This window comes from Geobacter metallireducens GS-15, from assembly GCF_000012925.1.
GTDB lineage: Bacteria > Desulfobacterota > Desulfuromonadia > Geobacterales > Geobacteraceae > Geobacter > Geobacter metallireducens.
Genome location: NC_007517.1, coordinates 1772649 through 1828831, shown reverse-complemented (window position 1 = coordinate 1828831; position 56183 = coordinate 1772649). Strand labels below are relative to the sequence as shown.

59 protein-coding genes, 1 tRNA gene and 3 pseudogenes (2 of these 63 cut by a window edge) are annotated in these 56183 nt (G+C 56.5%); 13 read left to right on the top strand and 50 right to left on the bottom strand.

Translation table 11 applies throughout. The features are described 5' to 3' along the window. Together thrC and GMET_RS08190 are read left to right on the top strand one after the other, a co-directional pair. A protein-coding gene (thrC, locus tag GMET_RS08195) for a threonine synthase (RefSeq protein WP_004511433.1) crosses the window boundary here: on the top strand, positions 1-1321 show its 3' portion. 65 nt of this gene lie to the left of the window's left edge; the window shows 1321 of its 1386 coding nt (coding positions 66-1386); its start codon lies off the left edge, out of view; it ends in the stop codon at positions 1319-1321. A 26-nt stretch (positions 1322-1347) separates the two neighbouring features. After that, on the top strand, positions 1348-2034 hold the full coding sequence (locus tag GMET_RS08190; RefSeq protein ID WP_004511434.1) for an HAD family hydrolase: 687 nt from the start codon (positions 1348-1350) through the stop codon (positions 2032-2034). A gap of 54 nt (positions 2035-2088) precedes the next feature. Here the strand turns inward: GMET_RS08190 and GMET_RS08185 are convergent, their stop codons facing one another. The 9 genes and pseudogenes from GMET_RS08185 to GMET_RS08145 form a co-directional block, all read right to left on the bottom strand. After that, the gene (locus GMET_RS08185) at positions 2089-3399 is read right to left on the bottom strand and encodes a homoserine dehydrogenase (RefSeq protein ID WP_004511435.1); all 1311 of its coding nucleotides are present in this window, start codon (positions 3397-3399) and stop codon (positions 2089-2091) included. Between the two features lie 43 nt (positions 3400-3442). Next, positions 3443-3859 carry a transcription antitermination factor NusB gene (gene nusB / locus GMET_RS08180; protein ID WP_004511436.1) on the bottom strand — a complete coding sequence of 139 codons (417 nt, stop codon included), beginning with the start codon at positions 3857-3859 and terminating at the stop codon, positions 3443-3445. Continuing rightward, a complete protein-coding gene (gene ribE, locus GMET_RS08175) occupies positions 3859-4326 on the bottom strand; it encodes a 6,7-dimethyl-8-ribityllumazine synthase (RefSeq protein ID WP_004511437.1) in 468 nt (155 codons plus the stop codon). Before ribE ends, nusB begins: the two co-directional genes overlap by 1 nt. Before the next feature lie 23 nt (positions 4327-4349). Beyond that, entirely contained in the window at positions 4350-5552 is a 1203-nt protein-coding gene (locus GMET_RS08170) for a bifunctional 3,4-dihydroxy-2-butanone-4-phosphate synthase/GTP cyclohydrolase II (protein ID WP_004511438.1), read from the bottom strand. Positions 5553-5592: 40 nt separating this feature from the next. Further along, entirely contained in the window at positions 5593-6243 is a 651-nt protein-coding gene (locus tag GMET_RS08165) for a riboflavin synthase (protein WP_004511439.1), read from the bottom strand. Continuing rightward, positions 6225-7337, bottom strand: coding sequence for a bifunctional diaminohydroxyphosphoribosylaminopyrimidine deaminase/5-amino-6-(5-phosphoribosylamino)uracil reductase RibD (gene ribD / locus GMET_RS08160; RefSeq protein ID WP_004511440.1), 1113 nt, complete (start codon positions 7335-7337; stop codon positions 6225-6227). The genes GMET_RS08165 and ribD overlap by 19 nt, the downstream gene beginning before the upstream one ends. A gap of 3 nt (positions 7338-7340) precedes the next feature. Beyond that, a complete protein-coding gene (nrdR, locus tag GMET_RS08155) occupies positions 7341-7793 on the bottom strand; it encodes a transcriptional regulator NrdR (protein ID WP_004511441.1) in 453 nt (150 codons plus the stop codon). Continuing rightward, a complete protein-coding gene (locus GMET_RS08150) occupies positions 7790-8254 on the bottom strand; it encodes a deoxycytidylate deaminase (protein WP_004511442.1) in 465 nt (154 codons plus the stop codon). The genes nrdR and GMET_RS08150 overlap by 4 nt, the downstream gene beginning before the upstream one ends. A gap of 82 nt (positions 8255-8336) precedes the next feature. Next, a pseudogene (locus GMET_RS08145) lies at positions 8337-8657 on the bottom strand (peptide chain release factor-like protein); the annotation flags it as partial. Between the two features lie 113 nt (positions 8658-8770). Between GMET_RS08145 and GMET_RS08140 the strand changes: the two are divergent. Together GMET_RS08140 and GMET_RS08135 are read left to right on the top strand one after the other, a co-directional pair. Continuing rightward, positions 8771-9316, top strand: a complete 546-nt coding sequence (locus GMET_RS08140; protein ID WP_004511444.1) for an HD domain-containing protein — start codon at positions 8771-8773, stop codon at positions 9314-9316. Between the two features lie 101 nt (positions 9317-9417). After that, positions 9418-10875 (top strand): RtcB family protein, encoded by a 1458-nt coding sequence (locus tag GMET_RS08135; RefSeq protein WP_004511445.1) that lies wholly within the window; start codon positions 9418-9420, stop codon positions 10873-10875. 15 nt (positions 10876-10890) lie between these two features. On the opposite strand, the gene GMET_RS08130 is transcribed toward GMET_RS08135, so the two are convergent. Together GMET_RS08130 and GMET_RS08125 are read right to left on the bottom strand one after the other, a co-directional pair. Beyond that, positions 10891-11346, bottom strand: coding sequence for a YaaR family protein (locus GMET_RS08130; RefSeq protein ID WP_004511446.1), 456 nt, complete (start codon positions 11344-11346; stop codon positions 10891-10893). A 3-nt stretch (positions 11347-11349) separates the two neighbouring features. Further along, positions 11350-11592, bottom strand: coding sequence for a hypothetical protein (locus GMET_RS08125; protein ID WP_004511447.1), 243 nt, complete (start codon positions 11590-11592; stop codon positions 11350-11352). 347 nt (positions 11593-11939) lie between these two features. Between GMET_RS08125 and GMET_RS08120 the strand changes: the two genes are divergently transcribed. Together GMET_RS08120 and GMET_RS08115 are read left to right on the top strand one after the other, a co-directional pair. Beyond that, the gene (locus tag GMET_RS08120) at positions 11940-13031 is read left to right on the top strand and encodes a phosphotransacetylase family protein (protein ID WP_004511448.1); all 1092 of its coding nucleotides are present in this window, start codon (positions 11940-11942) and stop codon (positions 13029-13031) included. Between the two features lie 19 nt (positions 13032-13050). Continuing rightward, positions 13051-13482 (top strand): archease, encoded by a 432-nt coding sequence (locus GMET_RS08115; protein WP_004511449.1) that lies wholly within the window; start codon positions 13051-13053, stop codon positions 13480-13482. 3 nt (positions 13483-13485) lie between these two features. Here GMET_RS08115 and GMET_RS08110 read toward each other — a convergent pair whose 3' ends face one another. Both GMET_RS08110 and GMET_RS08105 read right to left on the bottom strand, forming a co-directional pair. Further along, on the bottom strand, positions 13486-16101 hold the full coding sequence (locus GMET_RS08110) for a cation-translocating P-type ATPase (protein WP_004511450.1): 2616 nt from the start codon (positions 16099-16101) through the stop codon (positions 13486-13488). Positions 16102-16104: 3 nt separating this feature from the next. Beyond that, positions 16105-18579: an AMP-binding protein gene (locus GMET_RS08105; RefSeq protein WP_004511451.1), complete on the bottom strand. Its 2475-nt coding sequence runs from the start codon at positions 18577-18579 to the stop codon at positions 16105-16107. A 235-nt stretch (positions 18580-18814) separates the two neighbouring features. Here GMET_RS08105 and GMET_RS18555 point away from each other — a divergent pair, with 235 nt between their 5' ends. Beyond that, complete coding sequence (locus GMET_RS18555) at positions 18815-18958, top strand: hypothetical protein (RefSeq protein WP_004511452.1); 144 nt, start codon at positions 18815-18817, stop codon at positions 18956-18958. A 15-nt stretch (positions 18959-18973) separates the two neighbouring features. On the opposite strand, the gene GMET_RS19230 is transcribed toward GMET_RS18555, so the two are convergent. From GMET_RS19230 to GMET_RS08085, 5 genes and pseudogenes are all read right to left on the bottom strand, one after another. Then, a complete protein-coding gene (locus tag GMET_RS19230; protein ID WP_004511453.1) occupies positions 18974-19387 on the bottom strand; it encodes a DUF1653 domain-containing protein in 414 nt (137 codons plus the stop codon). A gap of 69 nt (positions 19388-19456) precedes the next feature. Beyond that, complete coding sequence (locus GMET_RS08095; protein ID WP_004511454.1) at positions 19457-19786, bottom strand: TSCPD domain-containing protein; 330 nt, start codon at positions 19784-19786, stop codon at positions 19457-19459. A gap of 100 nt (positions 19787-19886) precedes the next feature. Further along, positions 19887-20021 (bottom strand): annotated as a pseudogene (locus GMET_RS18325) (DNA polymerase IV); the annotation flags it as partial. 4 nt (positions 20022-20025) lie between these two features. Then, positions 20026-20195, bottom strand: a pseudogene (locus GMET_RS18545) (LexA family protein); the annotation flags it as partial. Positions 20196-20523: 328 nt separating this feature from the next. Continuing rightward, positions 20524-20814, bottom strand: coding sequence for an HU family DNA-binding protein (locus tag GMET_RS08085; RefSeq protein WP_004511457.1), 291 nt, complete (start codon positions 20812-20814; stop codon positions 20524-20526). A gap of 421 nt (positions 20815-21235) precedes the next feature. On the opposite strand from GMET_RS08085, the gene GMET_RS08080 reads away from it, so the two are divergent. Beyond that, the gene (locus GMET_RS08080) at positions 21236-21595 is read left to right on the top strand and encodes a response regulator (protein WP_004511458.1); all 360 of its coding nucleotides are present in this window, start codon (positions 21236-21238) and stop codon (positions 21593-21595) included. A 59-nt stretch (positions 21596-21654) separates the two neighbouring features. After that, the gene (locus GMET_RS08075) at positions 21655-22518 is read left to right on the top strand and encodes a chemotaxis protein CheX (RefSeq protein ID WP_004511459.1); all 864 of its coding nucleotides are present in this window, start codon (positions 21655-21657) and stop codon (positions 22516-22518) included. A gap of 78 nt (positions 22519-22596) precedes the next feature. Here GMET_RS08075 and glyA read toward each other — a convergent pair whose 3' ends face one another. The 23 genes from glyA to rimP all read right to left on the bottom strand — a co-directional run bounded on the left by glyA (position 22597) and on the right by rimP (position 44090). Continuing rightward, positions 22597-23844, bottom strand: a complete 1248-nt coding sequence (gene glyA, locus GMET_RS08070; RefSeq protein WP_004511460.1) for a serine hydroxymethyltransferase — start codon at positions 23842-23844, stop codon at positions 22597-22599. A gap of 91 nt (positions 23845-23935) precedes the next feature. After that, a complete protein-coding gene (gene rpiB, locus GMET_RS08065; RefSeq protein ID WP_004511461.1) occupies positions 23936-24382 on the bottom strand; it encodes a ribose 5-phosphate isomerase B in 447 nt (148 codons plus the stop codon). A gap of 12 nt (positions 24383-24394) precedes the next feature. Further along, positions 24395-25627, bottom strand: coding sequence for a beta-ketoacyl-ACP synthase II (gene fabF / locus GMET_RS08060; protein WP_004511462.1), 1233 nt, complete (start codon positions 25625-25627; stop codon positions 24395-24397). Positions 25628-25719: 92 nt separating this feature from the next. Beyond that, positions 25720-25953, bottom strand: coding sequence for an acyl carrier protein (gene acpP, locus GMET_RS08055; RefSeq protein WP_004511463.1), 234 nt, complete (start codon positions 25951-25953; stop codon positions 25720-25722). Between the two features lie 98 nt (positions 25954-26051). Next, positions 26052-26792 carry a 3-oxoacyl-[acyl-carrier-protein] reductase gene (fabG, locus tag GMET_RS08050; RefSeq protein ID WP_004511464.1) on the bottom strand — a complete coding sequence of 247 codons (741 nt, stop codon included), beginning with the start codon at positions 26790-26792 and terminating at the stop codon, positions 26052-26054. A 7-nt stretch (positions 26793-26799) separates the two neighbouring features. Next, positions 26800-27726: an ACP S-malonyltransferase gene (gene fabD, locus GMET_RS08045; RefSeq protein ID WP_004511465.1), complete on the bottom strand. Its 927-nt coding sequence runs from the start codon at positions 27724-27726 to the stop codon at positions 26800-26802. A gap of 23 nt (positions 27727-27749) precedes the next feature. Next, positions 27750-28730, bottom strand: coding sequence for a beta-ketoacyl-ACP synthase III (locus tag GMET_RS08040; protein WP_004511466.1), 981 nt, complete (start codon positions 28728-28730; stop codon positions 27750-27752). Between the two features lie 12 nt (positions 28731-28742). Beyond that, positions 28743-29780 (bottom strand): phosphate acyltransferase PlsX, encoded by a 1038-nt coding sequence (gene plsX / locus GMET_RS08035; protein WP_004511467.1) that lies wholly within the window; start codon positions 29778-29780, stop codon positions 28743-28745. A gap of 42 nt (positions 29781-29822) precedes the next feature. Then, complete coding sequence (gene rpmF / locus GMET_RS08030; protein ID WP_004511468.1) at positions 29823-30005, bottom strand: 50S ribosomal protein L32; 183 nt, start codon at positions 30003-30005, stop codon at positions 29823-29825. 13 nt (positions 30006-30018) lie between these two features. Continuing rightward, positions 30019-30558 carry a YceD family protein gene (locus GMET_RS08025; protein ID WP_004511469.1) on the bottom strand — a complete coding sequence of 180 codons (540 nt, stop codon included), beginning with the start codon at positions 30556-30558 and terminating at the stop codon, positions 30019-30021. Between the two features lie 173 nt (positions 30559-30731). Further along, positions 30732-31343 carry an L-threonylcarbamoyladenylate synthase gene (locus GMET_RS08020; RefSeq protein ID WP_004511470.1) on the bottom strand — a complete coding sequence of 204 codons (612 nt, stop codon included), beginning with the start codon at positions 31341-31343 and terminating at the stop codon, positions 30732-30734. Positions 31344-31348: 5 nt separating this feature from the next. Next, entirely contained in the window at positions 31349-32455 is a 1107-nt protein-coding gene (locus GMET_RS08015) for an aminopeptidase (protein ID WP_004511471.1), read from the bottom strand. Positions 32456-32470: 15 nt separating this feature from the next. Further along, positions 32471-32917: a dUTP diphosphatase gene (gene dut / locus GMET_RS08010; protein ID WP_004511472.1), complete on the bottom strand. Its 447-nt coding sequence runs from the start codon at positions 32915-32917 to the stop codon at positions 32471-32473. 7 nt (positions 32918-32924) lie between these two features. After that, positions 32925-34181: a M16 family metallopeptidase gene (locus tag GMET_RS08005; RefSeq protein WP_004511473.1), complete on the bottom strand. Its 1257-nt coding sequence runs from the start codon at positions 34179-34181 to the stop codon at positions 32925-32927. A gap of 54 nt (positions 34182-34235) precedes the next feature. Then, positions 34236-36329, bottom strand: coding sequence for a polyribonucleotide nucleotidyltransferase (gene pnp, locus GMET_RS08000; protein WP_004511474.1), 2094 nt, complete (start codon positions 36327-36329; stop codon positions 34236-34238). A gap of 235 nt (positions 36330-36564) precedes the next feature. Further along, positions 36565-36831, bottom strand: a complete 267-nt coding sequence (gene rpsO, locus GMET_RS07995; RefSeq protein WP_004511475.1) for a 30S ribosomal protein S15 — start codon at positions 36829-36831, stop codon at positions 36565-36567. Between the two features lie 114 nt (positions 36832-36945). After that, the gene (truB, locus tag GMET_RS07990) at positions 36946-37860 is read right to left on the bottom strand and encodes a tRNA pseudouridine(55) synthase TruB (protein WP_004511476.1); all 915 of its coding nucleotides are present in this window, start codon (positions 37858-37860) and stop codon (positions 36946-36948) included. 4 nt (positions 37861-37864) lie between these two features. Next, positions 37865-38815: a DHH family phosphoesterase gene (locus GMET_RS07985; protein ID WP_004511477.1), complete on the bottom strand. Its 951-nt coding sequence runs from the start codon at positions 38813-38815 to the stop codon at positions 37865-37867. Further along, a complete protein-coding gene (locus GMET_RS07980; RefSeq protein ID WP_004511478.1) occupies positions 38808-39164 on the bottom strand; it encodes a ribosome-binding factor A in 357 nt (118 codons plus the stop codon). The genes GMET_RS07985 and GMET_RS07980 overlap by 8 nt, the downstream gene beginning before the upstream one ends. An 8-nt stretch (positions 39165-39172) precedes the next feature. Then, entirely contained in the window at positions 39173-41827 is a 2655-nt protein-coding gene (infB, locus tag GMET_RS07975) for a translation initiation factor IF-2 (RefSeq protein ID WP_011365850.1), read from the bottom strand. Beyond that, entirely contained in the window at positions 41805-42422 is a 618-nt protein-coding gene (locus tag GMET_RS07970) for a DUF448 domain-containing protein (protein ID WP_004511480.1), read from the bottom strand. The genes infB and GMET_RS07970 overlap by 23 nt, the downstream gene beginning before the upstream one ends. A 6-nt stretch (positions 42423-42428) precedes the next feature. Further along, on the bottom strand, positions 42429-43574 hold the full coding sequence (gene nusA / locus GMET_RS07965; RefSeq protein WP_004511481.1) for a transcription termination factor NusA: 1146 nt from the start codon (positions 43572-43574) through the stop codon (positions 42429-42431). A 36-nt stretch (positions 43575-43610) separates the two neighbouring features. Then, positions 43611-44090, bottom strand: coding sequence for a ribosome maturation factor RimP (gene rimP / locus GMET_RS07960; protein WP_004511482.1), 480 nt, complete (start codon positions 44088-44090; stop codon positions 43611-43613). 223 nt (positions 44091-44313) lie between these two features. Between rimP and bioB the strand changes: the two genes are divergently transcribed. Genes bioB through bioA form a run of 3 tightly spaced genes read left to right on the top strand, consistent with a single transcriptional unit; the run spans position 44314 to position 47375 of the window. Beyond that, positions 44314-45303, top strand: a complete 990-nt coding sequence (bioB, locus tag GMET_RS07955) for a biotin synthase BioB (RefSeq protein WP_004511483.1) — start codon at positions 44314-44316, stop codon at positions 45301-45303. Continuing rightward, positions 45296-46021 carry a dethiobiotin synthase gene (gene bioD / locus GMET_RS07950; protein ID WP_004511484.1) on the top strand — a complete coding sequence of 242 codons (726 nt, stop codon included), beginning with the start codon at positions 45296-45298 and terminating at the stop codon, positions 46019-46021. The genes bioB and bioD overlap by 8 nt, the downstream gene beginning before the upstream one ends. Next, complete coding sequence (bioA, locus tag GMET_RS07945) at positions 46008-47375, top strand: adenosylmethionine--8-amino-7-oxononanoate transaminase (protein ID WP_004511485.1); 1368 nt, start codon at positions 46008-46010, stop codon at positions 47373-47375. The genes bioD and bioA overlap by 14 nt, the downstream gene beginning before the upstream one ends. An 80-nt stretch (positions 47376-47455) precedes the next feature. Here the strand turns inward: bioA and GMET_RS07940 are convergent, their stop codons facing one another. The 8 genes from GMET_RS07940 to GMET_RS07905 all read right to left on the bottom strand — a co-directional run bounded on the left by GMET_RS07940 (position 47456) and on the right by GMET_RS07905 (position 55230). Then, on the bottom strand, positions 47456-47773 hold the full coding sequence (locus GMET_RS07940; protein ID WP_238378999.1) for a hypothetical protein: 318 nt from the start codon (positions 47771-47773) through the stop codon (positions 47456-47458). Positions 47774-48110: 337 nt separating this feature from the next. Then, the gene (locus GMET_RS07935; protein WP_004511487.1) at positions 48111-50753 is read right to left on the bottom strand and encodes an A-adding tRNA nucleotidyltransferase; all 2643 of its coding nucleotides are present in this window, start codon (positions 50751-50753) and stop codon (positions 48111-48113) included. 43 nt (positions 50754-50796) lie between these two features. Further along, on the bottom strand, positions 50797-51663 hold the full coding sequence (locus GMET_RS07930) for a L,D-transpeptidase family protein (protein ID WP_004511488.1): 867 nt from the start codon (positions 51661-51663) through the stop codon (positions 50797-50799). A gap of 83 nt (positions 51664-51746) precedes the next feature. Further along, positions 51747-52709, bottom strand: a complete 963-nt coding sequence (gene meaB / locus GMET_RS07925) for a methylmalonyl Co-A mutase-associated GTPase MeaB (protein ID WP_004511489.1) — start codon at positions 52707-52709, stop codon at positions 51747-51749. Then, on the bottom strand, positions 52684-53472 hold the full coding sequence (locus GMET_RS07920; RefSeq protein ID WP_004511490.1) for an enoyl-CoA hydratase/isomerase family protein: 789 nt from the start codon (positions 53470-53472) through the stop codon (positions 52684-52686). The genes meaB and GMET_RS07920 overlap by 26 nt, the downstream gene beginning before the upstream one ends. A gap of 11 nt (positions 53473-53483) precedes the next feature. Continuing rightward, positions 53484-53888, bottom strand: coding sequence for a cobalamin B12-binding domain-containing protein (locus GMET_RS07915; protein WP_004511491.1), 405 nt, complete (start codon positions 53886-53888; stop codon positions 53484-53486). Between the two features lie 12 nt (positions 53889-53900). Next, entirely contained in the window at positions 53901-54431 is a 531-nt protein-coding gene (gene cobO / locus GMET_RS07910) for a cob(I)yrinic acid a,c-diamide adenosyltransferase (protein ID WP_004511492.1), read from the bottom strand. A 13-nt stretch (positions 54432-54444) separates the two neighbouring features. Continuing rightward, on the bottom strand, positions 54445-55230 hold the full coding sequence (locus tag GMET_RS07905; RefSeq protein ID WP_238378998.1) for an enoyl-CoA hydratase/isomerase family protein: 786 nt from the start codon (positions 55228-55230) through the stop codon (positions 54445-54447). Between the two features lie 195 nt (positions 55231-55425). Here GMET_RS07905 and GMET_RS07900 point away from each other — a divergent pair. Beyond that, positions 55426-55500, top strand: a tRNA-Val gene (locus GMET_RS07900). A gap of 627 nt (positions 55501-56127) precedes the next feature. Here the strand turns inward: GMET_RS07900 and GMET_RS07895 are convergent. Then, a protein-coding gene (locus GMET_RS07895; protein WP_004511494.1) for a sulfurtransferase TusA family protein crosses the window boundary here: on the bottom strand, positions 56128-56183 show its 3' end. Its footprint extends 169 nt past the window's final position; the window shows 56 of its 225 coding nt (coding positions 170-225); its start codon lies beyond the right edge, outside the window; it ends in the stop codon at positions 56128-56130.

Below are 56183 nucleotides of genomic sequence, written 5' to 3'. Positions count from 1 at the left end.
ACTCGCCACCGACGGCGGGCTTCTGCTGCCGGAGACCATCCCGGCCCTTGGCCGCAACACGCTCGAATCGTGGCAAAGCCTCTCCTACCAGGATCTGGCGTTCAACGTGATATCCCTCTTCGCCGATGACATTCCCGCGCAGGACCTCAAGGATCTCATCGACCGCTCCTACGCCACCTTCTCCCATCCGGAGATTACACCGGTGGTGGAAAAGGACGGTGTGTACATCCTGGAACTCTTCCACGGGCCGACCCTTGCCTTCAAAGACGTGGCGCTGCAGCTCCTCGGCAACCTCTTCGAGTACCTGCTGAAGGAGCGCGGGGAAAAGATGAACATCGTCGGCGCCACCTCGGGCGACACCGGCAGTGCCGCCATCTACGGCGTCCGGGGAAAGGACAAGATCAACATCTTCATCCTCCATCCCCACGGCAAGACCTCGCCGGTGCAGGCCCTGCAGATGACCACGGTGCTCGATCCGAACGTGCACAACATCGCCGCGCGGGGGACCTTTGACGACTGCCAGAACATCGTGAAGAGCCTCTTCAGCGATCTCCCCTTCAAGGAAAAGTACTCCTTGGGCGCCGTCAACTCCATCAACTGGGCCCGGGTCCTGGCCCAGGTGGTCTACTACTTCTACGCCTACTTCCGGGTTGCCGCGCTCTTCGGCCAGGAGGTGGTCTTCTCGGTTCCGACCGGCAATTTCGGCGATATTTTCGCCGGCTACGTGGCAAAGCGGATGGGTCTGCCGATCAGACGGTTGATCCTGGCCACCAACGAGAACAATATCCTCTCCCGGTTCATCAACGGGGGTGACTATTCCCTCGGAGACGTGGTGGCGACCGTATCCCCGTCCATGGATATCCAGCTGGCCTCCAACTTCGAGCGGTATGTCTACTACCTCTTCGGCGAGAACCCCGCCCGGGTCCGCGAGGCGTTCGCCGCCCTCCCCACGAAGGGGCGGATCGACTTCACCGAGGCCGAAATGGAGAAGGTGCGGGATGAGTTCCTCTCCCGCTCGGTGAACGAGGATGAGACCATCGCGACCATCGCCGCCTTTCACCGGGAGACCGGCTACATCCTCGACCCCCACACGGCGGTCGGCGTCAAGGCGGCCCTGGAACTGGTGCAGGACGGCACTCCCGCCGTCTGCCTCGCCACGGCTCACCCGGCCAAGTTCGCCGAGGCGGTGGTCCGTGCCGTGGGTTTCGAGCCTTCCCGACCGACCTCCCTGGAAGGAATCGAAGCCCTTCCGAGCCGATGCGACGTGCTCGATGCGGACCGCGACGCCATAAAGGCATTCATCGAGAAAAAGGCCCTGTAGGGCCTTTTCCTTTTAAACCGATCCCCATGACTATTGACTGGAATCAGATCGATACGGTGCTCCTCGACATGGACGGCACCCTCCTGGACCGCCATTTCGACGATCATTTCTGGCTCGAGCACGTGCCGAAACGCTACGCGGCCAAGAACGGCATCCCCCTCGATACGGCCAAGAAGTCCCTCTACGCCCAATTCCGCTCCCAGGAGCGGACCCTCAACTGGACCGACCTCGACTACTGGTCCGACCGGCTCGGGCTCGACATCCCGCTTCTGAAGCTCGAAGTAGAGCACCTCATCGCCGTCCATCCCGGCGTGGTGGAATTTCTTCTGTTTCTCCGGCAGCACGCCAAGGAGATCTGGCTGGTGACCAACGCCCACGGCAAGACCCTTGACATCAAGATGCGCAAAACCCGCATCGGGCCCTACTTTACCGGCATCGTCTCGGCCCACGAAGTCGGTCTCCCCAAGGAAGACGTGGCTTTCTGGGGAATGCTCAGGAAGACCGTCCCCTACGACCCGGCCCGTACCATGCTCGGCGAGGACAGCGAGACGAACCTCGGCACGGCGGAAGCCTATGGTATCAGCCACCTCATCTACGTGAGCCGCTACAGCTCGACGGTGCATCCTCTCCCCTCGGAACGGTTCGCGTCAATCCACTATTTCAACCAGCTCATCCCCTCGCCCGACACCTCATCGGTAAGCCTCAACCCATGAAAAAAGGCGGCCTGTTCGGGCCGCCTTTCACGTTTCACTGCTGTAGCTCTCCGTCTATTCCAGATTGTCCTCAATCCGGATGACCTGGCTCTTCTGGGTAATGATATCAAAGGTGTCGATCTCGTCGAGGGCCGTCCGTACATCGCTTTCCCTGGCCTCATGGGTCATGATGACGATGGGGACCTCCTCGCCGGCCATGCGGCCGCTCTGGACCATGGACTCGATGCTGATGTCGTACTTTCCGAGAATCCCGGAGATTCTCGCCAGAACACCGGGCCTGTCCACGGCGCTGAAGCGAATGTAGTACTTGCTCTCGATTTCCCCCATGGGCTTGAGCGGAAGAGTGGCGACCGCCTCGTCACAGTAGCCGAGAGGAGCACAACGACGGCCGATGCCCGCCACGATGTTGCGGGAGACCTCGATGATATCACCCACCACGGCGCTGGCGGTAGGGTCCATGCCGGCACCGCGGCCATAGAACATGACCGGACCGATGAAGTCGCCGGTGAAGCGGATGGCGTTAAAGGCGCCATCTACATCGGCCAGCGGATTGTTGACCGGGATCATGGTGGGGTGAACCCGGGCCTCCACCCGGTCGCCGTCCCGCTTGCCGATGGCCAGGAGCTTGATCTTGTACCCGAAGTCCCGGGCAAACTTGATGTCAACGGAGGAGAGGGAACTGATTCCTTCCGTATGGATGTCGCTGAAGGTGACCCGGGTCCCGAAGCAGAGGGAAACAAGGAGCGCCAGCTTGTGGGCCGTGTCCACCCCCTCGATGTCGAAGGTGGGGTCAGCCTCAGCATAACCGAGTTCCTGGGCCTTCTTGAGAACGTCGGCGAAGTCCACCCCCTCCTTGGTCATTCGGGTAAGTATGTAATTGCATGTTCCGTTCAGTATGCCGAAAACAGTGGAAAAATTATTGGCTGCCATGTTCCCGCGTATGGCGGAAATGACCGGGATGCCTCCCCCGACCGCGGCCTCAAACAGAACCTCTACCCCCTTGCGGGCCGCGGCAGGGTAGATCTCTTCACCGTGGAGAGCCAGAAGCGCCTTGTTGGCGGTAACCACATGCTTGCCGTTTTCGATGGCCTTGAGCACGAAGCGCTTGGCCGGCTCATAGCCGCCGATCAACTCGATCACCACGCTGATCTCCGGATCGGTGAGCACCTCGTCGGCGTTGGTGGTGAGAATGTCCGCCGGAAGCGCAATCCCCCGGTCGGTGGTTATATCCAGATCGGCGATCTTTTTCAGGGTAATCCGGGCGCCCACCTTGGCGGCGATCAGATCGGCATTGGTCATGAGCAGCTTGGCGACCCCCGTACCAATGGTCCCCAGGCCGAGAAGGCCCACCTTTATCTCGTTCATACGTCCTCGCTCAGTATGGAATGACGCGATGCAATGGCTGGAGCTACCCCTTGTCGGGGAGGGTCGAGGCGACCTCGTCGAGGATGCCGTTGATGAAGGCAGGCGAATCCTCGGTACCGAATTTTTTCGCCACTTCGATGGCCTCGTTGATGGTGACGTTCTTGGGGATGTCGCCACGGTAGAGGAGCTCGTAAATCGCAAGCCGGAGGATGTTGAGATCCACCTTCGCCATGCGGGAGATGGCCCAGTTTTTCGACTTCTCGGTTATCGTTGCGTCGATAGTTTCGCGGTGCTCAAGAACACCGCGAACCAGTTCGTCGGAAAAAGCCCGCCCCGCAGCGGTCCCCGGCTCGGCTTCGTCAAAGACCATCTCAAGAAGCGAGGAGGCCTCACCCACGGTATAATCGCGGGAGTAGAGAAGCTGAAGGGCGATCTCCCTTCCGAGGCGTCGGGCACCCACTAGCGGAACTCCCGGAAAACGCGGACGGTTTCAATGGCGGTCATGGCGGCGTCGAAGCCCTTGTTGCCGGCCTTGGTGCCTGCCCGCTCCACGGCCTGCTCGATGGTATCGGTGGTGAGTACGCCGAAGGAAACCGGAACGCCGGTTTCCAGCGACACGTGGGCAACCCCCTTGGAGACCTCGGCGGCCACGTAGTCAAAATGGGGGGTCGAGCCCCTGATCACCGCGCCGAGACAGATGATGGCGTCATAGCTCCCTGTCTGGGCCATTTTCTTGGCGGTCAGGGGGATCTCGAAGGCGCCGGGCACCCGGGCCACATCAATGGTCGCCTCATCTGCTCCGTTACGAACCAGGGCATCGAGGGCCCCCTCCAGAAGGCGCTCACCAATGAAGCTGTTGAAACGGCCCACGATGATGCCGAACTTGAGCCCCGTGGCATCCAGTTTTCCTTCAATAAATCGCGGCATGATAAATCCCTCCTCGCCGTATCTCAGATATTTTCCAGCAGGTGTCCCAGCTTCTCGCGTTTTGTCTTCAGGTAGCCGGCATTGCTCCCCGTGGCGGGAATCTCGATGGGTACCCGTTCCACTATATTGATTCCGTATCCCTGGAGGCCAATCAGCTTCCGGGGGTTGTTGGTCATGAGGCGGATGTTCTTGATTCCGAGGTCCACGAGGATCTGGGCGCCGATGCCGTAGTCGCGCATGTCGGGCTTGAAGCCGAGCTCCAGGTTAGCCTCAACGGTATCCTTCCCCTGGTCCTGAAGGGCATAGGCCTTGAGCTTGTTGAACAAGCCGATTCCCCGTCCTTCCTGGCGCATATAGAGGATAGCCCCTTTCCCCTCGGCCTCAATCATCTCCATGGCCCGGTGAAGCTGGCCGCCGCAATCGCACCGGAGACTCCCGAAAACATCGCCGGTCATGCACTCGGAATGAACCCGGACGAGTATTGGCTCATCCCCACTGATCTCTCCCTTCACGAGTGCCAGGTGCTCCAGCTTGTCCACATCGTTTTCGAAGGCGATGGCCCGGAACTCACCAGCTTCGGTGGGGAGTTCCACATCGGCAGCCCGGCGGACCAAGGACTCGTGCTTGAGCCGGTAGGCGACTAGGTCAGCAATAGTGCAGATCTTGATCCCGTGCTCCTTGGCGAATTTCTTCAGTTGCGGCATCCGGGCCATGGTGCCGTCATCGTTCATGATCTCACAGATGACGCCAGCCGGCTTGAGGCCTGCAAGACGGGCCAGATCCACTGACCCTTCGGTCTGCCCCGCCCGGACGAGGACACCACCGTTACGGGCCCGCAGCGGGAATATGTGGCCGGGCCGGGCAAGGTCCTCCGGTTTCGTGGCATCGGCCACGGCTGTGAGAACTGTATGGGCACGGTCAGCGGCGGAGATGCCGGTGGTCACTCCCCGTTTTGCCTCAATGGAGACGGTAAAGGCGGTACCGAAGGACGAGGTATTGTCGGACACCATGAGCGGCAACCTGAGGTAATCGCACCGCTCCGAGGTCATGGTGAGACAGATCAGACCACGGCCATACTTTGCCATGTAGTTGATCGCTTCAGGGGTGATCATCTCGGCGGCCATGGTAAGATCACCCTCGTTCTCGCGGTCCTCATCATCCACGAGAATGATCATTTTCCCCTGCTTGATGTCCTCTATGGCTTCTTCTATTCTAGCAACCGTCATTGTCGACTCCGTTCATGAGAAGTAATAACAACGTTATATCTCACAGAAAGCCGCTCTTTGCAAGCAGTTCAAGACTGAGACCACCCTCCTTCTGACCCGTGCTTCCAAAGGCCAGGAGGCGCTCGACATATTTCCCCAGAATGTCCGTTTCAATATTAACCCGTCCACCCGGTTTCATGCCGTTCAGGGTGGTCATTGCAGCGGTATGGGGGATGATATTGACCGAAAAACCGCTATCAGTGACGGTATTAACCGTAAGACTGATTCCGTCGATGGTGACCGAACCCTTGGCCACCAGATAACGGGCAAATTGCCCTGGGATGCGGAAACCGAAGACAATGTTGCCGGCAACCTCGCGCCGTTCGGAGACATCGGCGATAAAGTCCACATGGCCGGTGACGATGTGGCCACCCAGGCGGTCGCCAAGACGCAGTGCCCTTTCCAGGTTCACGGGGGCTCCGGTGCCGAGGGTGCCGAGAGTGGTCCGCTCCAGGGTTTCCGGGGAGGCGTCAAAGGTGAGTTCGCCTCCTCCCTTTGCCACAACCGTGAGGCAGGCCCCATTCACCGCAACCGAGTCACCGAGGGCAATGGAATCCAGCGGAATTTTTGTGGCGGTGGTGAGCCGTGCCGCCCCCCCTGCCCGTTCAAGCCTTCTTACCGATCCTACGTCTTCTATGAGCCCGGTAAACATAAATCCTCCGGATAAGCCTCGATCATCACGTCATCGCCGAAACGCCGCACGCTTACATCCTTCAGCCGGCAGCATCCATCCATTCTTTCGGCCGACGGCCCGCCAAAGAGCCCCAGACCGGCGGCTCCCCCCAAAAACTTGGGGGCGTAGAAGAGGACACATTTGTCGATGAGCCCGGCACGGAGTGCTTCGCCGGCCAGTTCGCTCCCCCCTTCGAGGAGGATCGATTGCACCCCACGGGCACCGAGGCGGGCAAGGAGATCGCGCAGATCAATGCGCCCCATGACGGCATGGCAACGGAGCACTTCGGCACCTGCAGATTCCAGCTTCACGATCCGGTTTCGGTCTTCCGAGACGGTGGCAACGACGGTTGTTGCCGGGGACTCCTGGTGGAGCATCCGGGCACCAGAGGGGATTCTGAGGGAACTGTCCACCACAACCCGGACAGGATCCTTCCCCCGCGGGATTCGCGCCGTAAGCTGGGGGTCATCGGCCAAGACAGTGCCGACACCGACCATTATCGCATCGACCATTGATCGAAGTTTATGAACGTAGCGCCTTGATTTTTCGTTGGTTATCCAGCGCGAATCGCCCGAAGCGGTAGCGGTCTTGCCGTCCATGGTCATGGCCGACTTGAGGATCACAAAGGGAAGCCCGGTGGTCACGTGTTTCACGAATGGCTCGTTAAGCCGGCGGCACTCCGCCTCCCGTATCCCGGTAACCACCTCGATGCCGGCAACCCGAAGCCGCTCGATGCCGCGCCCGGAAACCTTCGGATTCGGGTCCACCATGCCGACGAACACGCGCCCCACCCCTGCCTCGACCAGCGCATCGGCACACGGGGGAGTCTTGCCGAAGTGGGAGCAGGGCTCCAGAGTCACGTAGACATCGGCGCCCCGGGCCAGCTCGCCGGCCTGCCGCAGGGCATGGACCTCGGCATGGGGGGTGCCGGCCTTCCGGTGCCACCCTTCGCCGACGATTGCACCGTCCCGCACGATGACGCACCCCACCGCCGGATTCGGAGACGTTTTGCCCTTGCCCCGCCTTGCCAGCGCCAGAGCACGCTTCATGATCTTTTCGGGAGACACATCCATGGGTTACTTCTTCAGGAGGTCCTGCAGTTCGGCCATGAACTCGTTCACGTCCTTGAAGGAGCGGTAGACGGAGGCAAAACGGACATAGGCCACCTCGTCGATGTCATGGAGTTCGGTCATGACCCACTCGCCGATGGTGGTACTGGGTACTTCCTTCTCGCTCCACTCCTGGAGCCGTCCTTCGAGCCGGTCCACGAGACGGTCGACGGTCTCCCGCGACACCTGGCGCTTCTCACACGCCTTCAGGATGCCGCCCACGATCTTCATCCGGTCGAAGGGCTCCCGGCGGCCGTCCTTCTTGAGAACCAGGGGAAGAGTCTCCTCAATCCGCTCATGGGTCGTAAAGCGCTTGGCGCAGGATTCGCACTCGCGGCGACGCCGGATAGCAGCCCCACCCTTGTCGGGGCGGGAGTCAACGACCTTGCTGTCAGGATGGGCGCAAAAGGGGCATTTCACGGGGTTTCCCCCCTTATATCACCAAATTTTTCCACCACGACCCCCGATTCGCCGATCATCTCCCGGGCCAGTTCGTCCGAGTAGCCCTCTTCGTAGACAACGCGGCGGATGCCGGCATTGATGAGCATCTTCGAGCAGATGATGCACGGCATGGTGGTGCAGTAAAGGGTGCCGCCATCGATGTTGATGCCGTGCTTTGCCGCCTGGATAATGGCGTTCTGCTCGGCATGGAGGCCCCGGCAGAGTTCGTGTCGCTCACCCGACGGAATGCCGAGTTTGGCCCGAAGACATCCCACCTCGAGACAATGGGCAACGCCTGATGGGGCACCATTATAGCCCGTGGCCAGGATATTCTTGTCCTTCACGATAACAGCACCCACCTGCCGGCGCAGACAGGTGGAACGCTTGGCAACCAGATGGGTGATTTCCATGAAATATTCGTCCCAGGTGGGTCGGGTCATGGGGGCTCCGTGGGGTGAAGTGGTGGGCAAGAATACCCGAGAAACGCCGCAAGGTCAAGGAATTAGCCAAATACGCATACGGCTAATCCTCTGAAGGAGTTCTCAGGCGCTTGGTCAGGGAGCGCCGTTTCTTCTCTTCGATCCGCTTCTCTTTCTGGCCGCGGGGAACCGTGGTGGCAACCCGTTTTTTTACACGCCGTTCACGGCGCTCCAGTATCTGGCGCAGTCGCTCCAGGGCAATCTCGCGGTTGCGGGCCTGGGAACGGCTTTCGCAGGCCTGGACCACGACACCGGTTGGAACATGCCTGATGCGGACGCCGCTTTCAGTCACATTGCGGTGCTGGCCCCCTGGTCCCGAACCGCGATAGAACTCGAATTTAAGATCTGCCTCATTGATCTCGATCATGGCGGTTCCCCCGGCCCAACTGAATCGGAATCAGACTCGTAAATGTCCAAGGTTGACAGACAACAGGACGAACATCAATAATAAATCCATTACCAAGCGGAGGCAACCGGATGAATGTTGAGCATATACTTACCCGACACTTCGGCGAAGAAACACGGGCTTGTGCCATCGTTCTTGAACACAGCAGAATGGTGGCAGACAAGGCACTGCGCATTGCTCGCACCCTTAATGATCCCGACCTCGACCTGCGGTTCATCGAAGAGGCCGCGCTGCTGCATGATATAGGCGTCTGCGGAACCGATTCTCCTGGCATTGGCTGCTCCGGCGATTCACCCTACATCCTCCATGGCATCATCGGTCGCGAAATACTGGAGGCCGAGGGATTGCCCCGGCATGCCATGGTCTGCGAACGCCACATCGGCGTCGGTCTGACCGTCGACGATATCGTGAGACAGGGGCTCCCCCTTCCCCTGAGGGAAATGGTGCCTGTCACCCGGGAGGAAAGAATTATCTGTTATGCCGACCTCTTTTTCTCGAAAAAGGGGAATTCCCTGAACCATGAGAAAAGCCCCCCCGAAATCCGCAAGGGGCTCATCAGGCATGGGGAACATCGCGTTGCGATTTTCGAGCAGTGGCTACTGGAATTCGGCGACTAACATATACTTGCATACTTACCCATACACCCCTCCATCCCCCCTTCCGGCAAAAGACTTTTCCTGTGTTATAGTGTACCAAGTCCGCGAAAGGAGGTCAGGTCATGCCCGCACCATCGGCCCTCAAGAGGATAACCGACACCACCTGGGAGCTTCCCGTTTCCTATAAACCCGGCATGTTGGTGCCGGCCCGGATATTCGCCACGGAGAAACTGATCACCGCCATGGACGCCGGGGTCTTTGACCAGGTGTCAAACGTGGCCTGCCTCCCCGGCATCCAGAAGTATGCCTTCTGCATGCCCGACGGCCACTGGGGGTACGGGTTCCCCATCGGCGGCCTGGCGGCCATGGATCCGGAAACCGGCGTCATCTCCCCCGGCGGTATCGGCTTCGACATCAACTGCGGCATGCGGCTTGTCCTCACCAATCTCACCGAAGAAGAGGTCAAGCCACGTCTCAGGGAGCTGGTGGACGCCCTCTTCTACCGAGTGCCGGCAGGGGTCGGGAGCCACGGTTTCGTCAGCCTTTCCCACGATGAGTTCTGTACCGTTGCCGAGCAGGGGTCCCGCTGGTGCCTGAAGAGGGGGTTCGCCTGGCCCGAGGACCTGGAGATGACTGAGGAAGGTGGCTGTTTCCCGGGGGCCGACGCTTCAAAGATCAGCCACAAGGCCATAGACCGTGGTTACAACCAGATCGGCACCCTCGGCTCGGGCAACCACTATCTGGAGATTCAGGTGGCTCGGCCGGAGAACATATACAACGAGGAGCTTGCCAGGGCCTTCGGCATCACCATCCCGAACCAGGTGGTGATCATGTTCCACTGTGGCAGCCGGGGCTTCGGGCATCAGGTGGCCACCGACTACCTGCAGCTCTTTCTGTCGGTCATGGAGCGGAAATACGGCATCACCGTCAACGACCGGGAATTGGCCTGTGCACCGTTCCGTTCCCGGGAGGGGCAGGACTACTTCGCCGCCATGAAGTGCGCCGTCAACATGGCCTTTGCCAACCGGCAGGTGATCCTCCACCGCATCCGCGAGGTCTTTTCCGACAACTTCGGCCGCGACCCCGCCGACCTGGGAATGGAGATGGTCTACGATGTGGCCCACAACACCGCGAAGCTGGAGACCCACATGGTTGACGGACGAAGGCGAGAACTCCTCATTCACCGCAAGGGGGCGACCCGCGCATTCGGCCCCGGCATGGAAGGGTTGCCCGAACGCTACCGGGAAACGGGCCAGCCGGTCATCATCGGCGGGAGCATGGAGACGGGTTCCTACCTTCTGGCGGGAGAGCCCGGGGGAAGCGAAACCTTCTTCACCACGGCCCACGGCAGCGGACGGACCATGAGCAGGCACCAGGCCAAGAAGATGGTGAGGGGACAGAAGCTGCAGCGGGACATGGAGGAGCGGGGAATTTACGTGCGGACCGCTTCGTGGGGCGGGCTTGCCGAGGAGTCGGGACGGGCGTACAAGGACATCGACGACGTTGCCGAGGCGACGGAACGGGCCCACCTGAGCCGGCGGGTCGTGCGACTTCTCCCCATCGGCAATGTCAAGGGGTAGGTGCCAGGCGAACGATCAGGTAAGAAAGTCGACAATCAGCCCCTTGAGTTCCATGATTTTGTTGGTGATCTTCAGGCGGTCCTTGTTTTCCGTCATGATGAGGTTCAAAAGGTTGTCCGCCTCCCGGTCGATTACCGTAATGATCTCGAAGCAGCGGGGATTGAGGGATGTTCCCCCTACCCGCTCAAGGCGATAGGCGTTGGATGTCACCGTTTTGGCAAGGGTAGCGATGAGATCGCGAAAGGTCCGGAAATTGGCTACGGTCGGTTCGCGCTCCAGGTCGGTACCGGCCCGGTCAATCTCTTCCTTCAGGTCCTGGAGTTGCTGTTCATAGGTGTCAAGCTCCGTCCGGTGCAGCGTCAGCGCCCGCACAAAGGGGGAATTGGCTTCCCCACCACCCGTTCGCACGAGCGCACCTTTTCCTGCCTTCTTCCCGACATCCCGTGACGAAATTTTGTCATTTATCCGCATGAATCATTCCGTTCCTTGCCGGCTTTGCGAAATACGCTGCCAAGGGGAGTCAGGCAAGGCGAGACAGTTGCCGTCCCAGGCAAACGAGGTAATGACCTCCCGCTCATCGACACCGAAAATCCGTTCGCACTTGAGATTGACCGGCCCATTATAGGTGTACACGCCGCCCCGGTCCTCAAGCCAGTGATAATACTTGTTCCCGGCCATGTCGGCGGAAACGGACGAGGGAGGGCCGGCCTGCCCCATCAGCTCGTCGAGCCTGGCACCCTGCCAATCACTCAACTGCCCACGAACAGGCGAACAGCCAACCACAGCTAGAACTGCAGGAAGTAGCAAGAGTAGAGATTTCACTGGGCACCTTCCGGTCGAAATATCATGAACTGTTGTGCACAAAACAGGCCAACTACATTGAATAAGATATTGATTCGGCCGTTACTATCCCACCAACCCTGATTGCCCAGCAATACAGAGAGTTTTTTCTCTCGCCACCTCAATCTATAGTGTATACTCATCTTCACTTCGACAACGCTCGTTGTCGGGCAATAGGTACGTCTTGAATATCTGATGGAATTCAATCACCGCGGGGGAAACGGATGGCGAAGAGAGTCTTCATCGGCGCGACGGGACAGAACTGCGGCAAGACCACCATGAGCGTATCGCTCATGCACCTGGCACGCCAGAAATACGACCGAGTGGGCTTCATCAAACCCATCGGCCCCAAGATCGAGGGATACAACGGCCTCACCGTCGACATGGACGCCATTCTCATGGCCAGAACCTTCGGGCTGGAGGAGGACCTTCCCCTCATGAACCCGGTTTCGCTCCACAAGAACTTCACCCGCGATTTCCTCAGCGGCAAGCTCGATTGCAATGTCCTCAAGACGAAGATTCTCGAAGCCTTTGAAATTCTCGACAAGAAATATGATTTCCTCATCATCGAAGGGGCCGGGCACGGCGGCGTCGGATCGGTCATCGGCCTCAGCAACGCCTGCGTTGCCCATACCCTCAACGCTCCGGTCATCATCGTGACCGACAGCGGCATCGGAAGCTCCATCGACGCGGTTCACCTGAACTTGGCGCTCTACGAGAAAGAGGACGCCGATGTCCGGATGTTACTCGTCAACAAGCTGAGGGCCGACAAGCGGGAGTCGATTCTCAGCTTCCTCGGCAAAGGTTTCCCGGGACGCCCCCTCAAGATCAGCGGCGGCTTCAACTACTCCCCCATCCTGGCAAACCCTACCCTCTCCCACATCGGCAAACTGCTCAATCTTCCGGTCCACGGCGACCCCGACGGGCAAAGCCGCATCATCCACCACATTCACTTGGGGGCAGCCTCTGCCCAGCGGGTGGTGGACGCCCTGCAGGAATCGACCCTCATCGTCATAACCAGCTCCCGCGACGAGCTCATCGTCACCCTCTCCTCCCTCTATCACATCCCAGCTTTCCGGGAAAAGATCGTGGGACTTGTCATCGCCGGCCACATACCCGCTTCGGAAATAAGCCAGCAAATTTTGGACGACAGCAATATCCCCTATATCAGGGTCCACGATTCCACGGCCAATGTCTTCACCACCCTCATGGAGGACGTGGCAAAGATCACCGCCGAGGACCAGGAGAAACTGAACTGGATCAGGGCCAACGCTGAGAACGAGATCGACTTCGAAGCGATCGACGCCCTTCTCTGAAAGCATTTGAAACAGCCCCATGCCCTACCGTTATCTCCCCGACATCGCCACTGCGGACACCGCCTTCGAGGCAACCGGTGCCACCCGGGAGGAGATGTTCACGGCGGCGGCCGATGCCCTGACCAACGTCATGGTGGAGGATCTCGCCACCATCCAACCCCGTCAGGAGCTTGAAATCATCCTCGAAAACGCGGATCTCGACCTCCTCCTCTTCGATTTCCTGCAGGAAATCATCTACTACAAAGACGCCCGGAGGCTCCTTCTCCGGCCATCCTCCCTCACCATCGCCGACAGTGACGCAATCCTGAAACTCCATACCGTGGTCCGGGGCGAAGAGATAGACCTCGACCGTCACCCCATGGTCGTGGACGTGAAGGCCGTCACTCTCCACCGGTTCGCCGTCGAATTGCGGGACGGAACCTGGCGGGCAACGGTCGTTCTCGACATCTGAAACCTATCTGCGTCGCTGTATCCGCTTGAGTACCTTGTGGAGCTCAGAGACCAGGATCATCCCGACCGCCAGTCCCACCGTAATGAGAAGGGCTTCTCCGGAGAGGGGCGCCGTGGAGAAAATCGGATTCAACAGCGGCGTGTAGACAACCATGAGTTGCAGAAGGAAGGTGACGATAATCGCCCCGCAGAGGGGAAGATTGGAGAGAAGCCCGATCCGGAAGAGCGACTGCCGGTCGGAGCGGACCGAGAGGGCAACCGCCATCCGATTCAGGACGAGGAAGGTGAATACCATGGTCTGCCAGGGAAGTCCCCGGCGCAGGGCAAAGGCCTGGAACGCGAGAGCGACGGCGCCGATGAGGAACCCGTAACCGAGCACAAAGTATCCCCGGCCGGCGGAGAATATCCCCTCCCGGGGGTCCACCGGCGGACGCCTCATGACGTCCCGCTCGGCCGGTTCGCCGGCAAGGGCCAACCCCGGCAGACTGTCACAGAGCAGGTTCAGCCAGAGAATCTGGATCGGCAATAGCGGGAGCGGGAGCCCGAAGAAGGGGGCCAGGGTTATGGCCACCAGGGTACCGGCGTTGCTCGTGATCGAATAGATGATGAATTTCAGGATATTGGCGTAGATCCGTCTCCCTTCCCGCACCGCCTTGACGATGGTGGCGAAGTTGTCGTCCAGAAGGATCATGGCCGACGCCTCCTTGGCCACGTCGGTGCCGGTGATCCCCATGGCAATGCCAATGTCGGCCCGCTTCAGGGCCGGGGCGTCATTCACCCCGTCGCCGGTCATGGCGACGAAATGCCCCCTGTCCTGAAGGGCCTTGATGATTTTCAGCTTCTGCTCCGGCGCCACCCGGGCATAGACTCTGATATCCTCCACCCGTTGTTCGAACTCCTCCAGGGAGAGTTCCGCCAACTCGCGACCGGTGATCACTTCGCTCTCGTCACCAACGAGCGAAAGGCGCCGGGCGATGATCCGAGCCGTGAGCGGGTGGTCGCCGGTAATCATGACCGGCGTGATCCCGGCACCTCGGCAGTCGGTCACCGCCTCCGCAGCCTCATCCCGCGGGGGGTCCATCATCCCCACCAGGCCGAGAAAAATCAAATCACTCTCCACACGGTCGCTCTTCAGACGGTCGGGAACCTGTTCCCAGTTCCGCATGGCCACGGCCAGGATCCGGAGCCCCTCCTCCGCCATCTCCTCGCTCAGTCTGAGAATTTTTTCGACATCAGGGGCGCTCTCCTCCCCATCGACCAGCATTGCCGAGGATCTGTCGAGAATCGCCTCCACTGCGCCCTTGGTGTAGGAGACAAAACCTTCACTCCGTCGGTGGAAAGTGGTCATGAGCTTGCGCTCTGAGTCAAAAGGAAGCTCCGCCACGCGGGGATGATATGCTTCGAGTTCGCTGCGGTCATAGCCGCAGATGAGGGCCGCAGCCGAAAGGGCGGTCTCGGTGGGGTCTCCAAGGAGGTTCCCCTCGTTGTCGAGCCGTGCATCGTTGCAAAGGGCCAGGGCCATCATGAAGTGACGGCCTGCCTCTTCTCCACCCATGGTGCCACAGGCATCTGCAAGGGGCATGGTGACGCCGTTCATCGCCACCTTCTCCACGGTCATCCGGTTGAGGGTGAGGGTGCCGGTCTTGTCGGAACAGATGTAGGTGACCGAGCCGAGGGTCTCCACCGCCGGAAGCCGCCGGATAAGAGCGTTCTGCCGGACCAATTTCCGGGCTCCCAGAGCAAGGGTGATGGTGACCACTGCGGGAAGCGCCTCGGGAATGGCCGCCACCGCCAGGGAAATGGCGGTGAGAAGCATAAGGAGTAGTGGCTCTCCCCGAAAATAGCCGAGGGCGAAGATAATGGCGCAGACAATGAGAATCGCCACCGCCAGGCGCTGGCCGAAAACCGTGAGCCGCTTCTGCAGCGGGGTTTTCGTCTCCTCCTCGTTCTGGAGCATGGTGGCAATCCGGCCCAGTTCCGAGTCCATTCCCGTGGCCACGGCAACACCCGCTCCCCGCCCGTAGGAGATGATGGTCCCCTTGTAGGCCATGTTGCGCCGGTCACCCAGAGAGAGTTCAGGGTCGGCAAGGGGAACCGTCATCTTCTCTACCGGCAGGGATTCCCCCGTGAGGGCCGCCTCCACTGCCTTCAGATGGGCCGTCTCCACCAGCCGCAGATCGGCCGGAACGACGTTGCCCGCTTCCAGAAGCACCAGATCACCCGGCACGATATCCCTGGCAGGGATAGCAACCGGGCTCCCCTCCCGCACCACGGTGGCGCTGTTCCCCGCCATCTCCCGCAGGGCCGCCATGGCCCGTTCGGCCCGAAACTCCTGGACAAAGCCGATAAGGGCATTAAGGATGACAATGGCAATGATCGGCAGGGCGTCACTCAGGTGGCCGATAGTGGCCGCAAGCACCGCAGCGCCAAGGAGGATGAGAATCATGAAATCGGTGAACTGGGAGAGGACCATGGCGAAAGGAGTCCGGCGGACCTGTTCCTCCAGCTCGTTGGGGCCGATCTCAGCAAGACGTTCTCGAGCAACCTCAACCGAAAGCCCCTCTGGGGAAGTGCCGAGTTTTGCCATGGCCTCGTCACTGGTTTTCAGGTGCCATGCCATTACCTACAAATCCTCCACGGCGCGGCGCGCCCGGTCCACGATCTCTGTCGGCGATTCTCCCCGGAAGTGAATCGGTTTGCCGAACGTTATCGAAACCTCGCCTTTTTGAGGCCACGAGGCGCCGCGAGGGAGAACCTTTTCAAGTCCCCTGATCCTGACCGGAACCACCGGCACCCCCAGTTCGCGGATCATGACGCCGAGTCCCTGCTGAAACGGCAGAAGCCTGCCGTCCCGGGAGCGTTCTCCCTCAGGAAAGAGAAGGATGTTCATGCCTTGGTCCGCCAAAGTCCCCATGAAGTGGAGCGCCCCCCGGAAGCCCCGTGACTGGGGAAGGGGAAAGACCGTGAAGGCCACGCTTGCATACTCGTACGTGAATCGCTTCCAGAGCCGCTGGGGAAGGTTCTTGAAGTTGCGGAAGAAGAACTCCTCCCAGGCTGCAGTGGCGGTGTTGTAGCGCCAGGCGTCGGGAAGGACGCACATGATGGCCGGCTGGTCCAGGTAGCTCAGGTGGTTGGAGACGAACATGACCGGCCCGTCGGCGGCCTCAAGATTTTCGATGCCGAGGGATTTTAGGGTTACGAAGGCCCGCAGGAGCGGGCCATGGAGTACGGTGTCGAGGAGACGCCGCACCGCAAGGGCAACTCCCCCCATGGCCCAGATCCGGAAATGCTCGCGGATATGCACCTTCTCCCGACGACTGACGATCTCCCTGAGGTCGGCCACGCGGGTCTGGGGGCCTATGACCGAATCCTCCAGGTCGAGCCGGAATTCCATCTCCAGAGCATTCACGAGTTCGAGGCGTGCGATGGAGGTGAGCCCCAGGTCGTTAACAAGAAGGGCCCCCTCTGTGACCTGCTCCAGGGGAGAGCCGGTAATGGTCGCCACAAGGGCCGTGAGGCGATCGGCGCCCCGCCCGTCTCCCAGAGCACCCCCACCTTGCTCAATCCGTTCCTTGACCTGAAATTTGCGGATTTTCAGGGTAGTGGTCTTGGGGAACTCCGCTTCGGGCCAGACGGAAAAGGAGGTAATCCGGTGGAGTTCGTCAAACTTGGCGTTCACCTCATTGACGATCTCTTCCGTCGGCCGCCCGGAGCCGTCCAGGATCAGGACGCCGTGAACCTCTTCCCCCTTTCCCCGGTCAAGACCAATGACGCACCCTTCCCGCACTCCCTGGGTCCGGTTGAGGATCGCCTCGATCTCATCGGGGTAGACATTGACCCCGGCCCCGGTGACGATGAGCTCCTTGCTCCTCCCCTTGATGCGGAGCCAGCCGTCCGGGTCCAGTTCCCCCAGATCCCCGGTCCGGAACCAGCCATCGACGAAGGCCCCCCGGGTGGCTTCCTCATTGCGGAAGTAGCCGGGAAAGATGTTGTCGCCCCGGGCGAGGATTTCCCCCTCTTCGAGCCGCAACTCCACGCCGTCAAGGGGGGTGCCCACTGAGCCCATCACCTGGCGTTCCATGGTGTTGGCGGTCAGGACCGGCGAACACTCGGTGAGGCCATACCCCTCGACGACCCTGAAGCCGAGGCCGTTCCAGAAGCGGAACACCTCCGGGTCAAGGGGAGCGCCTCCCGAGACGAACAGGGCAAAATTGCGGCCGAACTTCCGCTGGATGGGACGAAAAAGAACCGAACGTCCCCCGCGGGACATCCGCTCTCCCACTTTCAGGAGCCACCTGAAGATGGAACCAAGGCCCTTGGCCTCTAGCTCCCGCTCCACGGAGCCCTTGAGGAGTTGGAGCAGTCGCGGCACGGCGATGATGGCGTAGATGTCCTCCTCCCCCAGGGCCTCCATGATCGCCGACGGTTTGAGGGTGCGAATGTAGACGATGGCGGCTCCCCGGTAGAGGGGAGTGAAGAAACCTCCCATCTGCTCGAACATGTGAGAAAGGGGAAGAAGTGACAGGAACGAGAAATCGGGGGTAACGACGGGAATGTGCCGGTTCACCTGCAGGATATTGGCAACCAGGTTCCGGTGGGTAAGAATCACCCCCTTGGGGTTGCCGGTGGTGCCGGAGGTATAAATCAGTTCCGCCATGTCATCGGGTGCAGGCCGATGGGTGGTCGCAAGGGGTTCCACCGCTTCCAGAAGAAAACCGAGCTCTTCCAGCAATACCGACGGCCTCCCCGTGAGCCGGTCAAGCTTGTCTCTGCTCTGGATGACGAGCTTCGCATCCGTGAGGCCGGCAATGATCTCGGCCCGCTCGGCCCCCGACATGAAATCGACCGGTACGGCAACCGCGCCCCGCGTTACGATGCCCCAGAAAGCCACCGCCCACCAGGGAGAGTTGGGTCCCCAGAGAACCACCCGATCCCCCTCCCCTACTCCCTGGTCAGCCAGCCAGCGGTTCATCCGGAGCGAAAGCGCATGCAGATCAAGGTAAGTAAAAACATAGCGTCTTACCCCTGTACGGTGAACAAAAGCCGTCGTGTCCCCCCGTTGGGAAAAGGTCGCAAAGACATCAGAAAGGGTTTCCATGGTGTACTCCATATCCTGAAAGCAAACAGTCGGAACAAGTATAAGTGTGCCATGGAGCCGATGCAACCCGGGGGACAACAAGGAAGTGATCAAAGGGGGCAAGGGCGCACAAAAACCGGCCGCGGCCGGTCTTGATTTGTTGCCCCGTAGAGAGAAGATTCTTTATAGATTATGTAACCAAATAGTATATGATGGGTCAGCAAACTGAAATACCGTGCCAAACCGGAGGACGCCGATGGGTCGATATATCAGGGAAACCAGAACGCCGAAGGAAAAACTCCAGGACACCGTCAACACCGCCATAGCCTTCGTACTGATGATCGTCGCGGCAGCCCTCATCGTCCTCCTCGTGTTCCTGTTCTACGAAAACATGAAATAGCCATTGGCCATCATTTCAACCCGTTAGCGATATGGCCCCGAACAGACACTCCGCAATGCACCGGCCGCAGAGATCGCACCTCCGACGCTCTCCCATGACAGCGACCTTCCTCCCCTCACCTGATTCCAGACTGATGAGCCGGTCCCTGCAGACCGAAACACAACGACCGCACCCCTTGCAGCGGTTCCCGTCAATGCATGGCGAAACATTTGCTTCGTCACGCCGCTCGAATCTCGCCACAAGATTGCCGTCAACAGTGACCGTTTCCGCGAACATCACCAGAGGACGAACCCAGAGGGAACCGTCGCCATACAGGCACCGGTAAACCACCACCTCCTCCTCGGTCTCACTGTGGCGGGCCACGCCGATTACCCTATATAAATTACCCTTGTAGTGCCGGTACAATCCCGGACCAATCTTATCATTCACACATTTCCCCTTGCGCCCCCTGCGCCACGCCCAGAAACATATACTTACCCAACCACCAACTACAACCAACTAGCACTCATCTCCCTCCTGCGCCACGACCGCCTCCACTGCCTGAGCAACGGCATCCATGCAGGTTCCCGGACCGCGATGGCACGATATGTCCCGAAGGTGCGACACCACCTCTTCCGGAGCCATGCCGGCACTGAGCCCGCAAGATATCATCCGCGTCATGCCATCCATGACAGCACTGCCACAGCCGCCCGCCTTGCCGAAACGGCAGAATATCTCCACCGGCAGGCAACTCGAAGGATCACAGTTCACCGTGACATAAAGTTTGCCGCAGTTGGTATCAAGGGCAAGGGTTTGGCCCGGCAGGGCCTGGGGTCGTTGCGCATTCATAGAGGGCACCTTTCCTTACTCGGTGCATGCCAATCTACCATAATGATACGACATAATATGTCGCTTTTTCTTTTCAAACGGACGTCCCGACAGGGTCTCAAGTCACTACCGTCCGGCCCCTGCCGATGACCGCGATGGGTTTGCCGCGCAGTTCGGGGTTCGCCTCCTGCTCCACCGATGCGAAGAACGCATTCTGGTCCACGTGGAGAATGGTTCGTTCATGTACAGATTCCATGGTATCAGTCCAGAGGACGGTAGATTCCAACCACCTTGCCGACGATGGCCACCTCCCCCTCCCCGTTGCGGACAATAATCGACTCCATATCAGTGTTTTCGGGCTGGAGACGATATGATCCTCACCTCGATAGAAGCGGTTGAGGGTTGCCTCTCCATCGACCACTGCCACCACCTACCATTCCAAGATACCCCTGTCAAGCGACAGTTATCCACCTCACTCAACCTTATCGCCTGGCCCATCCTGCAGATGAATTGCACTCAACACTCCGCACAAGCAAAAATAACTATTGACACACAATTCCAACACGTTAACAACAATGCCTATTCATTGTGCAAGCCGAAAAAGTGCTGAATGATACTTAGGAAATCTGAGACATATCCACAGCAACAGGAGACTTATCCACACCTGCCGTGGAAAGCTCATTTAGGGGAGATTACAACGAAAAAAGCCCCTCATGTCTGACACGAGAGGCTTTCCTGTTACTCTTGAAAAAAGCGGATTACTTCTTTTTCTTGGCGCCGGCCACGGCGTCCTTGAGGGCCTTGCCGGGGCGGAACTTGGGAACCTTGGCGGCAGCAATCTTGATCTCTTTACCGGTTTGGGGGTTGCGGCCGGTACGGGCCTTGCGGGTAGCGACCTCAAAGCTGCCGAAGCCAACCAATGTCACCTTGTCACCTTTTTTGAGAGCTGCAGTAACTGCTTCGATCACCCCGTTCACCGCCTTGTCAGCGGCAGCCTTGGTGAGTTCTGCGGATTTTGCTACGGCGTCCACGAGTTCTGCTTTGGTCATATAACCCTCCTGTTTATGGGATTCTATGGCTACTATAGCGGCAACTATCCATTTTGCAAGGGTTTTTATAGAGGACAAAGCTCAAGATCTTTTATCAGCTCAGGATTCAACCGGAATAGCAGACTTAACCACTTGAAATAACAACATGTTTGCATTTACAAAGAAAAATGTATGCACATTTTACCTAAACCGAAGAACGCACTGTTGACCATGCTGCTCCCTTCATCATCGGGAACTTCCGGCTTTTGGCTATCATGGTAAGGCCTGCACAGGCGCACCATATTCTATCTATTTTACGGTTGGTTACAGATGAGGGAAAAACCTGATAATTTTTTTCTAAATAAAATCCGCAACCTGCCGATATGAAACAGTGAACAGACAAGCAAACGCGTAGTCGCGGACGTATAGGAAGGAGGAGTACATGAAAAAGGTGCTGATTGTAGATGACAGTATCTCAGTGGCCCGACAACTGGAGAAGATCCTCGCAGACAGCGGCGAGTTCCAAGTGGTTGGCCACGGCAAAAACGGCATGGAAGCCATCCGGATGCACCAGACCGAACACCCTGACATCATCTGCATGGATATGAACATGCCGGGTATGGACGGACTGACTGCCCTCCGCACCCTCGTGGCCCTCGACAAAAACGTGAAGGTGGTCATGATTACCTCACTTGGAGGTGTCGGCGACAAGTTCACCGAAGCTCTGCGCCTCGGAGCCCGCACGGTTATCTCAAAGCCATTCGAAGCGGATGATATCCTGAAAATCCTCCGCGAGATTTAGACACAGGCCGCCCACGGCCAACGTATGACGCTACTCTTGTTTTCAGGGAGGACATTGATATGGCAGTCAAGTTTTTCGGACAGTTTCTCGTTGAAAAAGGGGTGGTCTCGAGGGAAACCCTCTTGCAGGCCATAGAGCTTCAGGAATCGGTGAATCTCAGCTTCGGAGCCACCTCCCTTGCCATGGGCATTCTCACGGAGGCAGATATCGAGAGGATCCACAATGCGCAACGGATCGAAGACCTTCGGTTCGGGGATATGGCGGTAAAGCTGGGGCTTCTGACCAGTGAGCAGATGATGCAGGTTCTGACGCGACAGAAAAATACCCATCTCTACATCGGAGAAGCTCTCGTCAAGGTGGGTAGTTTTCAAGCCGATGAATTGCCGAAATACCTGGAAGAATTCAAGGCCGATCAGGCCCAGTACGCCACTGATACCGTGGTTATACCGACCGGTGTCTCCGAACCGAAAATTTGGGAAATGGTGGCCGACCTCTCCTACAAGATGCTTACCCGCGTGGCGCTCCTCGTCTTCCGCCCCGAACCCTGCTTCGTGGCTGACCGGGTACCTGCAATGGATGTTTACGCCACCATGGATTTCACCGGTGATATTTCAGGGCGCTATTTCATGGGCGTTACTGCCGCCACTCAGAAAAAAATTGCCAAGGCGATTCTCAAGGAACCGAATGTCGACAACGAACCAAAGGAAATTCTCGACGACACGGTAATGGAATTCGTGAACGTGGCTTTGGGGAACATCGCCGCCAAGGCGGCCCAGAGTGGCAAGTCCATGGAAATAGCCCCACCCGAGATCATAGAAGCCCCCGATGGCATTCAGGTGCCTGACGGCCACAAGGCCCTCTGTTTCCCGGTCTGCCTGTCCGATGGGGACAGGATTGAGCTGGCGGTCTTCATACAACAGTAAGACTCACGACAGTCCAAACACAAAGAGGGGGAATGCAGCGTGGCATTCCCCCTCTTTGTGTAAGATGGTGTGGTAACGTTACTTCAGGCGGCTGGCATAGAGCGGAAAACGGCCCATAAGGGCGTTCACTTTCCCCTTTACCTCTGCAAGCTTTGCCTCGTTCCCCACATTTGCCAAGGCCTCGGCGATGAAAGCGGCAACTTCCACCATCTCCGCCTCTTTGAGTCCATGACTTGTGGCAGCAGGAGTACCGATCCGGAAGCCGGAGGTAACAAAGGGAGAGCGTGTCTCAAAGGGGACGGTGTTCTTGTTGACCGTGATACCCGCTTTGTCGAGGGCCTCCTCGGCCACCTTGCCGGTCAACTCGGTGCCCGTCAGGTTAACAAGCATCAGGTGGTTGTCGGTACCTCCGGAGACAAGCCGGAAGCCGCGCTTCATGAGTTCGTCAGCAAGGGTCCGTGCATTCTTGACAATCTGCTCCTGATACAACTTGAATTCAGGCGCAAGAGCCTCTTTGAAGGCAACTGCCTTGGCCGCGATGACATGCATGAGAGGGCCGCCCTGAATACCGGGGAAAATATTGGAATTGAGGGTCTTGGCAAATTCCTCGCGGCAGAGAATCATCCCGCCGCGGGGTCCACGCAGGGTTTTGTGGGTTGTCGTGGTGACAAACTCGGCATAGGGAACCGGGCTTGGGTGAAGGCCGGCAGCAACGAGCCCCGCAATATGGGCCATGTCCACCATGACCAGCGCCCCCACTTTGTCGGCTATGGCCCTGAAGGCGGCAAAATCCAGAACACGTGGATAGGCGCTGGCCCCCACAACGATCAGCTTCGGCTTATGCTCAAGGGCCAGACGCTCGACTTCGTTGAAGTCAATCGTCTCGGTTTCCTGGGAAACACCATAGGGAACCACGTTGAAGAACCGGCCCGAGAAGTTCACCGGGCTACCGTGGGTAAGGTGGCCGCCGTGGGAGAGATTCATGCCGAGAATGGTGTCGCCCGGCTTCAGCACCGAGAAATAAACCGCCATATTGGCTTGGGAGCCGGAGTGGGGCTGGACGTTCGCATGATCGGCACCAAAAAGTTCTTTCGCCCGCTCAATTGCAAGGTTCTCCACCACATCCACATGGTGGCAACCGCCATAGTATCGCTTGCCAGGGTACCCTTCAGCATATTTGTTGGTCAGAACCGACCCCTGGGCCTCCATCACTGCTTCGGAGACAAAGTTTTCGGACGCAATGAGCTCCAGATTGTACTCCTGGCGCTCGGTTTCATGACGGATGGCCTCGGCTACTGCCGGGTCAAAGGTTTCGAGGATCGACATAGTTGACTCCTTTCACGATTACAAAAAGGAAAACGGGACCATTGACAGTCCCGTAGTGCGTATCTTCCACAAGTCGGCCGGTTCGGCCGGACTACTTCATCAGTTCCTTTTCAAGGGCGGCTATCTTATCGAGCCTCCCCTGATGACGCCCCCCTTCAAAAGTGGCATCGAGCCAGACACAAACCATTTCGCGGGCCGTCGCCTCGTCGAGGACCCGCCCTCCAAGAACCAGTATATTGGCGTTATTGTGTTCCTTCGCCATACGAGCCATGAAAGGGTCGGTTGCCAAGGCAGCCCTTACATTGGGGAACTTGTTGGCAACGATTGACATCCCGATGCCGGTTCCGCAGAAAAGAATACCTTTCTCCGCTTCGCCTGCTGAAATCTTGCGGGCAACCTTAATGCCGAAGTCGGGATAATCGACCGAATTGCCGTTATCAGTACCACAATCCTCAACAGTAATGCCCCGCTCAGTCAGGAGAAGCTTAATTGCCTCCTTCAGTTCAAGGCCTCCATGATCGCTTCCGACGAGTATCACTGCATCACCTCGCTATATCTTCTTGAAGAGAAGCGAGGCATTGGTGCCGCCGAAACCGAAGTTGTTGCTCATGGCATAGGTGATCTTTGCATCCCGGGCAGTGTTGGGGACATAATCGAGATCGCACTCAGAATCCTGCTCCTGGTAGTTGATGGTCGGAGGAACAACACCCTTGTCCATCGCCATGAGGCTGAATACCGCCTCGACACCGCCTGCTGCCCCGAGAAGGTGACCGGTCATCGATTTGGTGGAAGAGACCATGATTTTCTTTGCGTGGTCTCCGAAGACTTTTTTGATGGCAAGCGTCTCATAGTAATCATTAAAATGAGTTGAAGTACCATGAGCATTGATGTAGTCAACCTGATCAGCATTGATGCCGGCGTTGTTGAGCGCCATCTTGATGCAGCGGGCGGCCCCTTCTCCTTCCGGGGCAGGCGCTGTCAGGTGATAGGCATCGCCCGAGAGGCCATAACCGACTACCTCGGCATAAATCTTCGCTCCGCGCTTCTTGGCAGACTCATACTCCTCAAGAATCACGATTCCGGCGCCTTCAGCGAGGACGAATCCGTCACGGCTCTTCTCGAAGGGGCGCGATGCCCCTTTCGGGTCGTCATTACGGGTAGAGAGGGCCTTCATCACGGCAAAACCACCTATGCCGAGAGGTGTCACCGTCGACTCGGTACCGCCGGCAATCATGGCATCCGCATCTCCCCGCTTGATCATGTGATAGGCATCACCGATTGAGTGGGTACCGGTCGCGCAGGCTGAAACTGACGAAAGGTTTGGTCCTTTTGCCCCGTACTTGATGGAAATATGCCCCGGAGCCAGGTTGATAATGAGCATCGGAATAAAGAAAGGAGAGATCTTCTTGTAGCCCCCTTCCAGCATTGCCGCATGATATTTCTCAATGGTCGGCAGTCCGCCGAGACCAGCTCCGACAATCACCCCGACGCGTTCAGCGTTCTCATCGGTAATCTGAAGCCCCGAATCCTCCATGGCAAACTGGGCAGCCGCAAGGGCATACTGAATAAAGAGGTCCATTTTCTTGACCTCTTTTTTTTCAATGAAATCCTCAGGAGTGAAATCCTTAACTTCGCCGGCAATCTTTACAGGAAGCTCCGAGGCGTCGAAACGGGTAATCAGATCGATTCCTGACCGTCCCGCGACGAGTGCATCCCAGTTCTTGCCATTGCCGGTCCCCAGGGGAGAAATGGCTCCAACTCCCGTCACAACAACTCTTCTCATAATGGCGTGCTCCCGATGTTCTGGAATCGTGCAGAGATAGCGGCAGTGCCGCTCTGTGTGAAAAGGGGGAAGGTTCCCCTTCCCCCTCGTGTTTAGGTATGCTCGGTGATGTAGTCGATGGCGTCCTGTACGCTTTGGATCTTCTCTGCGTCTTCGTCGGAGATCTCGATGTCGAACTCCTCCTCGAGGGCCATCACCAGTTCCACGGTATCAAGAGAATCGGCACCCAGATCGTCCATGAACGATGCCTCATTCGTTACCTGTGCTTCATCGACGCCAAGCTGTTCGGCAACGATCTCTTTAACCCTTTTGTCTATCGCTGACATTCTTTTTCACCTCCGTTTGGTATTAACCCTGTTCAGGTTTTCAGTTAGTTTTTCTAGCTACATATCATGAATCAATCAGATTGCAAAAGATAATTTTTTCACATGTACATGCCGCCATTTACTGAAAGGACATGCCCTGTTATGTAGTCCCCCATTGACGAGACAAGGAAAAAAACAGCATTTGCAACATCATCCGACGTGCCGAGACGCTCAAGAGGAATTTGTTGTAAGAGCCCTTCGCGCACCTTGTCGGAAAGAACCGACGTCATATTCGTCTCAATGAATCCGGGCGTTACGGCATTGACCGTAATTCCCCGCTTGGCAAGCTCGCGGGCTGCCGATTTTGTAAGCCCGATCATGCCTGCCTTGCTTGCGCAATAGTTGATCTGTCCTGCATTACCCATCTCGCCAACAACGGAACTGATATTGACAATGCGGCCGCTACGAGCCTTGACCATGAGCTTTGCCGCCTCGCGGATGCAGTTGAAAGCTCCCTTGAGGTTCACATCGATAACCGCATCCCAATCGGCATCTTTCATTCTGAGGAGAAGGCCGTCCTTCGTGATACCCGCGTTGTTCACAAGGATATCAACCTTCCCAAAAGCTCCGACCGCCGATACGAACATGGCTTCCACTGCAGACGAGTCGGCAACATCTACGGCCAGAGACAGGGCTTTGTGCCCGAGCGCTTCAATCTCTGCCGCAGTTTTCCGGGCGCTTTCCAGTGTCGTGGCCGTCACCACCACACTGGCCCCCTCCCTGGCGAGTTTTAGGGCGATGGCCCTGCCGATTCCCCTTGAGGCTCCCGTTACGATTGCAACCTTACCTTCAAGACTCATGGTTTCCCTACTCCCCGATGGCCTTAATTCCTGCCGCGTCTTCAACATTCTTCGTGGACACTCCTTTGTCAATCCTCTTGACCAGACCCGACAGAACCTTGCCCGGGCCAACCTCCACGAACTCCGTAACACCAAGAGCCACCATTTCGCGTACCGATGCATCCCAGAGAACCGGAGCACTCACCTGACGAACAAGAAGCTCTTTCACCCGTGCTTTGTCGTCATTGGGTTTAGCCTCCACGTTCGTCACCACGGGCGCACTGAATGCACCAACAGTAATTGGGGCAAGGACGCCGGCAAGCCTTTCACCGGCAGGCACCATGAGGCTCGAATGGAAGGGGGCACTTACAGGAAGGAGCATCGCTTTGCGGAACCCCTTGGCTTTGGCAATCTCTATGGCCCGATTGACGGCCCCCGTGTGGCCTGCAATGACAATCTGTCCAGGCGAATTGAAGTTGGCAGGGGAGACCTCTTCGCCTTGGGCAGCCTCAGCGCAGATAGCGGCAAGGACGTCGGGCTCGATACTCAACATGGCTGCCATGGCTCCAACGCCGACAGGCACAGCCTCCTGCATAAAGGTCCCGCGAGCACGAACCGTTCTAACCGCGTCTGCGAACTGAATGACGCCGGCAGCCACCAATGCGGAATACTCTCCAAGAGAGTGACCGGCAAAATACTGTGCACTCAAGCCGGTCTCCTCTTGAAGGACCCGCAGGGCAGCCACACTAACGGTGAGGATAGAGGGCTGCGTGTTGGCGGTGAGCTTCAATTGGTCTTCGGGACCATCGAAACAGAGGCGAGACAAGTTGTCCCCAAGGGCGTCATCAGCCTCCTCGAATGTCTTCCGGGCTAGTGCGAAGTTATCCGCAAGATCCTTTCCCATGCCGGGATATTGCGAACCCTGGCCGGGGAATATGAATGCTCGTCTACTCATAGCAGTTCCTTTTGGGAGAGAGATTACCAGCGCAGCAGAACAGAGGCCCACGTGAGGCCACCGCCGAAGGCATCAAAGAGGACAATATCCCCCTCGTTTATCCGCCCACCACGGTTGGCTTCATCAAGCGCAAGCGGGATTGAAGCAGAAGAGGTGTTTCCATATCGATCAAGATTAACGTAGACTTTGTCATCGCTTAAACCAAGACGCTTGCCGATGGCATCGATGATTCTACGATTAGCCTGGTGGGGTATAAAAATACTGATATCCGAGGGAGTGAGGCCATTCTTTTCCAGTGCTTGAAGGGCAGCGTCTTCCATAGCCCGCACGGCAAGCTTGAACACCTCATTCCCCTGCATTCGGAGAAAGTTCTTCCTCTCATCCAGGGTCTTCTGAACGGCGGGGTTTCGATTGCCGCAACCGGGCTGATAAAGGAGTTCCCAATAGGAACCGTCGCTATGCAGGTGCGTTGAAAGAACTCCCTGTTCACTTTCGCATGCTTCAACCACTACGGCCCCGGAACCGTCACCGAAAAGAAGGCAGGTATTTCTGTCGGTCCAGTCAATAACTCGGCTCAGAACCTCGGCGCCGATGATGAGAGCTTTACTTGCCCCCCCAGACCGAATGGCATTGTCCGCCAACGAGAGTCCATAGAGAAACCCCGAACAGGCAGCGGAGACATCAAACGCAGCGGCCCTTTTCGCTCCGATATTGCTCTGAACTATGCATGCGGTAGATGGAAAGGGAAAATCTGGGGTGACGGTCGCAACAATGAGGAGATCAATTTCTTCAGCAGTAACACCAGCCATCTCGAGAGCCCGCTCAGCCGCACGGGTTGCGAAAGTTGAAGTATATTCGCCTTCAGCAGCGATGCGCCGCTCCCTGATGCCAGTCCTGGTGGTAATCCAGTCGTCGGTGGTGTCGACCATCTTTTCCAGGTCGAAATTAGTCCGTATCATCTCAGGCACGGCCGAACCTGTGCCGATAATTCTCGCTCTGGCCATTACCATGCCCCCTCAGCCGGCAACCGACTCCCGGACGTTGCCCTGCTGCATATACATGGTGAACTCAGTCTCCAACTTCTCTGCGAGCCGCTGATTCACTCCCTTTCTGACATAGTCATTGGCAAACACAATAGCGTTTTTTATTGCCTTGACGTTTGAGCCACCATGACAAATCATGGCAACCCCATTTATCCCCAGAAGAGGTGCGCCACCATATTCAGCGTAATCTACCTTTTTCTTGAAATTTGAAAATGCCTTGCGGGAAAACAGATAGCCAAGCTTGGAAAGGAAACTCTGCTTGATTTCGTCTTTGAGCATCTTCCCCACGGCTTCAGCAAGCCCTTCCGATAGCTTCAGGACGACGTTGCCAACAAATCCGTCGCAAACCACCACATCAACAACTCCATTAAAAATGTCACGGCCTTCCACATAACCAATGTAATCGAAGGAAATGTTTTTCAGGATGGAATTGGTTTCGCGGGTGAGTTCATTCCCCTTGCTATCCTCTTCGCCATTAGAAAGGAGCCCGACGCGGGGCTGTTCAACACCCATGACGTGACGAGCGTACACTTCACCCATTATGGCGAACTGAACAAGGTGTATCGGCTTGCAGTCAACATTACCGCCGACATCCAGAACAAGGGTCTTGCCACGCAATGTAGGAAATATTTGGGCTATTGCAGGCCGGTCTATCCCCTTGAGCCGCTTAAGGACAAACATGCCGGCCGCCATTGTAGCACCGGAATTGCCGGCACTCACAACAGCATCGGCAGCACCGGTCTTGAGAAGCTCAAAAGCAACACGGACTGACGAATCCTTCTTGCGGCGAACGGCATCGGAGGCAGCATCGTGCATACCTACCACTTCGCTGGCATGGTGAAGTAGTATATCTAGGCCCTGGACGTTGTGCTTGCCCAATTCCTGACGTAACCGCTCCGTGTCACCGACAAGGGTGATGGGAATGCCAAATTCCCGTGCGGCAACAACAGCCCCCTCAACCTCAACCGAAGGAGCGTTGTCGCCCCCCATTGCATCAACCGCTACTCTCATGATACCCCTGGACAATGATGAGTCAGGCCAGACAAGGAGCTATTAAATCTCTTCGCTCTTGATGACTTCTTTGCCCTTGTAGGTACCGCATGAGGAGCATGCGCGGTGGGGGAGCTTCGGCGCTTTGCACTGGGGGCAGACCGAAGCGGCCGGCGGAGTAAGGAAATCGTGTGCCCTTCTCATGTTTTTGCGGGATTTCGACGTTTTCTTCTTAGGTACTGCCATGATATTTCTCCTTTTACTTTTCTACCTTAAAATTCTTGAGCGCACTAAACTTGACATTGAACGTAGTACGCTCGCAACCACACTCACCTTCATTAAGGTCAGCGCCACACGTGACGCAGAGTCCCTTACACCCCTCGCCACAGAGGGGCTTGAGCGGCAACTCCATGATGACCTGCTCAGCTATCTCCGGAGCGAAATCGATCTCGTCGCCTTCATAAAAAACCGAAACGAGATCCTCTTCAGCGAGCTCTATTTCATCCTCGTCAGAATCAATCCGACTACCTTCGGAGTAAAACATTGTAAAAGCTGAAGAAATATCCGCATCAAACGGCACGAGACACCGGGAGCAGACAAAACGGATCTTAACCGCTACACTCCCCTTGACCCGAATGTGCCCGTATTCTTTTGAAACCGCCAGCTCCACCATGAGAGGAGAGAGGAATTCGCTCTCGCCCGTTGCCTGAAGTTCCGCCAGTGACGGAAATGCTTCGCTAGGCTCCTGAAAAGAGAGAATCTTTGGCTGATCAGTTATGTCATCTACTCTGATTTTCATTAGCAATCGACCTATCACTAGAAGCCCATCAGTATAGAGAACTGCTACGCATTGTCAAGCGAAATGAGCCATAAAGAAAACCGCCCTTTCAGGCGGCCGTCGATTTCTCATACCCTATTATTGGTGTATTTGCAAGCAATTTGGCTCTGTCATTCCCGGGCAGGCTCTCCCAATTATCCCTCACACCAACTCACATCGCCCACACCTTGACGAAGCACCTGTGGATAGTCACCGATGAGGCTTACCACGGAGCTGACGTCGGCGGACAGAATCCCTCCATCGACGACAACATCAAGCTGTTTGCCCATGTTGAGATCGACAAGGTAAGGATCGCCGATGGGCTCTTCACCGGAAAGGTTGGCGCTTGTAGTGATAATCGGATGGCCGAGTTCTTTTACCAGTGAAAGACAGATCCGGTTGTCCGGAATCCTGATTCCAACGGTTTTCTGTTTGGTCACAAGAAGATCAGGAACAATGCTGGTGGCATCAAGGACAAAAGTATAAGGACCGGGAAGATGACGCTTGAGCATCTTATAAGCATAATTGCTGACCTTGGCGTAGCGCGCCACCTCGGACAGGTCGGAACAGATGAAGGAGAATGGCTTCTTCTTCTCGCGCTGCTTAAGGAGGTAGATCCGCTCGATCCCCTTCTTGCTGAAAATACTGCAACCGATACCATAGGTCGTGTCAGTCGGATAGGCAATGATGCCGCCATCCTTGAGGATTTTGACCACCTGTGCGACGAGTCTCGGTTGAGGATTCTGGGGGTTAATGTCAAGGAGCATGGGAGCTACTCTCGCGCCGGATTAAGGGAAACGAGGTCTTTGTGCACAAAGAGGCCATCCTTCTGGATAAGGTGATTGTCAAACCAGATTTCCCCGTCACCCTTGAGGAGCTTCACCATGTCCCAGTGGACAGCCGAACGGTTGCCATTGTCGCACTCGTCATAACATTGCCCCGGAGTAAAATGTATGGAGCCGAAGATCTTCTCGTCAAAGAGGATATTCCTCATTGGCACGCGGATGTTCGGATTGACACCAATGGCAAATTCTCCGATAAAGCGTGCGCCCTCATCGGTATCGAGGATACGGTTAAGCTCATCGTCCATGCCGGGCGCCGAGGCCTTCACAATCCGCCCCTTCGCAAATTCGAGACGGACGCCGTTGAATTCCTTACCTTGGTAGATAGTCGGGCAGTTGTATGTGATGTGTCCTTCGACAGAATCCCGGACAGGTGCGGTAAAAACTTCTCCGTCAGGGATATTGAAACGCCCGTCACACTTTATGCCGTCAAGCCCTCTGATGCTGAACGAGAGATCCGTGTCAGACGCTTTGATCCGTACCGTGTCGGCCTTGTCCATGAGGCGCTTCAACTTCTCCTGTTTGCGCGATTCAGCCTCCCAATCGATGCAGCAGGCGGCGAAAAGATATTCTTCATACTCTTCAAGACTCATCTTCGCTTCCTGGGCAGCCCCATGCGTAGGATAACGGGTAATTACCCAGCGGGTATTTTTGACTCGCCAGTCAACGATGGGGCGGGTCACCTTCGACCAGGCAATCATGTTTTTCTGGTTAGCCTGAGCCATAACCATGGAATTAGGGGAGCCGGAGATGGAAATAAAGACGTTGACCTGCTTCATGAAATCCAGCTTGTGCTGGGGAAAGAAGGAGAGCTGCGACTTAGTGGCAGTGTTGTAGAAATGGCGGTCTATCTCGGGGATATGGAAAGAATACTCAACATACTTTGCCCCCCGGGCCAGACAGAGGGAATAAAGCTCCTTCACCAGGGGAAGGCAATCGGTGCCGCTGGCATTGATGAGGACCACGTCCCCCTTTTTTACCCGGGTCGAGTAAGTAACGAGCACTTCGGCAAGTTGACGGACGCGCGGATCGAACATTGGACTCAGTTCCTTTCATCGGCCGGTATGGCCAAATCCTCCCTCGCCCCGCGCTGTCTCGTCGAGTTCATCCACCTCAACCAGTTCAGCACGGGCAAAGGGGGCAAAAACCATCTGGGCAATACGCTCTCCCCGCCTCACAACAAACGGTTCACTGCCGTGATTGATCAGGATCACCCCTATTTCGCCACGGTAATCCGGATCAATGGTGCCGGGCGAATTCACAAGGGCGATGCCATGCTTGAGAGCGAGACCACTCCGGGGCCTTATCTGGGCCTCGAATCCGTCGGGGAGAGCAATAGCAAGTCCCGTCGGTACCAACTTTCGCTCACCTGGATTCAGGACAAGGTCGTCCACGAGATCGGCACAGAGATCCATGCCTGCTGCGTGGACTGTCATGTAGCAGGGGAGATTCTGGTCCCCCCCACGCACCCGTCGAACCTTGACTACGCAGCGTTCCATCAGTCACCTATAGTACGAGATGCGAGAGGTCCGGAATCTGTCCTGATATCTTCCCCGTAAGGGCAAGGGTGACATAATCGCCCGAGAAGAAATCGTTGGCCAGTTCAGCAATGCCGTCTGCCGTAGCGCTGTCAAAGCCTCCAGTCAGCTCGGCAAGGGAAAGGTAACGGCCAAAATATATTTCATTCTTTGCAAGCTTGGTCATCCGGTTGTCTGAACTCTCAAGCGAGAGAAGAATGTTTCCCTTGAGTTGTTCCCGGGCCGCCTCAAGCTCAGTGGCGGGAACAGGTTCAAACTTCAGCCGTCTTAGCTCGGAACAGGTTATCTCAAGAACATCACTGAGCTTTTCAGGGCTCGTTCCGGCATAGACCACGAGTGACCCTGCATCGGTGTGTGAAACAACATAGGAATAGACCGTGTAAGCAAGGCCGAGATGCTCTCGAATCTCCTGAAAAAGGCGTGAGCTCATGCTGCCACCGAGAATGGTGTTCATGAGATATGCTTCAAACCGTCGGGGATGATTATGGGGCAGAGACTTGGTCCCAAGACAGATATGAAGTTGCTCCAGATCCTTCTCGACTATCTCCAGCTTCTGGTCATAAACGGGCAGATGGCAGCAGTTGCGTCCGGTCCCCTCTGGAACACTGTCAAAAGAGCCGCTTATGAGTTTCAGAAGCTCATCGTGGCGCACGTTGCCCGCCACCGCCACAATGATGTCCTCGGAACGGTACATCGCATCCCGGTGTGCAACGATAGCATCACGGGAAAGATTACTGACGCTCTCAGCACTTCCAAGGATCGACATGCCGAGGGGGTGCCCTCTCCAGAAACTGCGATGAAAGAGGTCGTGAACATAGTCGTCCGGAGAATCCTCCAGCATGCTGATTTCCTGGAGGACCACCTTCCGCTCCTTCTCAATCTCTTCCGGGTCAAAAGTCGAATTAAGGAAGATGTCAGTAAGGAGGTCTACGGCTTGTGGAAGATTTTTATCGAGGACCTTGGCGTAGTAGCAGACGTACTCACGGCTGGTGAATGCGTTGAGCACTCCCCCTACAGAATCAATCTCGCGGGCAATGTCAAGTGCACTTCGGCGCACAGTCCCCTTGAAGAGGAGATGCTCGATGAAATGGGCGACGCCATTGTGCTCCCGCCGTTCATGACGGGAGCCATTGGCGACCCATATCCCGATGGATACCGAGTGGGCGTGGGGCATATACTCGGATATGACCCGCACGCCATTATCGAGGATTGTTTTACTGACCATGAATAAAACTATACCGCGGACCGGTGAGTTTACCAGCAGGATTCCCGCCGGACACTACTCGGGCAGTACTGCACCCAGAGCTTCTTTACGGGACAGTTTTATCTTTCCTTGCTTATCAATGCCGATGCACTTCACGAGCACCTTGTCCCCTTCCTTGAGGATGTCGGTAACGTCCTTCACCCGCTCGGTATCGAGTTCGGAGATATGAACAAGGCCATCGGTACCCGGGAAGATTTCGACAAAAGCGCCAAAGTCCATGACCTTGCGGACCGTACCCATGTAAAGCTTGCCCTCTTCAGCTTCCGCCGTAAGGTCGCGGATCATCTTGATCGCCTTGTCGCAGGCCTCTTTGTTGGTGCTGGCGATATTGATCTTGCCGGTATCCTCGATATCGATGGAAACGCCGGTAGCCTCAGTGATCCCCCTGACGTTCTTGCCACCGGCGCCGATTACGTCACGGATCTTGTCGGTCTTGACCCAGATAGTCGTGATACGCGGGGCATAGGGTGACAGATCGGTACGCGGAGCAGCCAGGGCTTCGGCCATTTTACCGAGGATATGGAGCCGCCCTTCTTTTGCCTGCTCAAGGGCTTTGCCCATGATCTCACGGGTCACGCCGGTAATCTTAATGTCCATCTGGATTGCGGTCACCCCTGTCGAGGTGCCGGCGACCTTGAAGTCCATGTCGCCAAGGTGGTCTTCATCACCAAGGATGTCGGAAAGGATGGCAATGTCGTCCCCTTCCTTGATGAGCCCCATGGCAATGCCTGCAACCGGAGCGGAAATGGGGACGCCGGCATCCATCATGGAGAGGGCGCCGCCGCAGACCGAAGCCATAGAGGAGGAACCGTTGCTTTCCAGAATGTCCGACACGATGCGGATGGTGTACGGGAAATCATCGTGCTTGGGCAGAACCCGCTCAAGAGCGCGCTCAGCCAGGTAACCGTGGCCGATCTCACGACGGCCCGGCGCAAGACGGAAGCTCGTCTCCCCCACAGAGAAGGGAGGGAAGTTATAGTGGAGCATGAACCTCTTTCTGCTCTCCCCGTAGAGTGAGTCGATCCGCTGTTCGTCGCTGGAAGTACCGAGAGTGGCGGCAACAAGGGCCTGGGTCTCGCCACGGGTGAAAAGAGCTGAGCCGTGGACGCGAGGGAGAATACCGACCTCGGAAGTGATGGGCCTGATCGTTTTGGTATCGCGGCCGTCAATCCTCTCACCGTCTTTGAGGATGTGCTCACGTACAAGCTCATACTCGAAACCATCGAGGAAATCTTTAATCTCGGCGCCGCGTCCGGAAAAATCAGCTTCAAGGGCAGCCACCGTTTCATCGGCAATGGCACTGATACGATTGTGGCGCTCCTGCTTCGAGCGAATCCGGACGGCATCTTTCATCTGGGCATACGCAAGCTCTTTGACCTTTGCACCAAGAGCCTCATCGACGGCGGGGGGAGCAATTTCCCGCTTGGGTACGCCAGCCTGCTTGCGCAGTTCGATCTGGGCGTCGATGATCGGCTGCACCGAGGCATGGCCGAAGAAAATCGCCTCAAGGAGGTCGGCTTCTGAAATCTCCGCAGCACCACCCTCAACCATAATGACCGCATCGCGGCTTGCTGCAACAACTACTTCCAAGTCACTGGCAGCCAGTTGCTCGGCAGTGGGGTTGCAAATGAACTTCCCGTCAACCCGGCCAACCTTTACGCCGGCGATGGGACCGAAAAAGGGAATATCAGATACTTCAAGGGCCGCCGAGGCGCCGATCATGGCAAGAATTCCCGGGTCATTGTCCTGATCCGCGGAAACGACGGTGGCCATGATCTGGGTATCGTTGAGAAAGTTCTCAGGGAAAAGAGGACGAATCGGCCGATCGATGAAGCGGCAGGTAAGGGTCTCATTCTCCGTGGGGCGCCCTTCCCGTTTGAAGAAGCCGCCGGGAATCTTGCCGCCGGCATAGGCCTTTTCCTGGTAGTTGACCGTCAAGGGAAAGAAGTCCTGTCCCTCCTTGGCGGATTTGAGCGCCACGGCGGTGACGAGCACCATGGTCTCACCGCAACTTACCATTACCGCACCGCTCGCCTGTTTGGCCATTTTGCCGGTAGCTATGGTTATCGTTCTGCCGCCAAAATCTACGTTTACCTTCTGTTCATTCATAATTGTGGCCTCCTTAGCCTATTCGTGGTGCGTTGGGGCCGTCGATAGAAAAACCAAGCATCCTTGGTTGCTCGATCCACGCCCCCAACACCCTGACAAAATAAATGGGCCGCTAAGCCCATGTACTTACTGATAAAAATTCATCTCCACGAGAGTCGTCCAACTCCTCAACCCCCATGAAATTACTAGAAAAAGGAAAGGCAATATACCCCTCGACGGAGTATACTGCCTCTTCTTATCGACGTATACCGAGTTTCTCGATGATTGCCCGATACCTCTCGACATCCTTCTTCTTGAGGTAGTCGAGGAGTCTCCTTCTCTGGCCGACGATCTTCAGAAGACCGCGCCGGCTGTGGTGGTCCTTTTTGTGAACCTTGAAGTGCTCCGTCAGATAGATGATCCGCTCGGTGAGAATCGCGATCTGAACCTCCGGAGACCCCGTATCGCTGTCGTGACGCTTGAACGATGTGATGATCTCTTGCTTCTTGTCCGTTACCAGCACTCCCGTACACCCCCTTTCATCTTCATGTGTTCCGATCTGTGATCGTTTGTGATGTGCTTCAAAAAAACTCAAGGGACACTAATACCACAATGAACCGCCCCTGTAAAGCCAAACCTAGTTAAAAACCCTTATAAGCCTTAGGCTTTTGTTCCCGTTACCCGATTCAGCCTGACCGATTTCAGCCACAGCGAGAAGCTTGCCATTCTGAACGAGACGCACCTTCTTACCGTCATTTTGCGACGCTGAAGATTCTTCGCATCTGCCATGGCAACGGGGAGGGACTCCGCAGTAAACCTTGCGGACTTCCTCGTCTGAGAGCTCGATCTCGGGAAAATGACCAAGCACCTCGTTGGGAGCCAGCAGAAGCGAATCAACAGCGCCTTGTTCCTTGATGCTTGCCAGTTCGTCAAGGGTCACGGCCCGGGAAAGGTCAAACGGGCCGCTCCGCGTTCTGCGCAGCGCAGAAAGATGGGCGCCGCAACCGAGGCGCTCCCCCATGTCGTGTGCCAGCGTTCTCACATAGGTGCCCCGGGAGCAGGAAACCGTAAACTCAATTCGCGGCAGCTCCATACGATCGATTATGAGGGAATGGATCTCGATATCCCGGGGTTCTCGTTCCACCTCATGCCCTTTTCGCGCTAGTCGGTAGAGGGGAACCCCCCCTTGCTTGACCGCAGAGTACATGGGAGGGATCTGCTTGCACTTTCCGATATATGCACCGAAAACTTCCCTGACCGCCTCAACGGACAATCGAGTCCAGTCCCCTTCTTTCTCGACCCTGCCGGTACAGTCCTGGGTATCGGTGGCAGCACCGAGCACCATGGTTGCACGGTACTCTTTCACAGCCTCATCAAGAAACGGTATCGCCTTGGTCCCCTCTCCCATTGCAACCGGCAAAACTCCGGTGGCAAAGGGATCAAGGGTTCCCGTATGGCCCGCCTTCTTCTGGCCGAGAATCCGTCTGACGCGCGCAATGATGTCGTGGGAAGTCAAGCCGGCCGGCTTGTCGATAACAATGAAACCGTCCATCAGATCAGAGGGTACTCTCCAGGTGGGAGAACAACGTTGCCTTTATCCCTTCAAGGGAACCATTCATCGTAGCTCCTGCGGCATTGTGATGCCCGCCGCCGCCAAAGGCCGCCGCGATACGGGACACGTCGATCTTCCCCTTGGAACGAAACCCGACTTTGAAAAGGCCGGGATTGATCTCGCGGAAAAAGACCGAAACTTCCACCCCGCGGATGGAGCGGGGATAATTAACAAAGCCGTCAGTCAGTTCAGCGGAAGCCCCCGTCTTGTTGTACATGTCGAGAGTAACGGTGATAGAGGCATATTCGCCGCGGGGAGAGATTGTCAGGGTAGAGAGGGCAAGGGCAAGAAGCTCAAGCCGTTCGCGGGGTTGACTCTCATAGAGTTTCTCGGCAATGCTCCACGTGTTGATCCCCGTGGAAACCAACTCACCCGCAATAGCAAAGGCCTCGGGATTCGCGTTGGAATAGCGAAAGGAACCGGTATCGGTAATGATGGCGGTGTAGAGACAGAGAGCCGTTTCATACCCTACGACGTCCCCTGCCCCCGTGATGATGCGATGTACGAGAATACCCGTTGCCGCCGCTTTGGGATCGATATAGTTTATGAAGCCAAAGTTATCAGATGTTAAATGATGGTCGATGTTTATGAATTTCTTGATCCGCTTGCACTCAGCAATCTGTTTGCCAGCCCGACGGAACTCGCCCACATCGAGGACAAAACAGATGTCGTAGTCACGATCAGGAACGGTCCGTGTCACCTCTTCCGCCAGTGGCAAAAAAGCGTAGAGATCGGGGACAGGATCACAGAAATGGATCGTCACATCCTTGCCCAAACGTCGGAGATATCCAGCAAGGGCCAGCGACGACCCGACGGCATCGCCGTCGGGATTCTCATGGGTAGTGATCAGGAAGCTTCCGTTAGTGCGGATCTCCTCGATGATACCCTCAATCATTGCCACCTTCCTCGCTGCCGATTTCCTTGAGAAGCTGGTCAATGCGGTTTCCGTACTCAATCGACTCATCATACTTGAAGATGAGTTCCGGCGCGAACCGAAGCCGCAGTTCCTTGCTGACTTCCTTGCGGATGAATCCTACGGAACTGTTCAGCCCGTGCAAGGTTGACTTCTTCGCTTCGTCGCTCCCCATAACCGTATAGTAGATAGTCGCATGGCGGATATCGTCAGAAACCTTGACGCCCGTTATGGTCACGAACCCGATGCGTGGATCTTTGAGCCCCTTGACAAGGAGCCCGGACACCAATTCGTGAATAGCTTCAGCAACTTTATCGGATCGCTTGTACATGGAATCCCTTACAGCTTTGTCGCAATCTTCTCGATTTCAAAGGCTTCTATAATATCTCCCACCTTGATATCGTTATAATTTTCCAGGCCGATACCGCACTCATACCCGGTTGCCACCTCTTTCACATCATCCTTGAAGCGACGAAGTGACGACATTTTCCCTTCGTAGACAACCACATTGTCGCGCAGCAGCCGAACCGATGCGTTACGCAACACTTTGCCGTCCTGTATATAGCAACCGCCAACATTCCCGACTTTGGGAACAGAGAATACTTCCCTGATCTCGGCCCGGCCAAGATACTTCTCACGGAGAGTCGGCTCCAGCAGACCTTCCATGGCTTTTTTGATATCTTCCACCGCATCATAGATGATGTTGTAGAGACGGACGTCGACGCCCTCTTTTTCGGCCATCGCCGATGCCTTCGGCTCAGGACGAACGTTGAAGCCGAGGATGATGGCGTTGGAAGCGGAGGCGAGGTTCACGTCAGTTTCGGTGATGGCGCCGACCGACGAATGGATGACGTTGAGACGCACCGCATCGGTAGATAGTTTGCGCAGCGAGTCCGATACGGCCTCCACCGATCCCTGGACGTCGGCCTTGACGATGGCGTTGAGGTCCTTGACCTCGCCCTTCTGAATCTTGTCATAGAGTTGCTCAAGGGACATCTTGCTGTGCTTGGCAAGCTCGGTTTCGCGCAGTTTCTGCTGACGATGGGAGGCAATCTCCTTGGCTTTCTTCTCGTCGGAGAGGCTGATAAAGACATCGCCGGCATCAGGGACGCCCGTGAATCCGATGACTTCAACGGGCATGGAGGGACCGGCTGCAAGGACCTTGTCACCCCGATCGTTCTGCATGGCGCGAACCCGGCCGGAGTGGACGCCGGCCACAAAGTAGTCGCCCACCTTGAGGGTACCTTCCTGGACCAGTACCGTGGCAACCGGCCCACGGCCCCGGTCCAGCTTGGCCTCGACGATGGTGCCGCGGGCTTCCTTGTCGGGATTCGCCTTCAGATCCATAACGTCGGCCTGAAGCAGGACCATTTCCAGCAATTCGGGAAGATTGATCCTCTTCTTGGCGGAAACTTCCACGAAAATTGTTTCACCGCCCCACTCTTCCGAGACGAGACCGAACTCCATGAGTTCCTGCTTGACACGCTCGGGCTTCGCTTCGGGTTTGTCAATCTTGTTGATGGCGATGATGATCGGCACACCGGCAGCCTTGGAGTGGTTGATGGCTTCACGGGTCTGGGGCATGACGCCGTCGTCTGCCGCGACCACGAGGATGACGATGTCGGTCACCTTGGCACCGCGGGCACGCATGGCGGTGAATGCCTCGTGACCAGGTGTATCAAGGAAGGTTATCTTGCGACCGTTGAGTTCAACGTCATAGGCTCCGATATGCTGGGTGATCCCCCCGGCCTCGCCAGCAATGACATTGGCTTCGCGGATTGCATCGAGAAGTGAAGTCTTTCCGTGGTCGACGTGGCCCATGATGGTAACGACCGGCGGACGCTTTTTGAGACTCTCCGGGGTATCGGGCGCCGATTCGAGCATCTCGTCCGTATCAATAGCCACGTTCTCGATTTCATAACTGAACTCGGCGGCAATGAGGGTGGCGGTATCCACGTCGAGGGGGTGATTGATGGTGGCCATCATCCCCATCTTCATGAGTACGCGGATGAGGTCAGTAGCCTTGACCCCCATCCTTTTGGCAAGCTCTCCTACAGTGATCGACTCGGAGATCTTGATAATCCGCTTGATAGCCTTGGGAACAGTAATCTCTGTCTTCTTTCCAAAGGTAACCGATTCCCGCTCGCGCCGTCTTCCCTTGCCGGTTTTCGGGCCGGGCTCGAAAATCCTCTCCCGCTTTTCAAGGAGTTCGGCTTTTTTGAAAGCTTCCTTCTTCTTTCCGCCAGGGGCGCCTTTCTTGGCACCCGGTGCGCCGCCAGCCGGCGTCTCAGGCTCGGTGAACGTCTTGGCCTTCTTCTTGCGGTCATCCGCCACGGGAGCAGCTGGTTGCGGTGTTACTGCACGCTCTTCCATCTTCCTCTTGGGGGGAATGACCACTTCCCGCCTTTCCGCCGGTTTGGGTACAGGCTTCGAAGCGGTCGTGAGGCCCGGAAGCTCCACGCGACCAAGTATTCGGGCGCGATTCATGGTCGGCTTCTCTTCCTCTGCCGCAACAGGCTTCGGTTGTGCCGGCGGAGCAGTCACCCTGGGCTCTTCGGCCTTGGATTCTGATGCTACGGGTGTTTCTACCTTTGGCACCCCAATCTTGGGCTCCACGCCCTTAGGCTCTTCGACTGCGGGAACAGTTTCCGCAAATGCCGGCGACGCCTTCGGTTCTTCGGGAACGGCCTCCACTCGGGGCGCAGGCGCCTCTTCAATGACGGCAGACTCCACAGCCGCCGGTGCAACTTCCTCGGGTGGTTGGGCGACAGCTTTAGGGCGGCGCCTGATAACCGTGGTGGTCACCCGGACTTCTTCCTGCTGCTGGACTCCCTTGGGCGGTGTAGGCGGAGCGGTGACTTTCTGCACGTCCTCATCTTCGAGAACCGACAGGTGGCTCTTCACCTCGATACCGAGGCTCTTCAGCCGGGCCATCAGCTCTTTATTCTCAACACCCATCTTTTTAGCAAGTTCATACACGTGGGTCTTGCTCATCAACCGCACCCCCATCAAGGAAATTTCCGTATCTCTGTAACTCTTTCACTAACGGGGGGACGAACCCTCCCGCTTCAATCGCCACCACGCTTCGCAATCCCTTGCCCAGAAGCCCTCCGATCCTGTCCTTGTCCAGGATTCGAAAACAGGGAATCCCCTCACGGGCAGCCACACCGGTGATTTTATCGCCGATCTCGGCAGAAACGTCGCCGGCTATGATTGCAAGACCGATCTTGTTCTTCTTGCGCATCGCCTCCATCACCATGTCGCTGCCAGAGACGATCTTTCCTGCCTTGTTTGCAAGGGCCAGATATGAAGCAATTCGTTCCTCCAGCCTCGAAACAACCATATTCACGAGGTCAATACTGGTTGCACCCCGCACCTCGCCCTTAAAGGCGCGGGCAAATTGCTTCCGGGTAGCGGCCTTCTCGACACACTCGCGGCAAAAGCAGGTGTAAGCACCCCTCCCCGGCAACTTTGCCAGGAGATCAGGGACAACCGTTCCCTCGGGGTCAAGGACATAGCGAAGAAGTTCGTCCTTCCCCCTCTCAGCCCGACATCCCAGACATGTTCGCCGAGGCTCGCTCCTCGCCATTGGCTCCTACTCTTCGCCCTGCTCCAGCGGTTGAGCCTCGGACTCCTCAACAGGTTCCTGAGGCGCTTCCTCAGTAGCACCGTCGTAGGAAGAAAACTCAAGGAGTTCTGCCTCGGCAGCACGGGTTTCACTCTTGATGTCGATTCTCCAGCCGGTGAGTTTTGCGGCAAGCCGAACATTCTGCCCCTTCTTGCCAATGGCAAGGGAAAGCTGATCGTCGGCGACAATGATTTCGAGCGCTTTATTTTCTTCGTCGATGTAGACCTTGGAAACCGCAGCCGGCTGGAGCGCATTACAGGCAAACCGCGCCGGGTCTTCAGACCACGGGATGATGTCGATTTTCTCGCCACGAAGCTCGGACACAACGTTCTGAACCCTCGATCCGCGCATTCCGACGCACGCACCAACCGGATCAACATCAGAATCGTGGGAGTAAACCGCAATTTTTGACCGGCTTCCCGGTTCGCGGACGACGGACTTGATTTCAACGATCCCCTCGGCGATCTCCGGAACTTCGGCTTCGAAGAGCTTGGCAAGCACACCGGGATGGGTCCGGGACAGAATGATCTGGGGACCCTTGGGAGTCATACGGATATCCATGATAAGCGCCTTGATACGGTCACCCTGACGGTAAACCTCGCGCGGTGCCTGCTCCTTGTTGGAAAGAAGCGCCTCGGCGCGACCAAGATCAACAACGAGATCCCCCTTCTCGAAACGACGGACCACACCGTTGATCAACTCGCCGATCCGATCCTTGAACTCATTGAAAATGGTTTCCCGCTCCGCTTCCCGCACCTTCTGAATGATTACCTGCTTTGCGGTCTGGGCGGCAATCCGCGTGAAACCGCTGGCATCCATCTTCATACCGAGGGAGTCGCCCACCTCCACGTCAGGGTCGATTTCACGGGCTTCCTCAAGATCAATCTCCTTGTACGAGTCCATAACCTCGTCAACCACGGTGACGAACTCGAAAAGCTCAACTTCACCGACCTCGGGATTGTAATGGGCCTCAAGATCGCGTGTGTTGCGGTACTTTTTGTTCGCGGCGGACAGCACCGCCTGCTCAAGGGCCTCGACCACGATATCCCGGTCTATCCCCTTTTCCTTCACGATCTGATCAATAATGTGCTTGAGGTTGAAGGTCGTTTCCACGTCCGTCTCTCCTTGGAAGTGCTTTATCTTTCTAATCTAGAACTCGAATTCAAGGTTGGCTTTTGCGATTTTGGCAAGGGGGATTCGAGCCATCTGCCCCTCGCGAAGCTTAAGAGTTACAACCCCGCCCGCAAGCCCCTCGAGGTCGCCAAGGAACGTCTTACGCCGGTTCCCGGCCTCATCCTCGACGACATCATAGGTCCTGACCTTGACTAGACGCCCACGGTAGCGCTCGTAGTCGGACTCCCTTTTAAGGGGGCGATTCAGCCCGGGGGATGACACCTCAAGGGTGTAATTCTCGCTGATGAAATCCTCCACGTCCAGGATCTCAGAGAATTCGCGGCTCACCAGAGCACAGTCATCCAGGGTTATGCCGCCGGCCTTGTCGACAAAAAGCCGGAGAACCATGTGGCGCCCCTCGCGCTTATATTCGATGTCGACCAGCTCCATCTCCTGAGAAGAAAGGAGACTTTCCGCCAGAGCTGTAACCCTGTCGACAACTTCGTCCTTTGCCATACCTCGAAAAACCTCGCAAAATAAAAAAAGTGAGCTGGAGGAGCTCACTTCTCGTGAACGGAAACTTGTTACCTACTACCAGACACATAAGTAAAATGCAAGTATTTATTTTGTCGTTTTCATGGTTTTCGGCAATTTCCGCCGCCCCTTGTTAACCAAATACCAAAGCAAAGTTGACAACTAGCAAATCCCTATGGTACTTCAGGGCTCGGAGGTATCATCAATGAACAAATCCCTCGAAACACTGGCTGGCAGGATTATTGCCGGCGAACAACTCTCAGTGGAAGAGTCCATCGCTCTCTCGGCCTCTAGCGGAACTGATGCCTTTGCCCTCTTTCTGGCCGCAAGCCGGGTCAAGGAACACTTCCTCGGCAACGGCGTCGATCTCTGTTCCATCATTAACGCCAAATCGGGACGCTGCCCGGAAAATTGCGCCTTCTGCGCCCAGTCGGCCCACCACACCACTAACGCGCCCATCTACCCCCTTGTAGACGAAGACAAGTTAGTGGCCTGCGCCAAGGAGGCTGAAGCAGCCGGTTCCCGCTGCTATGGGATAATCACGAGCGGCACAACGATCAAAAAGGGGGAAGAACTTGACCGTATCTGCCGGGCTGTGCGCCGCATAAGAGAAACTACTTCCATTGCTCCCTCCTGCTCGCTGGGCATCATCGACCATGAAACGGCAGTGACTCTCAGGGAGGCGGGCGTCGAGACCTATCACCACAATCTGGAAACGTCCCGGAGCTTTTTCCCACATATCTGCACCACCCACGACTACGAAGAGGATGTTGAGACGGTACGGGTAGCGAAGCAGGCTGGTCTTACCATATGCTGCGGTGGTATCTTCGGCCTTGGGGAGACGGCAGCGCAACGGGTTGAGCTGGCCATGACCCTGCGGGAGCTTGACGTGGACTCGGTACCCCTCAATTTCCTTAACCCCATTGAGGGGACCCGGCTTGCGGGCTCAAAGCTCATCTCACCCCTTGAGTGCCTGAAAACCATCGCGCTTTTCCGGCTCATCCTTCCGACAAAGAAAATTGCCGTCTGCGGCGGCCGCGAGCAGAACCTGCGGGATCTGCAGTCGTGGATATTCTTCGCGGGCGCGAGCGGAACCATGATCGGCAACTACCTGACCACCACCGGCCGCCCCGCCGAGCAGGACTGGCAGATGCTCAGGGACCTGGAACTGGCTGTCGGAGGTTGTTGTGAGTAACGCAATCTTCATCACGGGGACTGACACCGGAGTCGGGAAAACGATAGTAACGGCGACTCTGGCGTGCCTTTTGCGGAAACAAGGGATCAACGTGGGTGTCATGAAGCCGGTCACCAGCGGTTGCGTCGAGCAGAACGGCTCACTCGTCTCCGAGGATGCGGAACTGCTTGCCTGGGCAGCAGGAGTACCTCTCGATGAAGAGTGCGCCCCCTATTGTCTCCGCACTCCCATTGCTCCGTCAGTGGCCGCCTCCAGGGAGAACGTCCGGATCGATTTCTCGCGAATACGGAACGCATACGAGAGCCTTCTGGCCCGCCATGACTTCGTGCTTGTGGAGGGAGCCGGAGGGCTTATGGTCCCCCTTTCGGGAGGGCTCATGGTGGCGGATCTGGCGCTTGCACTGAAGCTTCCGCTTCTGGTGGTGGCACGCCCCAACCTCGGGACCATCAACCACACGGTGCTTACCTGCTTCGCCGCGAAACAGCTCGGCATCGAGGTGCGGGGGACCATCATCAATTCTTACCCCGACAGACCCGACACAGCTGAAGAGTACGCACCACACCTTATTGACTCGTTGTCCGGCGCTCCCCTGCTCGGCGTATTCCCCAAGGTGGAAGCGGCCGACCAGCGGACCATTGTCGAAACCCTGACCAACCACCTGTCTGGCCAAGGCACCACAAAAATTCTATTGCGGGAGATTGGCATTGAATACATCTGACACCAAAACACTTCGTGAGTACGACCGCGCCCATGTCTGGCACCCCTTCACCCAGATGAAGGAGTGGGAGGAGAGTGACCCTGTCGTCATTGTCAGGGGCGAGGGTACCTGGATCGTTGATTCTGAGGGAAACCGCTACCTGGACGGCGTCGCGGCCATCTGGACCAACGTCCACGGGCACTGCAAGCGTGAAATCAACGAAGCAATCAAGGCCCAGGTGGACACCCTTGAGCACTCCACCCTCCTGGGACTCGCCAACGACAAAGCGGTGCTGCTTGCGCGGCGCCTTGTGGAGATTGCCCCGCCAGGGCTCTGCAAGGTTTTTTACTCCGACAACGGTTCAACTGCCGTTGAGATCAGCGTCAAGATGGCCTTCCAGTACTGGCAGCATCAAGGGAAACCGGAGAAAACAAAATTTATTTCGTTCAAAAATGCCTACCACGGCGACACCATCGGTGCCGTAAGCGTCGGTGGTATCGACCTCTATCACGCTGTTTTCCGCCCCCTCCTCTTCCCAACAATCCAAGCCCCCGCCCCTTACTGTTACCGCTGCGAGTTCGGCGAGAGGGACCGCGCCAACTGCGGCATGCGCTGCCTCAAGGAACTGGAACGGCTCATGGAAATCCATGCCCATGAAGTTGCCGGCCTGGTGATCGAACCATTAGTCCAGGGCGCCGGTGGCATGATCGTACAGCCCGACGGTTTTGTCCGGCGGGTCAGGGAACTCTGCGACCGCTACGACATCTTGATGATCGCCGATGAGGTGGCGGTAGGCTTCGGCCGCACCGGAGCCATGTTCGCCTGTGAGCGGGAGGGGATCACCCCCGACATCATGGCCCTTTCCAAGGGGATTACGGCAGGTTATCTTCCCCTCGCCGCCACCATGACGACCCAGAAGATCTATGATGCCTTTATTGGCGAATACCGGGAGATGAAGACCTTCTTCCACGGCCATACCTTCACCGGCAACCCCATTGCCTGCGCTGCGGCATTGGCGAGCCTCGACCTGTTCGAAAACGAACGACTCCTCGATAGCCTCACCAACAAAATTGGCTACTTGGCAGAAAGACTTCAAGCATTAAATGAAGTCAGGCACGTGGGAGAAGTACGCCAATGCGGCATGATCGCCGGCATCGAACTGGTGAAAGATGCAGAAACACGGGAACCATTCCCCTGGGAGGAGCGGGTCGGCATTCAGGTATGTCTCGAAGCCCGTAACCGTGGTATTTTCCTCAGGCCCCTCGGCAACATCATAGTTGTATTCCCCCCCCTCTCCATCAGCCTCGACGAACTCGCTTTCCTCATGGACGGTATTGAAGCTTCAATCAGGGCCATCACCGAATTGCGAACCTGACGTCTGCTTATTGTAAATAAAGAAGGGGGCGGCCACCATTTCGTGACCACCCCCTTTTTCTTCGATCCAAAAACCTGTTGTCAGAATCTGCCGCGAAGAACTTCCGCTGTCAGGACAACTTCCCTTTCGCCCTTCGTCCCGACAGGAACAAATCCGGGAACAATTGTTGGAACCGCCAGTTTCACTTTGCCGTTATCAACTTCGGCCAAGGCCCGGGTTGTCTTGATGGAGCCATAGGCAGCGCCGGCAAGAACACCACCGGCAGCCCCATAGCCAATATAGTCAAGGTGATCGCCCGGCTTGTCCGCCAGGGCAAGGAAAGCTGCTCCTGCAACCCCTCCCACAAGCCCTCCGAGAAAAGCATTGCGGAAAATGCTCTCAAAAGCGTCATCGGCCATACAGGGTGTACACCAGATCACGAGGAGAAGAAATGTGATCACGCCCCAAACGCCTCGATGTGCTCTATCCATTGCCAACCCCTGTGTCAAAATATCAGACTACAGGGTTAAAGCAAAAACCAGACCGGTCGGGGACACGACAGCAATCAAACCCGCAACCAATCGTATATACAGCACATTTTAGACGCCAATCGCATTCACTGCCAATAAATTATCCCATGACATGTCCGAGACAGATACAGCAAGAGGCCGGCGGCCCTGTCAAAAATTTCCGAACGTGCTCAAAATGGTCAGTTTAGTCAGTAGGCTAAAGGTTTGACGGACCGTGGCGTAATCGCTACACAAAGTTGAGCATCTGTTTGACGAACCGGGATTCCTCCTCCCTCGTTGACACTTCTCCATTCAGTCGCGCCGAAAGTACCGCATCGAGGATCTCTCGGTAACGAGGTCCCGGTGGAAGTCCGATAGCCTTGAGATCATCTCCGGTAAGCATACAGGTAACTTCACGCAGTTGTGTGACGTAGAGGGAGACGAACTTCCGCACCTCATCGCGACAAGTCTTGGCCATTATGTACAGAAGCACCTCAGGGGAGAGACCACGAAGCCAGAAGTAGATGTTGCTCCGCAGGACCGGCTTCTTCCCGGCAACTTTTCGCTCCATCACAGCCAGCATCTGCTCGCCATGCACCCTCATATCAATGAGCTTCTCCCGGTAATGTTCCGAAACGGATAGCCGTGTGCACATCTCAAAGAATGCAGCATCGGCAAGGAGTGAGGTGAGGGCAAGAAAATAGACCACCCATGTCTCCACCTGGTCTCTCTGGTAGAGCAGTTCGAACCAGGTAACAACCTTCTTGACCTCGTCCAGTACCCTCAGATTTTCAGTTTCAAGCGTCAGGTCAGGATGAATGAAACCCAACAACCCCAGACTTTCCATACGCAGGATTGCTCGGACCGGCTCCCGCTCCCGGAGGATGATGACCAACTCGTTCAGAAGGCGCCTGCCGCCGAGTTTGTCGAGAAAGCCCATCTTTACGGCATTCCTGATGAGATTATCCGTATGCCGTGCAATCTGGAACCCGAGTCGTTGCTCAAAGCGGACAGCCCGGAAGACCCGCGTCGGATCCTCCACGAACGAGAGATTGTGGAGGACCCGGATGACCTTGTCCCGCAAATCGCGGTAGGCACCGAAATAATCGATGAGAAGCCCGAAGTTGGCTGGGTTGAGCTGGATCGCAAGGGTGTTGATGGTGAAGTCACGCCGGTACAGATCCATCTTAAGGGAGGAACGCTCCACGGTTGGAAGGGCGCCGGGAGTTTCGTAGAACTCAAGGCGGGTACTTGCCACATCGATCTTGAAACCATCGGGAAGCACAATGACAGCGGTACCGAACTTGGCGTGGCTCTTGACGCGGCACTCATGGGTCGCCGCAAAGGTTTCGGCAAAGAGGATGCCATCCCCCTCCACCGTAATGTCGATATCGTCGTTCTTCCCGCCCAGCAGCAAATCCCTGGCAAATCCGCCGATGGCGAATACAGGCAGTTCAAGCCCATCCCCTACCTTCCCCAGCTCGCGAAGCGTATCCACCACCCTGCGCGGAAGGTTCTTGTTCATGAGGTGGACCACCTCGCGACGGCGTACCGGCGGGTTTTCCCTGCCGAGATCGTAGACCGCCTCGGCGCTGTGCTGCATGCCGGAGTACATATAGCGGAGGAGATCGGTCCGCGTTATGACCCCCACAAGATCCTCGCCGGAAAAGACAGGGACCAGCCGCCGATGCTGCCCGACGATGTAGTTCTGGATGACGGCGATGGGGGTGTCGGGTTCGGCACGCATAAACTCCGTATGCATATATTCACTGACCGGCAGGGAGCCGAGCCCGTGATAGAGGGCCTTCTCCACGATCCGGAGAGAGATGATCCCGACCATCCCCCCTCCCTCGATAACCGGCATGGAGTTCACATTGTAGCGGGTCAGGAGTTCGCGGGCTTCGGCAATGGTGGTCTCCACCGGCAGCGTCTTCACCGGCGACGACATGAGGTCGCCGGCCGTACGCTTAGGGTTGATCCATTCGGGGAAAAGTTGTTTGAGTCGTGCCAAGACCTGGATGACAGTATGATCGCGAACCGTTGCGGAGGCGGCGGTTGCATGGCCTCCACCGCCCAACTCGCGCAGGATCGCCCCCACGTCCACTTCAGGGATGCGGCTTCGAGCTACGATGTAAACCCGCTCCCCCATGCCGACCACGATGAAGAGCGCTTCAAGGTTTTCCATATCGCGCATCATGTGGGCCAGCACGGCAACATCTCCCACATAATGGTCAATGGACGCGTGAGCGAGCGAAATATCGACACCATTAACGCTCGCCGTCTGCAGCGAATGGAGAAGGTCGTTCAATAGCGACACCTGCTCCGGGGTTAGTTCCTGGGAAACGAATTCGGCAACAACATTCAGGTTTGCTCCATGGGCAAGAAGCCACGAAGCTGCGCCATAGTCATCAACCGTCGTGGATGGAAAGGTAAGGTTTCCGGTATCCTCGTAAATGCCGAGCATCATGAGGGTCGCTTCAACCGGCGTCACCTCGATCCCCTTTTTCATGAGTATCTTGGTCAGAATAGTCGTGGATGAGCCGCACTCACGGATCTCGCCGCCGCTCTTGGTAATGTCTCCCGCGGAGTCTGGATGATGGTCGTAGATATGAACTTCGACGTCAGGCCGTTTCGCGACCTCGGCCAGGCGGCCGATGCGCGATGTGTGACGGCAATCAACGAGGATAAGCCGTGATATCTTGGCAGGATCAATGTCCTTCAGGCGGGTCAAGGCCGGCATATAACCGGTGGTCTTGAGAAAGAAGTCCCTCATGCTCTTTTCCTGGGATCCGGGAAAGACCATGAGGGCTTCGGGATAGAGCTTCTTCGCTGCTACCATGGCGCCAAGGCAGTCAAAATCGGCGTTCACGTGGGTGGCGATAACGTCCATGGAAGAGAGTGTGCCGTATCAGCGGCAAAAGTAAAGGAAAAGATCAGCGGGACGCCGCCATCGGCTTAAGGGGGAACGGTTGATAGACGGGATTTTCTCCCGTCACTTCCACCACCGGAGCATCATCGATCAATTCCAGCTCACCGCTATCCTCGCCATACTCAGACTCGCCTACGGCCCAGTCGTAGAGTTTTTTGGAATCAAAGAGAACCGGCTTTGCGGGGATACCGTACATGCGGTTTTGCATCGACTCATCAAAGAGGCCAACGCACCCATGGGATGCGGGTTTACCGGGGAGATCCCGGGCATGGATCCAGTATGACACATTGTCGGCGCCGATATGGAAACGCATGGCGAAATCCATCGGGTACTGGGCCGACAGGTCGTCGGTCTGGTAGAGGGATGAGGTATGGGTACGGTGACGGGCATCAATACGGAAAAGCCCTGTCGGGGTTTCATGGCCCGTTTTGCCGGTAGCTGCCGGCATGGAAAACTTGAGCTTGCCATTCTCATAGGCGCCGATCCACTGCTCGGTAAGGCTGATGAGGATAAACTTTTGGTAGCGCTTTGCCGGCTCATACTCAAGGGGGAGCGGAGTATAGCTGCGGGCTGCTGCCATATCGGCAGGGACTTTGATGGTCATTCCCGGATAGGTGTGGCGCCGGTCTATCCTGTTGAAACGGGCGACCGTCACCCAATCGTTGCCGAAAAGGGATTCAAGGGTCTCGTTGGGCTTGATGAAGTGGGGCTTCCAGTCGATCTTTCGAAGACTCGGATAATCGATCCGCGACAGGTCCTCCTTAGAGCTGTCCTTGGGGGACGCGGAGGGGTCTGCGGTGGATTCGGGTTGACGAATGACGATTGCAGCGAAAATGAGAAGTGCGATGACGTATGCCAGCTTGCGGATCATGAGGTACCAGTCCTGCAGAAAAAAGGAAAGGGGCCGAAGCCCCATTTACGTTACGCGGAAACTAACACTTTTCTTCGCTACGGTCAAGGGTTAGACGCCTGTCGTCCCGAGAACCGTTCAGCGATTATCATCTCCACGGCACTGTACGGATCGGTCCGACGCGCCGCCATATCCTCGACGATTTCCCTAAAGCGGCCATTTACATGTATATGGCCATAGACTTCGGCAAAGAGCCGTTCCCGCAGTAAATCCATGAACTGCCGCGCGCACCGCTCTTCCTTAAGACGTTCAAGGGCCCCGGAATTCACGAGATGGCCGTGGTGTGCCTCGATCTCATCCACCAATTCTTCGATGCCCTTGTTGCGGCTTGCCTCGGTAAGGAGCACCTTCGGCTGCCAATCGCCCGGTTTGGCCTGCTTCATCTCCAGCATGGCAGCAAGCTCGCGGGCAGTCCGGTCAGCCCCTTCCCGGTCGGCCTTGTTGACCACGAAGAGATCGCCGATTTCGAGCACTCCCGCCTTGATGGCCTGGATGTCGTCACCCAGGCCCGGCACCGAAACAACCACGGTCGTATGGGCCATACGGACAATATCGATCTCATCCTGCCCAACGCCGACAGTCTCGATGATGACCACATCCATCCCCATGGCATCCATAACGTTCACCACGTCGCCGGTGGAGCGGGAAAGTCCCCCCATATGCCCACGGGTGGCGAGACTCCGGATAAAAACGCCGGGATCTTCGGCATGGCGGTTCATCCTGATCCGGTCGCCAAGAATCGCCCCCCCCGTAAAGGGGCTTGTGGGATCGATGGCCACCACCCCCACCCTGCGCCCCCGTTGACGATAGGCGGCAGTGAGCTGATCGACCAGGGTCGATTTACCTGCCCCCGGAGGTCCAGTGATGCCCAGTATGAACGCACGCCCGGTGTGGGGATAGAGACTCTTCATCTCCTCGGCAGCGCTCCGAAATCCATCGTCCAGATCTCGCATGAGACGGGCCGCGGCACGTAAATCGCTGTCAAGTATCCTCTGAGCCAAAGACATTCGTCGTTCCTTCCAAAAATTCAGTCATTCGCCCCCGCTCAGTCGACGTGGCAAAGAGATACGCATAAGACGCTGCCTCGAGGGCGCAGCCGGTCTTCAGGTCACAGTCCTCGGCGGCATTGATCGCCTTCTTTGCCATGGCAAGGGCAGCGGGCGAGACTTTAGCGATCCGCTCCGCAAAAGCCACGACCCGCTCCCAGAATTCACCGGCTGGGTATACCCGGTCCACGAGTCCCATCCGCAGGGCATCGGCAGCGCGGTAAGGTTCGGAGGTCATGAAGATTTCCCGGGCGTAATTTCTCCCCACCAGACGTGGCAGCTTCTGGGTGCCGCAAAAACCGGTAATTATACCCAGTTTTGCGCCAGGGTGTGCAATGACGAGTGCATCGCTGGCGATCCTCAGGTCACAGGCAAGTGCCAGGTCGCATCCACCCCCCATGGTAATTCCGTTAAGAGCGCCGATGACTGGCTTGGGACACGACTCCATTGCCTCGAACAATGATTGCCCGAGCTCGCCAAAGGAAAAGCCGTCGGCAGGACCGAACTCCGCCATTTGGGAGATATCGGCGCCGACGGCGAAGGATTCGCCCGGATAACCGGTGATGACGAGACAAACCGCCTCGGGGTTGTGCGAAAGTTCGGTGATGGCCCGTTTCACTTCTCTCAGTGTGGTAATGCTGAGTTTATTGAAACGCTGGCCGGAACACAGCAGGATGTAACCGACTTTATTGCGGATCTCGATACGAAGTTTTTTATACGGCATGGGATAACGTACTATGCGCGCGGGGCCACGTTTTCACGCACCCACTGCACAATGGACTCAGTTGAGGTTCCCGGCGTAAATACCTCGCTGACGCCAGCCCGTTTGAGCCCGGGAATATCGTCATCGGGGATAACGCCCCCGCCAAAAACTACGATATCGTCAGCCTTCTTCTCCTTGAGCAGTTGGCAGACCCGCGGCAGGAGCGCATTGTGGGCACCCGAGAGGATAGACAAGCCAACCGCGTCAACGTCCTCTTGAATGGCTGCGGAAACGATCTGCTCCGGCGTCTGATGGAGCCCCGTATAAATGACCTCAAAACCGGCATCACGGAAAGCTCGGGCAATAATCTTCGCCCCACGGTCATGGCCGTCGAGCCCGGGTTTACCCACCAGAATACGCAGTGTTCTTTCAGTCATGACTCTCTCCCCTTACTTTTCTATTCCGACTCGAGCCGGAACACCGGCTCGATAGTAATGCTTGATCTCCCGCATTTCAGTAACAAGATCAGCGGCAGCGATGACCCGTTCATCAGCATTTCTGCCGGTCAAAACGAGTTCAACACACAAAGGTCTCTGCTCCATGAGTATCAGCAAATCCTCAACTGGCAATAGGCCGAAAGAAACGGCGCCGTTTACTTCATCAAGAATAACCAGATCGTACTCCCCGGAGGTCAAGGCAGTGCGTGCTGTTTCGAGAGCTTCCCGGGCAAGACGCGCATCCTCCGGATCGGGATTATCCCTATCAACCCACCCCGGTCTCCCGGTCTGGATTATAGTAAAGTCGGGAGCGAACCGCTCTGCGGCAGCATGTTCCCCATAGGGGCCTCCCCCCTTCATGAACTGAAGCATGAACACCTTCATGCCCCTGCCAAGGGCACGAAAAGCAAGTCCGAGGGCAGCAGTGGTCTTCCCCTTGCCATTACCCGTGTAAATTTGAATACACCCTTGCTCCAGTTTCATGGTCACTTCCCAGTTACCGTCCGGTGAAGCGGGGTTCCCGCTTTTCCATGAAGGCGCGCATCCCTTCTTTTTGGTCGTCAGTGGAAAAGCAAAGCGCAAAGGCATCGCGTTCCATCAAGCAGGCTGTGGCAAGATCGATACCCGCCCCGGCGTCGATGACCTCCTTCGCCACGCGGAGGGAAAGAAGCCCACGGTTGCAGATATTCTTGACCAACGAGACTGTCTCAGCGAGAAGCCTCTCATCAGAGACAACACGGTTGACAAGCCCAATGGAGTGGGCCTTCGCCGCATTTATCCGCTCCCCGGTGAATATCATCTCCTTTGCCCGTGACTTGCCGATCAACCGCGGCAGACGCTGCGTGCCGCCGAAGCCGGGCATGACGCCGAGAAGAACCTCGGGAGCGGCGAAGACTGCTGACTCTGCAGCAACAATGAAATCACAAGCCAGCGCCAGTTCAAGCCCGCCACCAAAAGCATGACCGTTCACAGCAGCCACCACCGGTTTTCCGACCCTCTCGACGGCAAACATGAGCCGTTGCCCCAGCTCGGCGAATGACGACGCCTCGGCGGGACTCATGCGGGCCATCTCGGAGATATCAGCGCCGGCACAGAAACTCTTTCCCTCACCAGTAACCACAATCCCCTTCACCCGCCCATCGTCCTTAAGCGAGGTGAATGTAGAGAGCAAACCCAAAACCAAATCTCGACTCAAGACGTTACGTGACTCAGGTCTGGCCAAAGAAACAACGGCAATGGCATCATCATGCCTGACGGCAATCTGTTTTGCGCTCAAAACCATCTCCTGTTTTAGTACCGATAAAAACCGCAGTGACGGACTATATCAACAGCGCCGATTGGCTGTCAAGGTGTATTCAACGGAAAGTATAACGATTTTTTACTATCACTTAAACTTACTCAATACCTCTCGTCCCTCCGAATAAAATTCAAAGCTTGACATGGTTTAACGGTTTTGTTATTAACTTTCTACTTTTTTGGGCGATTAGCTCAGCGGGAGAGCACTGCCTTCACACGGCAGGGGTCACTGGTTCAAACCCAGTATCGCCCACCAGAAAACACGACCGGCCAAGTCAAGAAACTTGGCCGGTTTTTATTGCAATTACAGCAAGTTACAAAACTCACTAAAACATCATCCAACCTCCAAAATACTCTTCCCAAACAATTCCCGTACTTTTTTGTCAAGCCTGTGCCCATTTTGTGCCCAAATCGTGCCCATTGGCCCAAAATCACCAGACCTTATAATTTCAAATACTGACCCCTGCCCTTTGTGTCATGGGCATTTTTCGAGACTTGACCACTGCCGTTCCTCGGTAGTGGTCAATTGAGGAATTCGGCACCATATGAATGCTTCCTTAATTATTGTAATACTATGTATTTATGGAATTATTTGTTACTAGATAGATGCAGGGGTCATAATTTGGGCTGCTTGACCACTGCCTTCCTGTGTCCAAATATTCGGAAGAATAGAGTTTCTGTGCCCAGCCGATTTAAGGACATTTTAGATAATCTGAGCATTGTCCTGTGTTATATTCTTCTTGCTAGATTCGTCCCCTCCCCTGGTTTTTTTGCGAAGAATTTTACATCACTCACGAGAAAACATGACGGGCCAAATCACAAGACTTGGCCCGTTTTATTTTGCACATTACCGACGTGGCAATTATCCATAAGTACACACGCCTCAGTCATCCCCCTTCTCCAGGGTCAAAATGTAGTAGCCGTTGACCTCCTTGAGGC

Excerpts from the sequence above, each read along its gene's own strand:
- bioB (WP_004511483.1), top strand. The coding sequence starts at position 44,314 with ATGAACAAATCCCTCGAAACACTGGCTGGCAGGATTATTGCCGGCGAA.
- infB (WP_011365850.1), bottom strand. The coding sequence starts at position 41,827 with ATGAGCAAGACCCACGTGTATGAACTTGCTAAAAAGATGGGTGTTGAG.
- GMET_RS07930 (WP_004511488.1), bottom strand. The coding sequence starts at position 51,663 with ATGATCCGCAAGCTGGCATACGTCATCGCACTTCTCATTTTCGCTGCA.
- GMET_RS08085 (WP_004511457.1), bottom strand. The coding sequence starts at position 20,814 with ATGACCAAAGCAGAACTCGTGGACGCCGTAGCAAAATCCGCAGAACTC.
- GMET_RS07985 (WP_004511477.1), bottom strand. The coding sequence starts at position 38,815 with ATGATTGAGGGTATCATCGAGGAGATCCGCACTAACGGAAGCTTCCTG.
- rpmF (WP_004511468.1), bottom strand. The coding sequence starts at position 30,005 with ATGGCAGTACCTAAGAAGAAAACGTCGAAATCCCGCAAAAACATGAGA.
- GMET_RS08040 (WP_004511466.1), bottom strand. The coding sequence starts at position 28,730 with ATGGCCAGAGCGAGAATTATCGGCACAGGTTCGGCCGTGCCTGAGATG.
- acpP (WP_004511463.1), bottom strand. The coding sequence starts at position 25,953 with ATGTCAGCGATAGACAAAAGGGTTAAAGAGATCGTTGCCGAACAGCTT.
- GMET_RS08110 (WP_004511450.1), bottom strand. The coding sequence starts at position 16,101 with ATGGCATGGCACCTGAAAACCAGTGACGAGGCCATGGCAAAACTCGGC.
- GMET_RS08080 (WP_004511458.1), top strand. The coding sequence starts at position 21,236 with ATGAAAAAGGTGCTGATTGTAGATGACAGTATCTCAGTGGCCCGACAA.
- fabD (WP_004511465.1), bottom strand. The coding sequence starts at position 27,726 with ATGAGTAGACGAGCATTCATATTCCCCGGCCAGGGTTCGCAATATCCC.
- GMET_RS08165 (WP_004511439.1), bottom strand. The coding sequence starts at position 6,243 with ATGTTTACCGGGCTCATAGAAGACGTAGGATCGGTAAGAAGGCTTGAA.
- GMET_RS08120 (WP_004511448.1), top strand. The coding sequence starts at position 11,940 with ATGGCGAAGAGAGTCTTCATCGGCGCGACGGGACAGAACTGCGGCAAG.
- ribD (WP_004511440.1), bottom strand. The coding sequence starts at position 7,337 with ATGGATGTGTCTCCCGAAAAGATCATGAAGCGTGCTCTGGCGCTGGCA.
- pnp (WP_004511474.1), bottom strand. The coding sequence starts at position 36,329 with ATGAATGAACAGAAGGTAAACGTAGATTTTGGCGGCAGAACGATAACC.
- GMET_RS08130 (WP_004511446.1), bottom strand. The coding sequence starts at position 11,346 with ATGCGGATAAATGACAAAATTTCGTCACGGGATGTCGGGAAGAAGGCA.
- GMET_RS08190 (WP_004511434.1), top strand. The coding sequence starts at position 1,348 with ATGACTATTGACTGGAATCAGATCGATACGGTGCTCCTCGACATGGAC.
- plsX (WP_004511467.1), bottom strand. The coding sequence starts at position 29,780 with ATGAGAGTAGCGGTTGATGCAATGGGGGGCGACAACGCTCCTTCGGTT.
- GMET_RS07980 (WP_004511478.1), bottom strand. The coding sequence starts at position 39,164 with ATGTACAAGCGATCCGATAAAGTTGCTGAAGCTATTCACGAATTGGTG.
- fabF (WP_004511462.1), bottom strand. The coding sequence starts at position 25,627 with ATGAGAAGAGTTGTTGTGACGGGAGTTGGAGCCATTTCTCCCCTGGGG.
- fabG (WP_004511464.1), bottom strand. The coding sequence starts at position 26,792 with ATGAGTCTTGAAGGTAAGGTTGCAATCGTAACGGGAGCCTCAAGGGGA.
- GMET_RS07970 (WP_004511480.1), bottom strand. The coding sequence starts at position 42,422 with ATGGCGAGGAGCGAGCCTCGGCGAACATGTCTGGGATGTCGGGCTGAG.
- meaB (WP_004511489.1), bottom strand. The coding sequence starts at position 52,709 with ATGTCTTTGGCTCAGAGGATACTTGACAGCGATTTACGTGCCGCGGCC.
- GMET_RS08075 (WP_004511459.1), top strand. The coding sequence starts at position 21,655 with ATGGCAGTCAAGTTTTTCGGACAGTTTCTCGTTGAAAAAGGGGTGGTC.
- GMET_RS07915 (WP_004511491.1), bottom strand. The coding sequence starts at position 53,888 with ATGACTGAAAGAACACTGCGTATTCTGGTGGGTAAACCCGGGCTCGAC.
- GMET_RS08095 (WP_004511454.1), bottom strand. The coding sequence starts at position 19,786 with ATGAATGCGCAACGACCCCAGGCCCTGCCGGGCCAAACCCTTGCCCTT.
- GMET_RS07940 (WP_238378999.1), bottom strand. The coding sequence starts at position 47,773 with ATGGCCGATGACGCTTTTGAGAGCATTTTCCGCAATGCTTTTCTCGGA.
- GMET_RS08185 (WP_004511435.1), bottom strand. The coding sequence starts at position 3,399 with ATGAACGAGATAAAGGTGGGCCTTCTCGGCCTGGGGACCATTGGTACG.
- GMET_RS08005 (WP_004511473.1), bottom strand. The coding sequence starts at position 34,181 with ATGGTCAGTAAAACAATCCTCGATAATGGCGTGCGGGTCATATCCGAG.
- GMET_RS18555 (WP_004511452.1), top strand. The coding sequence starts at position 18,815 with ATGGGTCGATATATCAGGGAAACCAGAACGCCGAAGGAAAAACTCCAG.
- GMET_RS08115 (WP_004511449.1), top strand. The coding sequence starts at position 13,051 with ATGCCCTACCGTTATCTCCCCGACATCGCCACTGCGGACACCGCCTTC.
- glyA (WP_004511460.1), bottom strand. The coding sequence starts at position 23,844 with ATGTCGATCCTCGAAACCTTTGACCCGGCAGTAGCCGAGGCCATCCGT.
- GMET_RS08135 (WP_004511445.1), top strand. The coding sequence starts at position 9,418 with ATGCCCGCACCATCGGCCCTCAAGAGGATAACCGACACCACCTGGGAG.
- GMET_RS08125 (WP_004511447.1), bottom strand. The coding sequence starts at position 11,592 with ATGGGGCAGGCCGGCCCTCCCTCGTCCGTTTCCGCCGACATGGCCGGG.
- GMET_RS08140 (WP_004511444.1), top strand. The coding sequence starts at position 8,771 with ATGAATGTTGAGCATATACTTACCCGACACTTCGGCGAAGAAACACGG.
- ribE (WP_004511437.1), bottom strand. The coding sequence starts at position 4,326 with ATGCCGCGATTTATTGAAGGAAAACTGGATGCCACGGGGCTCAAGTTC.
- GMET_RS08150 (WP_004511442.1), bottom strand. The coding sequence starts at position 8,254 with ATGACCCGACCCACCTGGGACGAATATTTCATGGAAATCACCCATCTG.
- GMET_RS08015 (WP_004511471.1), bottom strand. The coding sequence starts at position 32,455 with ATGTTCGATCCGCGCGTCCGTCAACTTGCCGAAGTGCTCGTTACTTAC.
- GMET_RS08020 (WP_004511470.1), bottom strand. The coding sequence starts at position 31,343 with ATGCTCCTTGACATTAACCCCCAGAATCCTCAACCGAGACTCGTCGCA.
- truB (WP_004511476.1), bottom strand. The coding sequence starts at position 37,860 with ATGGACGGTTTCATTGTTATCGACAAGCCGGCCGGCTTGACTTCCCAC.
- GMET_RS07935 (WP_004511487.1), bottom strand. The coding sequence starts at position 50,753 with ATGGACGTTATCGCCACCCACGTGAACGCCGATTTTGACTGCCTTGGC.
- rimP (WP_004511482.1), bottom strand. The coding sequence starts at position 44,090 with ATGGCAAAGGACGAAGTTGTCGACAGGGTTACAGCTCTGGCGGAAAGT.
- GMET_RS08170 (WP_004511438.1), bottom strand. The coding sequence starts at position 5,552 with ATGACGGTTGCTAGAATAGAAGAAGCCATAGAGGACATCAAGCAGGGG.
- cobO (WP_004511492.1), bottom strand. The coding sequence starts at position 54,431 with ATGAAACTGGAGCAAGGGTGTATTCAAATTTACACGGGTAATGGCAAG.
- GMET_RS08025 (WP_004511469.1), bottom strand. The coding sequence starts at position 30,558 with ATGAAAATCAGAGTAGATGACATAACTGATCAGCCAAAGATTCTCTCT.
- GMET_RS07905 (WP_238378998.1), bottom strand. The coding sequence starts at position 55,230 with ATGGTTTTGAGCGCAAAACAGATTGCCGTCAGGCATGATGATGCCATT.
- GMET_RS07920 (WP_004511490.1), bottom strand. The coding sequence starts at position 53,472 with ATGCCGTATAAAAAACTTCGTATCGAGATCCGCAATAAAGTCGGTTAC.
- GMET_RS08105 (WP_004511451.1), bottom strand. The coding sequence starts at position 18,579 with ATGGAAACCCTTTCTGATGTCTTTGCGACCTTTTCCCAACGGGGGGAC.
- dut (WP_004511472.1), bottom strand. The coding sequence starts at position 32,917 with ATGGAACGCTGCGTAGTCAAGGTTCGACGGGTGCGTGGGGGGGACCAG.